At 66.8% G+C, this 55818-nt stretch carries 59 protein-coding genes and 1 pseudogene (2 of these 60 only partly in view); 29 read left to right on the top strand and 31 right to left on the bottom strand.

The window, feature by feature from the left end:
- The 12 genes from murD to C0V74_RS11690 form a co-directional block, all read right to left on the bottom strand.
- Positions 1–246: the beginning of a UDP-N-acetylmuramoyl-L-alanine--D-glutamate ligase gene (gene murD, locus C0V74_RS11745; protein ID WP_143251904.1), read on the bottom strand. The gene continues 1182 nt to the left of window position 1, outside the view; the window shows 246 of its 1428 coding nt (coding positions 1–246); the start codon lies at positions 244–246; its stop codon lies off the left edge, out of view.
- Positions 243–1313, bottom strand: coding sequence for a phospho-N-acetylmuramoyl-pentapeptide-transferase (mraY, locus tag C0V74_RS11740; RefSeq protein WP_131624814.1), 1071 nt, complete (start codon positions 1311–1313; stop codon positions 243–245). Before mraY ends, murD begins: the two co-directional genes overlap by 4 nt.
- A 6-nt stretch (positions 1314–1319) precedes the next feature.
- Complete coding sequence (murF, locus tag C0V74_RS11735; protein ID WP_143251902.1) at positions 1320–2792, bottom strand: UDP-N-acetylmuramoyl-tripeptide--D-alanyl-D-alanine ligase; 1473 nt, start codon at positions 2790–2792, stop codon at positions 1320–1322.
- Positions 2789–4282 carry a UDP-N-acetylmuramoyl-L-alanyl-D-glutamate--2,6-diaminopimelate ligase gene (locus tag C0V74_RS11730; protein WP_143251901.1) on the bottom strand — a complete coding sequence of 498 codons (1494 nt, stop codon included), beginning with the start codon at positions 4280–4282 and terminating at the stop codon, positions 2789–2791. Before C0V74_RS11730 ends, murF begins: the two co-directional genes overlap by 4 nt.
- The gene (locus tag C0V74_RS11725) at positions 4279–6000 is read right to left on the bottom strand and encodes a penicillin-binding protein 2 (protein WP_143251900.1); all 1722 of its coding nucleotides are present in this window, start codon (positions 5998–6000) and stop codon (positions 4279–4281) included. Before C0V74_RS11725 ends, C0V74_RS11730 begins: the two co-directional genes overlap by 4 nt.
- Positions 5997–6479, bottom strand: coding sequence for a hypothetical protein (locus tag C0V74_RS11720; protein ID WP_143251899.1), 483 nt, complete (start codon positions 6477–6479; stop codon positions 5997–5999). The genes C0V74_RS11725 and C0V74_RS11720 overlap by 4 nt, the downstream gene beginning before the upstream one ends.
- Positions 6476–7414, bottom strand: a complete 939-nt coding sequence (gene rsmH / locus C0V74_RS11715; RefSeq protein ID WP_143251898.1) for a 16S rRNA (cytosine(1402)-N(4))-methyltransferase RsmH — start codon at positions 7412–7414, stop codon at positions 6476–6478. Before rsmH ends, C0V74_RS11720 begins: the two co-directional genes overlap by 4 nt.
- Positions 7411–7887, bottom strand: a complete 477-nt coding sequence (locus C0V74_RS11710; protein WP_207974387.1) for a hypothetical protein — start codon at positions 7885–7887, stop codon at positions 7411–7413. Before C0V74_RS11710 ends, rsmH begins: the two co-directional genes overlap by 4 nt.
- A gap of 353 nt (positions 7888–8240) precedes the next feature.
- Positions 8241–8972 carry a DUF4350 domain-containing protein gene (locus C0V74_RS11705; protein WP_143251897.1) on the bottom strand — a complete coding sequence of 244 codons (732 nt, stop codon included), beginning with the start codon at positions 8970–8972 and terminating at the stop codon, positions 8241–8243.
- Entirely contained in the window at positions 8959–9297 is a 339-nt protein-coding gene (locus C0V74_RS11700) for a hypothetical protein (protein ID WP_143251896.1), read from the bottom strand. Before C0V74_RS11700 ends, C0V74_RS11705 begins: the two co-directional genes overlap by 14 nt.
- A gap of 31 nt (positions 9298–9328) precedes the next feature.
- Positions 9329–10345 carry a cysteine synthase A gene (locus tag C0V74_RS11695; protein WP_143251895.1) on the bottom strand — a complete coding sequence of 339 codons (1017 nt, stop codon included), beginning with the start codon at positions 10343–10345 and terminating at the stop codon, positions 9329–9331.
- A gap of 88 nt (positions 10346–10433) precedes the next feature.
- The gene (locus C0V74_RS11690; protein ID WP_143251894.1) at positions 10434–10751 is read right to left on the bottom strand and encodes a 2Fe-2S iron-sulfur cluster-binding protein; all 318 of its coding nucleotides are present in this window, start codon (positions 10749–10751) and stop codon (positions 10434–10436) included.
- A 93-nt stretch (positions 10752–10844) separates the two neighbouring features.
- Between C0V74_RS11690 and C0V74_RS11685 the strand changes: the two genes are divergently transcribed.
- The 3 genes from C0V74_RS11685 (at position 10845) to C0V74_RS11675 (ending at position 13326) form a co-directional block, all read left to right on the top strand.
- Positions 10845–11462: a DNA-3-methyladenine glycosylase gene (locus C0V74_RS11685; RefSeq protein WP_143251893.1), complete on the top strand. Its 618-nt coding sequence runs from the start codon at positions 10845–10847 to the stop codon at positions 11460–11462.
- Between the two features lie 91 nt (positions 11463–11553).
- Complete coding sequence (gene ygiD, locus C0V74_RS11680) at positions 11554–12402, top strand: 4,5-DOPA dioxygenase extradiol (protein WP_143251892.1); 849 nt, start codon at positions 11554–11556, stop codon at positions 12400–12402.
- Positions 12403–12519: 117 nt separating this feature from the next.
- Positions 12520–13326, top strand: a complete 807-nt coding sequence (locus tag C0V74_RS11675; protein WP_143251891.1) for an SDR family oxidoreductase — start codon at positions 12520–12522, stop codon at positions 13324–13326.
- Positions 13327–13329: 3 nt separating this feature from the next.
- Here the strand turns inward: C0V74_RS11675 and C0V74_RS11670 are convergent, their stop codons facing one another.
- A complete protein-coding gene (locus C0V74_RS11670) occupies positions 13330–13623 on the bottom strand; it encodes a 4a-hydroxytetrahydrobiopterin dehydratase (protein WP_143251890.1) in 294 nt (97 codons plus the stop codon).
- Between the two features lie 56 nt (positions 13624–13679).
- On the opposite strand from C0V74_RS11670, the gene ccmA reads away from it, so the two are divergent.
- Positions 13680–14261: a heme ABC exporter ATP-binding protein CcmA gene (ccmA, locus tag C0V74_RS11665; RefSeq protein ID WP_143251889.1), complete on the top strand. Its 582-nt coding sequence runs from the start codon at positions 13680–13682 to the stop codon at positions 14259–14261.
- On the top strand, positions 14258–14911 hold the full coding sequence (locus tag C0V74_RS11660) for a heme exporter protein CcmB (RefSeq protein WP_143251888.1): 654 nt from the start codon (positions 14258–14260) through the stop codon (positions 14909–14911). The genes ccmA and C0V74_RS11660 overlap by 4 nt, the downstream gene beginning before the upstream one ends.
- Here the strand turns inward: C0V74_RS11660 and map are convergent.
- A complete protein-coding gene (map, locus tag C0V74_RS11655) occupies positions 14908–15735 on the bottom strand; it encodes a type I methionyl aminopeptidase (RefSeq protein WP_131625002.1) in 828 nt (275 codons plus the stop codon). The two genes, C0V74_RS11660 and map, sit on opposite strands and share 4 nt — an antisense overlap.
- 43 nt (positions 15736–15778) lie before the next feature.
- On the bottom strand, positions 15779–16591 hold the full coding sequence (locus C0V74_RS11650; protein WP_246844877.1) for a DUF3298 and DUF4163 domain-containing protein: 813 nt from the start codon (positions 16589–16591) through the stop codon (positions 15779–15781).
- A gap of 34 nt (positions 16592–16625) precedes the next feature.
- Here C0V74_RS11650 and C0V74_RS11645 point away from each other — a divergent pair, with 34 nt between their 5' ends.
- The 11 genes from C0V74_RS11645 (at position 16626) to C0V74_RS11595 (ending at position 26147) form a co-directional block, all read left to right on the top strand.
- Positions 16626–18008, top strand: a complete 1383-nt coding sequence (locus C0V74_RS11645; RefSeq protein ID WP_143251887.1) for a leucyl aminopeptidase family protein — start codon at positions 16626–16628, stop codon at positions 18006–18008.
- Between the two features lie 66 nt (positions 18009–18074).
- Positions 18075–18416 (top strand): hypothetical protein, encoded by a 342-nt coding sequence (locus C0V74_RS11640; protein WP_143251886.1) that lies wholly within the window; start codon positions 18075–18077, stop codon positions 18414–18416.
- Positions 18413–19348 carry an N-acetyl-gamma-glutamyl-phosphate reductase gene (gene argC / locus C0V74_RS11635; protein WP_143251885.1) on the top strand — a complete coding sequence of 312 codons (936 nt, stop codon included), beginning with the start codon at positions 18413–18415 and terminating at the stop codon, positions 19346–19348. Before C0V74_RS11640 ends, argC begins: the two co-directional genes overlap by 4 nt.
- A 202-nt stretch (positions 19349–19550) precedes the next feature.
- On the top strand, positions 19551–19889 hold the full coding sequence (locus C0V74_RS11630) for a P-II family nitrogen regulator (protein WP_131624795.1): 339 nt from the start codon (positions 19551–19553) through the stop codon (positions 19887–19889).
- Between the two features lie 38 nt (positions 19890–19927).
- A complete protein-coding gene (gene glnA / locus C0V74_RS11625; protein WP_143251884.1) occupies positions 19928–21337 on the top strand; it encodes a type I glutamate--ammonia ligase in 1410 nt (469 codons plus the stop codon).
- 183 nt (positions 21338–21520) lie between these two features.
- Positions 21521–22081 carry a hypothetical protein gene (locus C0V74_RS11620; RefSeq protein ID WP_143251883.1) on the top strand — a complete coding sequence of 187 codons (561 nt, stop codon included), beginning with the start codon at positions 21521–21523 and terminating at the stop codon, positions 22079–22081.
- Positions 22078–22536: a phage holin family protein gene (locus tag C0V74_RS11615; RefSeq protein ID WP_143251882.1), complete on the top strand. Its 459-nt coding sequence runs from the start codon at positions 22078–22080 to the stop codon at positions 22534–22536. The genes C0V74_RS11620 and C0V74_RS11615 overlap by 4 nt, the downstream gene beginning before the upstream one ends.
- On the top strand, positions 22533–23513 hold the full coding sequence (locus C0V74_RS11610) for a DUF3618 domain-containing protein (protein ID WP_143251881.1): 981 nt from the start codon (positions 22533–22535) through the stop codon (positions 23511–23513). Before C0V74_RS11615 ends, C0V74_RS11610 begins: the two co-directional genes overlap by 4 nt.
- 129 nt (positions 23514–23642) lie before the next feature.
- A complete protein-coding gene (locus tag C0V74_RS11605) occupies positions 23643–24251 on the top strand; it encodes a lysozyme (protein ID WP_143251880.1) in 609 nt (202 codons plus the stop codon).
- 250 nt (positions 24252–24501) lie between these two features.
- Positions 24502–25557: a hypothetical protein gene (locus C0V74_RS11600; RefSeq protein ID WP_143251879.1), complete on the top strand. Its 1056-nt coding sequence runs from the start codon at positions 24502–24504 to the stop codon at positions 25555–25557.
- An 11-nt stretch (positions 25558–25568) separates the two neighbouring features.
- Positions 25569–26147, top strand: coding sequence for a fasciclin domain-containing protein (locus tag C0V74_RS11595; RefSeq protein WP_168194204.1), 579 nt, complete (start codon positions 25569–25571; stop codon positions 26145–26147).
- 68 nt (positions 26148–26215) lie between these two features.
- On the opposite strand, the gene C0V74_RS11590 is transcribed toward C0V74_RS11595, so the two are convergent.
- From C0V74_RS11590 to C0V74_RS13195, 9 genes and pseudogenes are all read right to left on the bottom strand, one after another.
- Complete coding sequence (locus C0V74_RS11590) at positions 26216–30403, bottom strand: translocation/assembly module TamB domain-containing protein (RefSeq protein ID WP_143251877.1); 4188 nt, start codon at positions 30401–30403, stop codon at positions 26216–26218.
- Positions 30403–32472 carry a BamA/TamA family outer membrane protein gene (locus C0V74_RS11585; RefSeq protein WP_246844875.1) on the bottom strand — a complete coding sequence of 690 codons (2070 nt, stop codon included), beginning with the start codon at positions 32470–32472 and terminating at the stop codon, positions 30403–30405. Before C0V74_RS11585 ends, C0V74_RS11590 begins: the two co-directional genes overlap by 1 nt.
- Positions 32473–32518: 46 nt before the next feature.
- Positions 32519–33361, bottom strand: a complete 843-nt coding sequence (locus tag C0V74_RS11580) for an arginyltransferase (RefSeq protein ID WP_143251875.1) — start codon at positions 33359–33361, stop codon at positions 32519–32521.
- A gap of 157 nt (positions 33362–33518) precedes the next feature.
- Positions 33519–34781, bottom strand: coding sequence for a threonine ammonia-lyase (locus C0V74_RS11575; RefSeq protein ID WP_143251874.1), 1263 nt, complete (start codon positions 34779–34781; stop codon positions 33519–33521).
- Positions 34782–34833: 52 nt separating this feature from the next.
- Positions 34834–35460, bottom strand: coding sequence for a glutathione S-transferase family protein (locus tag C0V74_RS11570; RefSeq protein WP_143251873.1), 627 nt, complete (start codon positions 35458–35460; stop codon positions 34834–34836).
- A 19-nt stretch (positions 35461–35479) separates the two neighbouring features.
- Entirely contained in the window at positions 35480–36133 is a 654-nt protein-coding gene (locus tag C0V74_RS11565; protein WP_246844874.1) for a glutathione S-transferase family protein, read from the bottom strand.
- The gene (locus C0V74_RS11560) at positions 36133–36810 is read right to left on the bottom strand and encodes a dihydrofolate reductase family protein (protein ID WP_143251871.1); all 678 of its coding nucleotides are present in this window, start codon (positions 36808–36810) and stop codon (positions 36133–36135) included. Before C0V74_RS11560 ends, C0V74_RS11565 begins: the two co-directional genes overlap by 1 nt.
- A 46-nt stretch (positions 36811–36856) precedes the next feature.
- Entirely contained in the window at positions 36857–37270 is a 414-nt protein-coding gene (locus tag C0V74_RS13040; RefSeq protein ID WP_210413483.1) for a DUF1428 domain-containing protein, read from the bottom strand.
- A pseudogene (locus tag C0V74_RS13195) lies at positions 37244–37597 on the bottom strand (DUF1428 domain-containing protein); the annotation flags it as partial. The gene C0V74_RS13040 and the pseudogene C0V74_RS13195, both read right to left, overlap by 27 nt.
- A 145-nt stretch (positions 37598–37742) precedes the next feature.
- Here C0V74_RS13195 and C0V74_RS11550 point away from each other — a divergent pair.
- Entirely contained in the window at positions 37743–38438 is a 696-nt protein-coding gene (locus C0V74_RS11550; protein WP_246844873.1) for a helix-turn-helix domain-containing protein, read from the top strand.
- Here the strand turns inward: C0V74_RS11550 and C0V74_RS11545 are convergent.
- On the bottom strand, positions 38435–39286 hold the full coding sequence (locus C0V74_RS11545; RefSeq protein ID WP_210413414.1) for an oxygenase MpaB family protein: 852 nt from the start codon (positions 39284–39286) through the stop codon (positions 38435–38437). The genes C0V74_RS11550 and C0V74_RS11545 overlap by 4 nt on opposite strands.
- Before the next feature lie 72 nt (positions 39287–39358).
- On the opposite strand from C0V74_RS11545, the gene cobS reads away from it, so the two are divergent.
- Positions 39359–40348, top strand: coding sequence for a cobaltochelatase subunit CobS (gene cobS, locus C0V74_RS11540; RefSeq protein ID WP_143251869.1), 990 nt, complete (start codon positions 39359–39361; stop codon positions 40346–40348).
- A gap of 41 nt (positions 40349–40389) precedes the next feature.
- Positions 40390–42525, top strand: coding sequence for a transglycosylase domain-containing protein (locus C0V74_RS11535; protein WP_143251868.1), 2136 nt, complete (start codon positions 40390–40392; stop codon positions 42523–42525).
- Here C0V74_RS11535 and C0V74_RS11530 read toward each other — a convergent pair.
- The 5 genes from C0V74_RS11530 to C0V74_RS11510 all read right to left on the bottom strand — a co-directional run bounded on the left by C0V74_RS11530 (position 42522) and on the right by C0V74_RS11510 (position 46265).
- Entirely contained in the window at positions 42522–42923 is a 402-nt protein-coding gene (locus tag C0V74_RS11530) for a PaaI family thioesterase (protein ID WP_143251867.1), read from the bottom strand. The genes C0V74_RS11535 and C0V74_RS11530 overlap by 4 nt on opposite strands.
- Positions 42920–43360 (bottom strand): PaaI family thioesterase, encoded by a 441-nt coding sequence (locus tag C0V74_RS11525; protein ID WP_131624998.1) that lies wholly within the window; start codon positions 43358–43360, stop codon positions 42920–42922. The genes C0V74_RS11530 and C0V74_RS11525 overlap by 4 nt, the downstream gene beginning before the upstream one ends.
- 125 nt (positions 43361–43485) lie before the next feature.
- Positions 43486–43707 carry a hypothetical protein gene (locus C0V74_RS11520; RefSeq protein WP_143251866.1) on the bottom strand — a complete coding sequence of 74 codons (222 nt, stop codon included), beginning with the start codon at positions 43705–43707 and terminating at the stop codon, positions 43486–43488.
- Between the two features lie 278 nt (positions 43708–43985).
- Positions 43986–45665: an amidohydrolase gene (locus C0V74_RS11515; RefSeq protein WP_143251865.1), complete on the bottom strand. Its 1680-nt coding sequence runs from the start codon at positions 45663–45665 to the stop codon at positions 43986–43988.
- A gap of 9 nt (positions 45666–45674) precedes the next feature.
- Entirely contained in the window at positions 45675–46265 is a 591-nt protein-coding gene (locus C0V74_RS11510) for a J domain-containing protein (protein WP_143251864.1), read from the bottom strand.
- 53 nt (positions 46266–46318) lie between these two features.
- Between C0V74_RS11510 and C0V74_RS11505 the strand changes: the two genes are divergently transcribed.
- The 5 genes from C0V74_RS11505 to C0V74_RS11485 are packed head-to-tail and all read left to right on the top strand — an operon-like array spanning position 46319 to position 49630.
- Positions 46319–46597 carry a BolA family protein gene (locus C0V74_RS11505; RefSeq protein WP_143251863.1) on the top strand — a complete coding sequence of 93 codons (279 nt, stop codon included), beginning with the start codon at positions 46319–46321 and terminating at the stop codon, positions 46595–46597.
- Positions 46594–47046 (top strand): NUDIX domain-containing protein, encoded by a 453-nt coding sequence (locus C0V74_RS11500; protein ID WP_143251862.1) that lies wholly within the window; start codon positions 46594–46596, stop codon positions 47044–47046. Before C0V74_RS11505 ends, C0V74_RS11500 begins: the two co-directional genes overlap by 4 nt.
- Positions 47043–47927: a pirin family protein gene (locus tag C0V74_RS11495; protein ID WP_143251861.1), complete on the top strand. Its 885-nt coding sequence runs from the start codon at positions 47043–47045 to the stop codon at positions 47925–47927. The genes C0V74_RS11500 and C0V74_RS11495 overlap by 4 nt, the downstream gene beginning before the upstream one ends.
- On the top strand, positions 47924–48736 hold the full coding sequence (locus tag C0V74_RS11490; RefSeq protein WP_143251860.1) for an SDR family NAD(P)-dependent oxidoreductase: 813 nt from the start codon (positions 47924–47926) through the stop codon (positions 48734–48736). The genes C0V74_RS11495 and C0V74_RS11490 overlap by 4 nt, the downstream gene beginning before the upstream one ends.
- A 3-nt stretch (positions 48737–48739) precedes the next feature.
- On the top strand, positions 48740–49630 hold the full coding sequence (locus C0V74_RS11485; protein WP_143251859.1) for an alpha/beta hydrolase: 891 nt from the start codon (positions 48740–48742) through the stop codon (positions 49628–49630).
- Between the two features lie 371 nt (positions 49631–50001).
- Here the strand turns inward: C0V74_RS11485 and C0V74_RS11480 are convergent, their stop codons facing one another.
- Complete coding sequence (locus C0V74_RS11480; protein WP_143251858.1) at positions 50002–51144, bottom strand: DUF2332 domain-containing protein; 1143 nt, start codon at positions 51142–51144, stop codon at positions 50002–50004.
- A 44-nt stretch (positions 51145–51188) separates the two neighbouring features.
- Here C0V74_RS11480 and hisG point away from each other — a divergent pair, with 44 nt between their 5' ends.
- From hisG to C0V74_RS11455, 5 genes are all read left to right on the top strand, one after another.
- Positions 51189–51845: an ATP phosphoribosyltransferase gene (hisG, locus tag C0V74_RS11475; RefSeq protein WP_143251857.1), complete on the top strand. Its 657-nt coding sequence runs from the start codon at positions 51189–51191 to the stop codon at positions 51843–51845.
- Entirely contained in the window at positions 51842–53131 is a 1290-nt protein-coding gene (gene hisD / locus C0V74_RS11470; protein WP_143251856.1) for a histidinol dehydrogenase, read from the top strand. The genes hisG and hisD overlap by 4 nt, the downstream gene beginning before the upstream one ends.
- Entirely contained in the window at positions 53128–53583 is a 456-nt protein-coding gene (nusB, locus tag C0V74_RS11465) for a transcription antitermination factor NusB (RefSeq protein ID WP_143251855.1), read from the top strand. The genes hisD and nusB overlap by 4 nt, the downstream gene beginning before the upstream one ends.
- A complete protein-coding gene (gene thiL / locus C0V74_RS11460) occupies positions 53580–54452 on the top strand; it encodes a thiamine-phosphate kinase (RefSeq protein ID WP_246845010.1) in 873 nt (290 codons plus the stop codon). Before nusB ends, thiL begins: the two co-directional genes overlap by 4 nt.
- A gap of 117 nt (positions 54453–54569) precedes the next feature.
- Positions 54570–55818, top strand: partial view of a sodium-translocating pyrophosphatase gene (locus C0V74_RS11455; RefSeq protein ID WP_143251853.1) — the 5' portion only. Its footprint extends 908 nt past the window's final position; 1249 of the gene's 2157 nt are visible here — the first part of the coding sequence; its start codon is at positions 54570–54572; its stop codon lies off the right edge, out of view.

The following is a 55818-nucleotide window of genomic DNA, read 5'->3' as shown; positions in this document are numbered from 1 at the left end:
AATCGGGTGGGTGTTGAGCGGCACGCCGGGCGACACCACCACGCCGTCGTAGCCGGTCAGGTCGATCTCTAGCGGATCGGCCAGCAGCACGTTGGCCGCGTCGACTTTCGCCCGGGCGTTGTCCTGCCGGTCCCAGGCGGTCACGTGCGCACCGCTGGCGACCAGCGCCTCGACCGTCGCCAGCCCGCTGCGGGCCAGGCCCAGCACGGCGTAGCGCTTTCCGGCAAAGGCGGGACTGGTGATCACCGCAACTTCAACGTCGCCAGGCCAAGCAGGGCGAGCACGATCGATACGATCCAGAACCGGATCACGACAGTCGATTCCTTCCAGCCCAGCTGCTCGAAATGGTGATGGATGGGCGCCATGCGGAACACCCGCTTGCCGGTGCGTTTGAACCAGAACACCTGAATGATCACCGACAGAGCTTCGAACACGAACAATCCGCCGACCACCGCCAGCACGACTTCGTGGTGCGTTGCCACGGCAATCGCGCCGAGCGCGCCGCCCAATGCCAGGCTGCCGGTATCACCCATGAACACCGCCGCCGGCGGCGCGTTGAACCACAGGAAGGCGAGCCCCGCCCCCATGATCGCGGTGCAGAATATGGCCAGCTCCCCCGCGCCCGCGACGTGCGGGATGCCAAGATAGGCTGAATAGTCCGCCCGGCCCACCAGATAGGCGATGATCGCGAACGTGCCGCTGGCGATGATCACCGGCATGATCGCCAGCCCATCAAGCCCGTCGGTCAGGTTCACCGCATTGCCCGCGCCGACCATCACCAGCGCGGCAAAGAGGAAGTAGAACGGCCCCAGCGGAATGCCGATTCCGACCATGAACGGCACATAGAGAAACGTGTTGATCTGGCTGACGACGATCCATGAGGCGACACCCGCGACGATGAATTCCAGCAGCAGGCGCACCTTGCCCGACACGCCCTTGTGGCTCGCTTTGCGCACCTTGTCGTAATCGTCGAGGAAACCGATCACGCCAAAGCCCAGTGTCACCGCGATGCACGCCCAGATGAACGGGTTGCGCAAGTCCATCCAGATCAGCGACGCGAGCATCAGGCTGGTGAGGATCATCAGCCCGCCCATTGTCGGGGTGCCGCGTTTTTCCAGGTGCGTGGCGGGCCCATCCTCGCGGATCGGCTGGCCCTTGCCCTGGCGCACGCGCAGGATGTCGATGAACTTGGGCCCGATGACGAGGCCGATCAGCAGCGCGGTCAGCAGCGTCGCGCCGGCGCGGAAGGTTTGATAGCGGACGAGGTTAAACAGTCCCTCGAAACCCATCCATTCGGCGAGCAAGTACAGCATTCGGTTCTATCGCCCACGGTCGACGAAGTGCGCCACCAGCCTGCCGAGCCCGATCGAATTCGATCCCTTCACCAGGACCGCGTCACCACCCGTCAGACCGAACTCCTCGAGCGCCGCGATCGCCTCGCCAGGTCCGTCGCAATGCGTGAAGGTGAGCGGCGGGGCAAGCGGGGCCGCCCCCGGTTTCCCCAGTTCGCGGTGTAGCGAGAGCATCTCGGCGCCGACCAGCACCACGTGATCGACATGCGCTTCGGCAATCCGCTCGACCAGTTGCGCGTGCATGGCGGGGGCGAAGTCGCCCAGTTCCTTCATGCTGCCCAGCACCGCCACGCGCCGGGTGGCCGGCGTCTGGCCCAGTTGCTTCAGCGTCGCCCGCATGCTCGCGGGATTGGCGTTATAGCTTTCGTCGATCAGCAGCGCGTGCCCGCCTGGTACCGCGATCCGGTGCCGCGCGCCGCGCCCTTTCAGCCCGCCCATCTCCGCCAGCGCCAGGCCCGCCGCGGCCAGGTCGCCGCCCGCCGCCTGCACCGCCGCCATAACGGCCAGCGAGTTCATGATCCAGTGATCGCCCGGCTCGGCGACCGAATAGCAAAGCCGGGTGCCGGCGATGTCCGCCGTGACCAGCGATCCGCCATTGGCGCTGGGGATCGCGTCAAGCAGCCGCGCCTGCGCGTGCGCCGCTCTGCCGAACGAGACGACCTTCGCGCCCGCCTCGCGCGCGTGCACCAGCAGCCGGTCGTAATGGACGCTGTCGGCGGGAATGACCGCGGTGCCTCCGGGCATCAGCCCGCCCAGGATCTCCGCCTTGGCATCGGCAATCGCTTCCTCGCTGCCGAGGTTCTCGATGTGCGCCGGGGCGATGGTGGTGATCACCGCGACGTGCGGGCGGACGTGCCGGGCCAGCGCGGCGATCTCGCCTGCATGGTTCATCCCCATCTCGAACAGGCCGAACCGGCTGCGCGCGGGCATCCGCGCCAGGCTGAGCGGCACGCCGACGTGGTTGTTGTAGCTGCGGACGCTGCGATGCGCCGCGCCGCGGCTCGCACGGTCGAGCGCGGCGAAGATCGCCTCCTTGACCCCGGTCTTGCCGACGGAGCCGGTCACGCCGATGCGCACCGCCGCCGCGCGGTCGCGCGCCGCTGCCGCCAGCCGGGCCAGCGCCTCTCCGGTATCGGCCACCAGCACGTGCGGCCCGTCGATGGGCTCGCTGACGAGAGCCGCCGCCGCACCGTTGGCGAACGCCTTGTCGAGGAACCGGTGACCATCGGTCGCCTCGCCCGTCAGGGCCACGAACAGATCGCCCGACCGGACATCGCGGGAATCGATCTCCACTCCGGCGCACTGGAACGCCGCGCTTGCCGTTCCGCCGGTCGCAGCGGCGATCTCATCCGCGGTCCAAAGCGCCAGCCGCAGCGCATCGCGCTTCTGGCTCGGCCACGCGCGCAGGCTCGGGTGATTGAGGGCGGGATGCGTGCTCATGCTTTGGCCTCTGTACCGGCCCCTGCGGCAGCCGCTTCGCGCGCCACGCTCACATCGTCGAACGGCAGCATGCGCATGTTTTCTCCCGAGCCGATGATCTGGCCCTGTTCATGTCCCTTGCCGGCGACGAGGACGATGTCGCCCGCCTGCGCCAGCGTCACCGCCGCCGCGATCGCCGCGCGCCGGTCACCGATCTCGCGTGCACCCAGTGCGCCTTCCAGCACGGCGGCCCGGATCGCGCCGGCATCCTCGCCGCGCGGGTTGTCATCAGTGACGATCACCACGTCCGCCTGCTCAGCGGCGACGCGGCCCATCTCGGCGCGCTTGCCAATGTCACGGTCGCCGCCAGCGCCGAACACAACTATCAGGCGCCCGCGCGGGTCTTCTCCCACGTGTGGACGCAAGGCGGCGATCGCCGCTTCCAGAGCGTCCGGCGTGTGAGCATAGTCGACATAGATCGGTGCGCCCGCTCGGTTGAGCGCCGCCCGCTCCAACCGGCCGCGCACCGGCTGCAGGCGCGACAGGCTGTCGAACGTGTGCGCCGCATCGCCGCCGGTGGCGATGACCATGCCCGCGGCGACCAGCGCGTTGGCCGCCTGGTACGCGCCGATCAGCGGTAGCGCGATGGTGCGGGTGCTTCCGCCGTGTTCGATCTGAAGCTGCTGTCCCAGGGTCCCGGGGGTGCGGGCGAGAAGGCGGAGGTCATCCCCCTCCTCGCCCACGGTGAACACGCGCAGCCCCCTTCTCCGCGCGTGCTCTTCGGCGCGGTCGGCCCATCCATCGCCGCCTCCGCGCCAAATCACTGCCGTCCCGCCGGGCGCGACGACTTCGTCGAACAGCCGCATCTTGGCCGCGAAATAGTCGTCCATGTCCGCGTGGTAATCGAGGTGGTCGCGGCTGAGGTTGGTGAACGCCCCCGCCGCCACGCGCAGCCCTTCGTTGCGGAACTGGCTGAGCCCGTGGCTCGACGCTTCGAAGGCGACGTGCGTCACCCCTTCGCGCGCGAGACCGGTCATGTTCGACAGGAACGTCACGATGTCGGGCGTGGTAAGCCCCGTGGAGATGCTTTCGTCGGGCGTGGTCACGCCCAGCGTGCCGATCGACGCGGCGCTGAGGCCCGCCATGCGCCACAACTGGCGGGTCATCTCGACGGTCGATGTCTTGCCGTTGGTGCCCGTGACGGCGACGACCGTCTCGGGAACGGGGGTGAAGAACCGGGCCGCCAGGCGCGCGAACGCGCGGCGCGGCACGGGGTCGGCGATGTGCACCGCGCCCTCGACCACCGCCTCGGGCCGCGCGACCACCGCGATCGCGCCGGCAGTCACCGCGGCGGGGATGAAATCCTCGCCGTTGACAGCGGTGCCCTGAAACGCGCCGAACACCGTGCCGGGTGCCACCTTGCGATGGTCGATGGCAAAGCCGGTGACCGTGTCATCCGCTGCCTGGCCCGCATCCAGACCGGCCTCGCCGGCAATCCGGCCCAGCTTCATTCCTTGGCTCCCTGGGGAACCAGCGGCGCAAGATCGGTCAGGTCGACGTCACGGGTCGCGTCAGGCGGCACGCCGAGGATGGGGCCGATGCGCGGCACCAGCCGGCCGACGATGGGGGCGGCATTCCACGCGGCCGTGCGCTGGAAGCTGGAGGCGACCGTCCCCTTGGGCTCATCCAGCATCGCGATCACGACATAGCGCGGCCGGTCCATCGGGAAAGCCGCCGCGAACGTGGCGACCAGCGAAGTCTTCTTGTAGCCGCCCGCGCCCGGCTTTTCGGCCGAGCCGGTCTTGCCGCCGATCCGGAAGCCCGGCGCGTCCGCCTTCTTGCCGGTCCCGTAGACCGCGATCATCCGCAGCAACTGGTTCATTCGCGCCGAGGTGCTCGCCTTGAACACCCGGCGACCCTTCGGCACCTGGCTCGGCGCAAGCTTGTGCAATGTCGCCGGGCGGTAGAGCCCCCCGTTCACCATCGTCGCATAGGCGCTGGCGAGGTGCAGCGGTGTGACCGCGATGCCGTGGCCGTAGCCCACCGTCATGCCGCGCAGCAGCGGCCATTCGCCACTGGACCAGATGGGAAAGCCCTTGGCCGGCAATTCGATTTCCGGGCGCGCATTCATGCCGAGGTCGGCCATGACCTGCTTCAGCCGCCCCGCCCCCATCTCGCGCACCATGTGCGCGGTGACAACGTTGGAGGAATGCATCAGCATCTCGGGCGTGTTGAGCGATGCGCCGAGGTCGTGGCTGTCCCTGATCGTGAACCCGCCGATGGGAAACGGCCGGGCCGAATAACGCCGGCCGAAATCGGTGATCTTGCCGGCGTCGATCCCCGCGGCGACGGTCAGCGGCTTGAACGTGGAGCCGAGCTCGTACACCTGGTTGGTGACGCGGTTGAACATGTTGGCGGCGCCCGCCTCGTCAATCTTGTTGGGATCGAATTCGGGCAGGCTCGCCAGCGCCAGCACTTCGCCGGTGTCGACATCAAGCACGATGCCCGCCGACCCGATCGCGTTGGTGGCGCGCATCCCTTGCGTCAGTTCATCCTCAAGCGCGCCTTGCACCCGCACGTCGATCGACAGGGCCGACGGCGTGCCGCGGGTCGCGGGATCGCGCAGCTGCTTGTCGAGCACCGCTTCCATGCCGACCCGGCCACGGCCATCGGCGCCGACATATCCCAACACGTGCGCGCCCATCGATCCTTGCGGATAATGGCGGTCGGTTTCCTGCGGCAGCTCAAGCGCCAGCTCGCCGATCGCCTGCACCCGGTTGGCATCCTCCGGCAGGACGCGGCGGCGCAGGTAGCCTGCCTTCCCCTTCGCCAGCCGGTCAGCCAGCTCGGTCTCGTCCATGTCGGGGAAGATCGCCTTCAGTTCCAGCGCCACTTCCCGGGGCGATTTCACCAGCGAACTGCCTTCGCCCAACGCCTCGGGGTTGTACCACAGGGCGAAGGCGGGAAATGCGCGCGCCAGCGGCTGGCCGTTGCGATCGGTGATTTCGCCGCGCGGCGGCAGCAGCGCTTCCGCGAACGAGGTCGCGCTGTGGGTGGCGTCGGTCAGGCCCAGAAAGGCGATCCGCACCACCGCCGCGAACGCCAGTGCGGTGAACAGCGCAGCGACCAGCAGCACGCGCAGCCGCGCCACCGACAGCGAACGCTGGCGCAGCGTCACCGATTGGACGCGCCCCGAATAGATCGCGGTGCTGAAGGTCAGCGCGTTCATCGCCGGGCGCTCTCGGCCAGGAAATCGCCGCCACTGGCAAGCCGCTCCGCCAGGCTCGGATCCTCGGCCTGCTGCGTCACCGGCTTGCCGGTGAGCGGAGAGACCATCGCGGGCAGCTGCATCTCGCGCTGGTCGTCCTCCGCGCGGGCGACGCGGATCGGCGATGGCGCGGTCAGCGCCCTCGGCTCGCCCAGCTCGGCCAACTGCCGCTCGCCCGCGATATACTGGTCCGCGCCCGGCGCCTGGTAACCGAAGTCGACCGCGTTCCATTCGGCCAGCTGCTTTTGACTGGCGCGGGTTTCGAATTCGGTTTCGAGCAGGACCTTTTCGCGCTGGAGCGCGATGATCCGGCGTTCCGCCAGACGGACCTCGCTGCGGACCGAATTGACCTTGAAAGTCAGCGCGACGAACAGCGCGGCACAAATCGCGAGAGTGACGATCCAGCCAAGCTGGCGCAAGCGGGAGCCGGCCGCGATCATGCCGCGGCCCTCGCCGGAGCAGCGGTCCGCACGGCGTGGCGCAGCGTGGCCGAGCGCGACCGGGGGTTGCGCGCCAGTTCCGCCTCGCCGGCGCGAACCGCCTTCGACACGCGTTCGAACGTCGCCGGCGCGCCGCTCGCCTGCGGCAGATAGCGCGAGCCCGCAGCGACGCTGGAGGCATCGCGCAGGAAACGCTTGACGATGCGGTCCTCCAGGCTGTGGAAACTGACCACCGCCAGCCGCCCGCCTTCACCCAGCAGGATCTCGGCGGCGCTCAACCCGTCTTCCAGTTCAGCCAGTTCGGCGTTCACGTGAATGCGGACGGCCTGAAAGCTGCGCGTCGCCGGATCCTTGGGCGCACCGGCGTGATACCCCAGCGCCTTGCGCACGACCCGCGCCAGATCGGCGGTGGTTTCCAGCGGGCGGGCCGCGACGATCGCCCGCGCGACCCGGCGGCTCTGGCGCTCCTCGCCATACGTATACAGCACGTCGGCGATCTCGGCCTCGTCCGCCGCGTTGAGGAAGTCGGCGGCGCTGGGCCCGGCCTGGCTCATGCGCATGTCGAGCGGACCCTCGGCCGAAAACGCGAACCCGCGCTCCGCCTGGTCGAGCTGCATCGAAGACAAGCCGATGTCCATCACGATCCCGTCCACGCGCGCCAGTCCCGATTCGGCGAGCGCGTTAACCATTTCGGAGAACCGGCGCGGGTGGAGAACCAGCCGCGGCGGGTTTTCCGCAGTTTCCGGCCACTGGCGCGCATTTTCGATGGCGTCGGGGTCACGGTCGAAAGCGTGGACGGTCGCCCCGGCATCCAGGAGCGCCCGCGAATAGCCGCCCGCGCCAAAGGTCGCGTCGACGATCACTTCGCCCGGCTGCGGCACCAGGGCGGCGATCACCTCGTCCAGCAGGACCGGGATATGCGGTGCGCCCGTCACTTGCGTGCCTCCGCCTGGAACTGCGCGCAGGCCGCCTTGGCCGAGGCCCAGGCATCGTCCATCCGCATCAGTTCGGCCGGGTTCCAGATGGTGAAGCTGCGCCCGCCCCCTTGAAAGAACATCGCGTCGTCGATGTTGCCCAGCATCCGCAGGTGATCGGGCAGGACGAAGCGGCCGGAATCGTCGAACGGCACCCGGGCAAAGCCGAACAGCTGCGCCGCGCGGGTATCGCGGTCGAAGTCCGGGCCTGCGCGATCCTCCTCGCGGTCGAGCTGGGTCTCCAGCTCGGTCATGCGCGAAAGGCCGAAGCCGACGAGGCACTGGAAGCGCGGATGCTTGTCGAGGCACAGCACGCGGCCATCGCTCGCGTCCTTGACCGCGCTGCGAAACAGCGGGGGCAGCACGAAACGGCCCTTGTCACCTGCCGGTGAGAAGGCCTGTCCCGAAAAGCCGCTGAATAGCGCCGCTGCCACTGAACCCCTTCCCCTGCACCCCCGGCCCGCTCCGCTCGAAAAAGCCGGCCAACCGGACAAACTGCTCCCCCGTCCGGCGGCGCGTGAGCGCTACCGGTTCGCACCGACCGAAGGTCAGATGCGCGGTGTGAACGTCGTGTCCGATGGAAGATGGTATTAACTTTCTTCCCCTCGCGATGGAAGGGAAAAAAGCGGGAATTTACGGGATTGCGCGGTTAACCACTGTAATCCTGTGGATAGTTGCACGTAGTAGTGCCGCGCTCGCGCGCAACTCACCGGAAAATTCTCAAATTAAATCAGCGGCTTAATGTGACCATGGGGTGCCGAAACGGACGATCCCGCGTTTTCCCGGCTCAATCCGCGAGCGCGCGCTCCACCAGAGCGGGCAGCGCGGGAGACGAGCCGCGCTCGTGTTCCAGCACCGCCGCGTCGGCGACCACCAGCGCCCGTCCCGCGCCGATGCGGCAGGTCGCGACGAGCCCATCGGCGGTGATTTCACACGCGGCTGGCGCGCCGGGCGTCACGAGTCGGAATCGGCCGGACAGGCGATGGGGCAGCGCGACAGAGTCAAGCCGCACGGCGCGCTCGCCGTCGTCTTGATCCTCGTCGAACGTCAGTTCCAGCCCCCAGCGCGCAAGGATCGGCGACAGCAGCGCGACATCCTGCGGGCGGCGCTTGTCGCCCAACGGAAAGCGCGAATGTTCGGTCAGGAACGGATCGGCGAACACCAGCACGCGGCCGCCCCGCCGCACCCAGCCGTCCAGCGCGACGTTCTCCCCCGGGGCGAGCGGGCGCGGCTGGGCCATCAGCAGGCGCGTGAGGGGTGCTAGGTCCGCGGGGTCGAGCGTGTCGAGCGGGACCAGGCGATAGTCGGCTTCCAGCGTGCCGCGCACCCAGTGCGGTTCTCTCTCGCCATCGAGCGCCTCACTGACCGACCCCGCCTCCGCCCAATAGATCGGCAGCGAGGTGTAGAGGCCCAACGACGGCTTGGCGGCGGGCTCGCGGCTCCAGGCCCAGGCGGCGATCGCCCCTGCCAGCAGCAGCACCGCCGCGATGGCGGCGGCTCGCCTTCTACTGCGGGTCACTGGGCGCGGGCGGCGGCGCGGCAGACGCGGTTGGCGACACGGCTGCATCCGGCAGATCGGGGACGACGCCGGCATCGGCCAGCGGATCGTTCGCCGGGATGACTGCGGTTGTCGGCGCCACCGTCGATGCGGCTTCCGGCACGGCCGAGCGGTCCGATTGCTTGGCGCGCTCCTCGATCACGTTCGCCAGTCCGACGATCAGGACGATCCCGACCAGCAGCGATGCGCCGACCTGCAGCCGTTGCAGCGACTGCGCCCGCGTCCCGCCCAATGGAGCGGCAGTGGGCGCGGTTTCGGTCCTGGTCTCGGAAAACTGACGTGCCATGCCTATCACGCTAGCCAAAGCGCGCGCGCAGTCAATTGGCGGCGGCCTCGCCCGCGGCGAGCCAGTCGAACACCGGCAGCTGCTTGGACCGCAGCCATTCCCCGCTGTAGAGCGTCGACAGGTACCGGAAACCGGTGTCGCACAGGATGGTCACCACACGCGCCTGCGGCCCGAGCTGTTTGCCGAGCGCCACCGCGCCCGCGACGTTGATGCCCGACGACAGCCCCAGGCACAGCCCTTCCTCGCTCAGCAGCCGGGCGACCCATTCCAGCCCATCTTCGTCCGACACGCGGAACTGGGTGTCGACCGGCGCGCCTTCGAGGTTGCCGGTGATCCGCCCCTGCCCGATCCCTTCGGCGACCGAGCTGCCTTCCGCCTTCAACTCGCCGGTGGCGTAGTGGCTGTAGAGCGCGGCGCCGTGCGGGTCGGTCAGCGCGATGGTCACGCTCTCGTCGTGACTCTTCAGCCCCATGCCCACACCCGCCAGCGTGCCGCCGGTGCCGACGGCGCAGGTGAAGCCGTCGATCCGGCCCTCCATCTGCTCCCAGATCTCCTCGGCGGTGGTCTCGATGTGCGCCTTGCGGTTGGCGGTGTTGTCGAACTGGTTGGCCCACACCGCGCCGGGCGTCTCTTCAGCCAGGCGGCGGCTGGTGTGGACGAAGTGATTGCCATCGGAATACTTGGTCGGCGGCACCAGCACCAGTTCCGCGCCGAGCGCGCGCAGCGTCGCCATCTTCTCCGCGCTCTGGTTGTCGGGCATGACGATGATCGTCTTGTAGCCGAGCGCGTTGGCGACCAGCGCCAGCCCGATGCCGGTGTTGCCCGCCGTCCCTTCCACGATCGTGCCGCCGGGCTGCAGCTCCCCGCTGGCTTCGGCGTCGCGCACGATGCCCAAGGCCGCGCGGTCCTTCACGCTGCCGCCGGGGTTGAGGAATTCGCACTTGCCCCAGATCTCGCAGCCGGCTGCGGCGCTGGGGCCCTTGAGCAGGACGAGCGGAGTGTGGCCGATCAGGTCGAGCGTGCTCTGGCGCACGGAATTTGCAGTCATGCAGGTCAGCTAGGAAGCGCGCCGGTCACCGGCAACGCAATTCCGGTTGCCCCCCGCTTACCCGATCTTCGCCAGCGCCGGGGCCCGCTCAATCCTCGGCGGCGATGGTGACCTTCAGGCCGTCGAGATCGGCGGTGAACGGGATCTGGCAGCTCAACCGCGAATTCTCGTCCCGGTAGTCGGAGGATTCGAGCAGGTCGTCCTCGTCCTCGCTCATCGCCGGCAGCCGGTCCTTGAACGCGGGATCGACATGGACGTGACAGGTCGCGCACGAACAGCACCCGCCGCAAAGCGCGAGAAGCTCGTCGAACCCGTTGTCGCGGATCGCTTCCATCACGGTCAGGCCGTCCTGGACCTCGACGGTCGATTCCTCTCCGGCGCGGGTGACGACGATCAACTGCGGCATGCGGGTATCCTGGCTTCGAGTTTCGCCCCTGTCAGGCGGTGGGCCGGGCTGCTACGGTCTGGCCGCCGCTTTGGCAAGACGGGGGAGGCGCGCGTGGGTTTGTCGGCGGAGCAGATCAAGAACAGCCTCGATGCCGTCGCCGCACGCGAACCGGCGATGGCCAAAGCGCTGGACGCCGCCGGCTACCCCGAACCGCGCATCCGCGAGCGCGGCTATGTCACCTTGCTGCGTGCGATCGTCGGCCAGCAGGTGTCGGTTGCCGCCGCGGCCAGCGTGTGGCGCAAGCTGGAGGACGAACTCGGCCCCGATATCGCCACCGCCGACCTGCTGGCCCGCGACTTCGACACCCTGCGCGCCTGCGGCCTGTCGCGCCAGAAGCAGAGCTACGCGCGGTCGTTGTGCGAGCTAGTGGAGGCGGGCGCGATCGATTTCGAGGCCCTGCCCCCCGATGACGAGGAGGCGATCGCGCTGCTGACGCAAATCAAGGGCATCGGCCGCTGGACCGCCGAGATCTACCTGCTGTTTGCGGAAGGCCGCCCCGACATCTGGCCCGCGGGTGACCTCGCCGTGCAGGCCGGCGTCCACAAGATCCTCGGCCTGGAAGCCCGCCCCAGCGAGAAAGAGACCCGCGCGCTGGCGGAGGACTGGCGCCCGCACCGCGGGGCGGCCGCGATCTTCACCTGGCACTGTTACAACAACCCCGCGCTGTAATGGGAAGCGAGAGATCGCCGGCAAAAGGCGAAGCGGCAGTGCGGACCCGATGGCTGGTAAACACGTTATGAGTCTTGCTTAGGAGCAGTCCATGACCATCAGCCCCGCACTTTTCATCGGCCACGGTAGCCCGATGAATACCCTCGAACACAACGGCTTCACGAATGCCTGGCGAGCGATGGGCCAACAAATGCCAAAACCTCGCGGACTGCTCGTGGTGTCCGCCCACTGGTTCTTCGGCGCAACGGCCGTCACCGCCATGTCCCGGCCGCGCACAATCCACGACTTCTATGGTTTCCCCAGGGAACTGTCGGAGTTCCAATACCCCGCGCCCGGAGCCCCCGACATTGCCGAAGAGGTCGCAGAGGCAGTGAAGCCGACCTGGTGCGGCCTGGACCGGGATCAGTGGGGCCTCGATCATGGCACATGGAGCGTGTTGGCCCACATCTATCCTGCGGCGAACATTCCCGTCGTTCAGTTGTCGATCAATGCGCTCAAACCGCTCGAGTATCATGTCGAACTGGGAGCGAAGCTGGCCGCCTTGGGAGATAATGGTATAATGGTTCTTGCGAGCGGCAACGTCGTGCACAACCTCAGTCGCGTTCAGTGGAACCAGCCCGATGCGGCGTTTGATTGGGCGGAACGGTTCGATGATGCCGTAGTCGCCCAGCTTGCCGATAGTCCTGCCGACATCCTGCGGGTGACGGAACATCCCGACTACGAACTGGCTGTGCCAACGCCTGATCACTTCATCCCGTTGCTCTACCTTGCAGGCATGGCCGCTGCCTTAGGAGAGACGCCTGAACCGCTGATACGAGGGTACGCCATGGGGTCCCTCTCGATGACATGTTATGGTGTCGATGCAGCGTTCGAATGCAGCGAGGAAAGCGGGGCGGCGGGCTTGCCTGCCCATGTTCCACCTGACCAGACAAACACCTGAAGCAGTTGCCGGGTCGATCTGATACGGTTGTCAGCAGACATACCGAAGGCAGATCCATCCCGTAGCAATCCGCCACCGACCGCGCTAACCGCCTTTCCAACACAGGAGGGACGGAACATGGCGGCGCGCAAGGCAATCTTCATCACCGGCGGCGGGTCGGGCATCGGGCGGTCGATCGCGGAATACTTCGCGGGCCGCGGCTGGTTCGTGGGTCTGGGCGATATCGACAGCGCCGGGATGCAGGGCACGGTGGCCAAGGTCGGCGGCGGCAACGCCTATGCGCACAAGCTGGACGTGCGCGACCGGGCCGCGTGGGACGAGGCGCTGGCGGCGTTCTCCATGGCCGCGGGCGGGCGGATCGACGTGGTCGCCAACAACGCCGGCATTCCGCTCGGCGGCAGTCTCGACACCAATACCGTGGCCGAAATCGAACGCTGCCTCGACATCAACCTCAAAGGCGTGCTGTTCGGCGCGCAGGCTTCGCTTCCGCACCTGAAGAAGATCGCGCCCGGTTCGTGCCTGCTCAACACCGCCAGCGCGGCGGGCATCTACGGCACCGGCGGCGCGAGCGTCTATTCCGCGACCAAGTTCGGCGTGCGCGGGATGACCGAAGCGCTCGATGCCGAATGGGCCGAATTCGGGATCAAGGTGCGCGATCTGATGCCCGGGTTCATCGACACCCCGCTGCTCGACCACGCGCCCAACCAGGGTTCGAACGAGGCGATCCGCGGGCGGGTGCAGCAAGCCGGGCTGGAGATCACCCCGGCGGTCGAGGTCGCGCAGGCCGCGTGGGACGCGGTGCATGGCGACAAGCTGCATACGCTGGTCGGCAAGACCGCCCGGCGGCTTGCCTTCGGCGCCCGCTGGCTGCCGGGCAAGGTCCGCCAGCAGGCCCGTAGCCAGAGCCGCCCGCTCGGCCAGTAGGGCTCAATTCAGCAGCGCGTCGATCGCCTCGGCCAGTTCCAAGTCGCGCTGACTGAGGCCACCGGCATCGTGGGTGGTCAGCGTGATGTCCACCCGGTTGTAGACGTTGAACCATTCCGGATGGTGATCGCGGCTCTCGGCCAGCAGCGCCACCCGCGTCATGAACGCGAACGCCTCGCTGAAATCGGCGAAGGTAACGGTGCGCACGATCGCCTTGCCCTCGCGCGAAAGCGACCAGTTGGAGAGTGCGGACAGCCAGGTGGTCCGTTCGGTGTCGGTCAGTTCGGGCACGCGCATCGGATGATCTCCGGCAAGGTTGTCGCGGCCCTGCCCATCGCCTAACCGCCGGGGCGATGCAACCGCCGCTCTTAGTCCGCGATCTGGCCTGTGCCCGGGGGGAGCGGCTGCTGTTCCGCGGACTGTCGTTCGCGCTGGATGAAGGCGAGGCGCTGCAAGTGATCGGCGCGAATGGAACCGGCAAGTCGAGCCTGCTGCGGATCGTCGCCGGCCTGCTGCATCCCTTCGCCGGTTCGGTGGAGCGGCGGGTGGCGGCGAGCCTGACCGACGACCGCTTGCCGCTGGACGAGCATCTGCCGCTGGGAAGCGCGTTCGCGGTGTGGCACCGGCTGGGCGCGGGACACTACGCTGGGGATGCGTTGGCCACCGTGGGCCTCGGCGGGCTGGCGGACGTGCCGGTGCGGTTCCTGTCGACCGGCCAGCGCAAGCGCGCCGCGCTGCTGCTGACGATCGCCTCCGATGCCCGCCTGTGGATGCTCGACGAGCCGCTCAACGGGCTGGACACCGCCGGCGGCGAGCTGTTGCTGCGCGCGGTGGAGGCCTTCCGCGCGCGGGGCGGCATGGCGATCGTCGCTTCGCACCAGCCGCTCGCGCTGCCCGACCTGCGCACGCTCGACCTGGCGGAGTTCGCGGCATGAGGGTGCTGGCGATGCTGCGGCGCGATCTGGCGCTGGCGTTCGGCGGCGGGCGCGGCGGACCGTGGCTGCCGGTGCTGTTCTTCGTGGCGGTGGCGATCCTGTTCCCGTTCGCGGTCGGGCCCGATGCGCCGCTGCTGGCGCGGACCGGCGGCGGGGTGCTGTGGGTCGCGGCCCTGCTCGCCGCGATCCTGCCGATCGACCGGCTGGTGGCGCCCGACATCGGCAACGGGGTGTTCGACCGGCTGACCCTGCTGGGGGTGAGCGAGGAACTGGTGCTGGCGGTGCGGCTGGTCGCGCACTGGCTCAGCTTCGGTCCGCTGCTGCTGGTCGCCGCGCTTCCGGCGAGCGCCCTGCTGGGCCTGCCGGGCGAGGTGCTGCGCACGCTGCTGCTGGGGCTGCTCGCGGGCACTCCGGGGCTGGCCGCGATCGGCCTGATCATCGCCGCCCTCACCGCCACGGTGCGCGGCGGCACGGCGCTGGGCGGCCTGCTGCTGATCCCGCTCAGCGTGCCGGTGCTGATCTTCGGCGCGGGCGCCCTCGCCCAGCCCGGCGGCGCAGGCATCGCGCTGTGCGCTGCGGTCAGCCTGGCCTTGTGCGCCGTCGCCCCCTTCGCGGCGGCGGCGGCGGTGAGGGCCGCGCGGGAGGGTTAGGCGTAAGGCGGCTTGTCGCGGCCGGTCGGGCTTTGAGTGAAGATCTCGCACCCGTCCTCGGTGATCCCGATCGAATGTTCGAACTGCGCGCTCAGGCTCTTGTCGCGGGTCACCGCCGTCCAACCGTCGGACAGCATCTTCACCCACGGCCGGCCCAGGTTGATCATCGGCTCGATGGTCATGAACATGCCCGGCCGCAGTTCAGGGCCAGTGCCCGCCTTGGCGGCGTGGACCACTTCGGGCGCATCGTGGAACAGGCGGCCCACGCCGTGGCCGCAGAATTCACGCACCACGCCATAGCGGTGCTGTTCCGCATGCGCCTGGATGGCGGCGCCGATGTCGCCCAGCCGGTTGCCGGGCTTTGCCTGCTCGATGCCGATCATCAGGCACTCGTGCGTGACATCCACCAGCCGCTTCGCCTTCAGCGCGACGTCGCCCACCAGGTACATCCGGCTGGTGTCGCCGTGCCAGCCGTCCAGCAGCGGGGTCACGTCGATGTTGACGATGTCGCCGTCCTTTAGCGCCTTGTCCCCCGGGATGCCGTGGCACACCACATGGTTGATCGAGATGCAGCACGAATGGGTATAGCCGCGATAGCCGAGCGTTGCCGGCACCGCCCCGCCATCGAGCGTCATCTGCCGCACCACATCGTCCAGTTCGCCGGTCGTGACGCCGGGCTGCACCATCGGAGCCAGGGCATCGAGGATCTCGGCCGCCAGCCTGCCCGCTTTGCGCATTCCTTCGAACCCGGCCGGGCCGTGGAGCTTGATGGTCCCATCCCGCAAAAGGGTCTCGTCACCGGTGACTGTCTGGTATTGGGTCATGCGGTCCATGTAGCGACTTCGGCTCGAATTTCGACAGGTTGAATCACTTGTGCGCCGAGAAAGCGGCGCGGTACGCCGGCTTCACCGCCTCCAGCATCGCCGCCGTCAGCGGAAAATCCAGCTCGTATGCCCCCTCCGCATAAGGGCCAGCGACGTAGGGGCCGAAGTATACGGAGATCCGGTCGAAGGTCCGCTGGTTCGACGAACCCACCAGGATTGTCGCCTCGTCCAGTCCGGGGCACCCGCCGAAGAAATCGTCCCCCCGCGTCACCGGTTCGCCGCGGCGTTTCTCGCGCTCCCGGTCGAGCGCCTGGCACACCGTCTCGCCCATGGCGCTCCCGAGCGCTGCGGGCGAGGTGAACAGGTCCTCCGACGCGAAGCCCCGCCGATTGGCCTTGTCCCAGACATGGCCCTGCAACCCGTACACGCCATGCGCGCCGCCTGTGAACGTGTAGAACTCGTTCGACAGACTGAGGTAGCCGGGCAGGTCGGCGACCACCTTCCATTTCGCGCCGTAGCTGTGCGGATGATAGGAGTAGCCGTTGGCCTTTGCATCCGCCTGCCCCTCCGTGGCCTGCGCGATCATCTCGGCTTTCGCCTTGCTGGCGTCCTCCTCCAGTTGGGCAGCCAGTTCCGGGTGGGCGCCGACCTGTGCCGGATAGGAAAATTCGTAGCTGTAGAGGTCGTTGTCCTCCTTCACCGCTTGCGCCCTGCCGGCAGACGACGCGGAGGCGGTCGCTTGCGCAGAGGCGCGGCTTGCCTGCGCCGTCACCCCCGTCTTTTCCCGCACCTCGGCGGGCGACGAGCACGCGGTCACCATCGCCAGCAGCGACGGGAGAAGCAGGCGAAGCGGCATTGGAATTCTCCGGGCAAGCGTTACTGCGCATCGTATGAGTCAAACGCCCGCGCTTATCCAGCCCGACCGCGGCCAGTCCGCGACCGCTATCCACCTCGTCAATCAGGCAGGCTTTGCCGCCTGGGCGCAGCGGCTTACTCCTGGACAGCGCGCCGCGCTGGAGGCGCAGAAGTTCGATGGGACCGGCTATCAGGTTGGCATCGTGCCCGATGGCGACGCGTGGTTCGCGATCGGCGGCGTCGCGGACCCGGCCGCCCTGTCGAGCTGGTGCCTGGCCAAGCTTTCCGAAACACTGCCGGCCGGCACCTATCGCCTTGCGTCCGGCGAGCCTGGAGCGGCCCTGTTCGGGTGGCAAACCGCGCAATACCGCTTCACTCGCTACCGCGCGGACGAGAACGCGGCGGGCGCGCGCATCCTGCTGACGGGGGAGCCGAAGGCGATCGATCCCGCCGTGGCCGAAGCGCGCGCCGCCATGCTGGTCATGGACCTCGTCAACACCCCGGCAGAGGACATGGGCCCGGCGGCGCTGGAAGCCGAAGCGGAACAATTGGCCAAGGCGCACAAGGCTCATCTAAGCGTCACCAAGGGCGAAGCGCTGGAGCGCGAATATCCCCTGGTGCACGCCGTCGGCCGCGCCGCCGCGCGCGAGCACGCGCCGCGACTGATCCATCTGACCTGGGGCGATGAGAAGGCGCCGGTTCTCGCGATCGTCGGCAAGGGCGTGTGCTTTGATTCGGGCGGCCTCGACATCAAGGGCGCCGCTGGCATGCTGCTGATGAAAAAGGACATGGGCGGCGCGGCCCATGCGCTCGCACTCGCCCGGCTGGTGATGGACGCGGGGCTCAAGGTCCGGCTCCATCTGCTCATTCCGGCGGTCGAGAACGCGATCGCGAACAACGCCTTTCGCCCGGGCGACGTGCTGCGCAGCCGCAAGGGCCTGACGGTGGAGATAGGCAACACCGACGCCGAGGGCCGCTTGATCCTGGCCGATGCGCTGACTCGCGCCAGCGAGGAAGATCCGGCGCTGGTCATCGATTTCGCAACCCTGACCGGGGCCGCCCGGGTCGCGCTAGGCCCCGATCTGCCGGCGCTGATGACCCGGCGTGACGATACGGCGGACGCTCTGATCGCGGCCGGTCGGGACCAGGATGACGAGGTCTGGCGCCTGCCCTTGCCCGACAGTTATCGCGAGTGGATGAAATCGGACATCGCCGACCTCAACAATGCGCCGACGAACGGTTTTGCCGGAGCGAGCGTGGCCGGCCTGTTCCTCGATCGCTTCGTGGGCGACGACATTGACTGGGCGCACTTCGACACCTTCGCCTGGCGGCCGACCGCGAAGCCTGGACGGCCGAAGGGCGGCGCGGCGCTGGGACTGCGCGCAGCGTGGCACATGCTGCAGGGGCGATTTGGGTAAACTTGCCGCCACACGGATGAGGGGCTAAGCGCGCCCATCCGCGAACCCCGGGGCTCTTGAACACACGTGACCAAGATCGGCGACTACGAGATACCTCAGGGGCAGCTGTCGCTGTCCGGTCCGGTTGCACGCCCGGCTACCGGCACTCTGCCGATCCGCGGCGACCTGGCCCATATCGCCCTCGCCGAACATTATCTGTGCGCGCATTACGTCGTGCCCCAGCAGCGCCGTATCGGTGCTGAAAAGGTGACCTTGCTGTGCCAACCGCGCGAAGGCGCTGACGCGGTCACGACCCTCGCCGCCGGCACCGCGTTCGAAGCGCTCGACTATGCCGGCGACTGGTGCTGGGGCTGCTGCGGACCGCAGGGGCCGACGGGCTACCTGCTTATTTCGCAACTCAAGGCATGACCCGCACGGTTTTCATCGACGGTGCCGCCGGGACGACGGGCCTGGAAATCGCCGACCGCCTCGCCAAGCGGCCCGAGTTCAAGCTGGCCACGCTGAACGAGGCGCGGCGCAAGGAAACCGCTGCTCGCCAGGACGCGCTGAACCAGGCCGATTTCGCGATCCTGTGCCTGCCGGACGACGCCGCGCGCGAAGCGGTCGCGTTGATCGATCCCGCCAGCAACGTGCGGGTGATCGACGCTTCCAGCGCGCACCGGGTAAGCCCGGACTGGACCTTCGGTTTTCCCGAAGTGGTCGGCCGACAGGCGGTCGCGGAGGCTCGCCGGGTGTCCAATCCGGGGTGCTACTCCACCGGCTTCATCGCGCTCCTGGCGCCGCTGGTGCGCGAGGGCTTGTTGCCGGCCGATTGGCCGTACACCTGCCACGCGGTCTCCGGCTACTCGGGCGGCGGCAAAAGCCTGATCAGGCGGTTTCAGGACGATCCCGATATTGCCTGGCGGGGCTACGCGCTCAATCTCGGCCACAAGCATGTGCCCGAGATGTGCGCTTATACCGGCCTGACCCGCGACCCACTGTTCTCGCCGGCAGTCGTCCCGGCGCATCGCGGAATGGTGGTCGAAGTGCCGCTGACGCTAGCGTCCATGACAGGCGCGGCGGCTCCGGATGACCTGCGGTCGTGCCTGACATCATTCTATGCGGACAGCGCGGTCGTACGGATGGCCGGCGAAGCCGATGGCGAGTTGCTCCTGCGCAGATCGCGCGAGCCAAGTGATGCGATGGAGCTTCACGTATTCGCCTCGGCCGACGGGTCGCAGGCCCGGCTGGTCGCGATGCTCGACAACCTGGGCAAGGGCGCGAGCGGCGCGGCCGTGCAATCGCTCAACCTGATGGCCGGTCTTCGAGAAACGGCTGGACTGCGTCTGCCCAGTTTATAGGCAGCCGGTGCGCACTGGTGAGGCATCCAGGCGAAGCCGCTGAATGCCATGTCGCATATACCGCCGCCGCAGACGCTTTCTTGCGCGTCGCGCCCTTTTCACGCAGCGCAGCTTCGCTTAGCGCCGTCCGGCGGCCTTGGCACGATTCTTGAACTTCGTGCGAGTGACGGTGGGCCGGCCCGTTCTGGCACTGGGGACGAAAGTGAAAAAGATCGAAGCGATCATCAAACCCTTCAAACTCGATGAAGTGAAGGAAGCGCTGCACGAAGTCGGCGTATCGGGGATCACCGTGACGGAAGCGAAGGGCTTCGGCCGGCAAAAGGGCCATACCGAGCTCTACCGGGGCGCCGAATACGTCGTCGATTTCCTGCCCAAAGTGAAGCTTGAGGTGGTCGTGCCGGACGACCAGGCCGAGCGGGTAGTCGAAGCGATCGCCGCCGCAGCGCAGACCGGTCGCATCGGCGACGGCAAGATTTTCGTTTCCACCATCGACAGCGCCTTGCGCATCCGCACCGGCGAGCGCGACGACGCCGCCATCTGACTTAAGCCGCTTCGTGCGGACCATCTAAGGACCAAGACATGCCCACAGCCAAGGAAGTTCTCGACCAGATCAAGGACCAGGAGATCGAGTGGGTCGACCTGCGCTTCACCGACCCGCGCGGCAAGTGGCAGCATCTGACGATGGTCTCGACCGTGCTGGGCGAGGACGAGTTGGAGGACGGTCTGATGTTCGACGGTTCGTCGATCGCTGGGTGGAAGGCGATCAACGAGAGCGACATGATCCTGAAGCCCGATCTTGAGCGGGTCTATGTCGATCCGTTCAGCGCGACCCCGATGTTGATCGTCTTCTGCGACATCGTCGAGCCGTCGACCGGCGAATGGTACGCCCGCGACCCGCGCACGACCGCCAAGCGGGCCGAGAATTTCCTCAAGTCGACCGGCCTCGGCGATACCGTCTATGTCGGACCTGAAGCCGAGTTCTTCATGTTCGACGACGTGCGGTTCGAAGACGGTTATGCGGCATCGGGATACCGCATCGACGACATCGAACTGCCGACCAACACGGGGCGGGAGTACGAAAGCGGCAACATGGCGCACCGTCCGCGCGCCAAGGGCGGATACTTCCCCGTGGCGCCAGTCGACAGCGTGGTGGATGTCCGTGGCGAGATGGTCACCACGATGCTGGAGATGGGTCTGCCATGCGACAAGCACCACCACGAGGTGGCCGCCGCTCAGCACGAGCTTGGCCTCACCTTCGGGACGCTGGTCGAAACCGCCGACCGGATGCAGATCTACAAGTACGTTGTGCACCAAGTCGCCCATGCCTACGGCAAGACCGCGACTTTCATGCCCAAGCCGATCAAGGACGATAACGGCAGCGGCATGCACACCCACATCTCGATCTGGAACGAAGGCAAGCCTCTGTTCGCTGGCAACGGCTATGCCGGGCTCAGCGACATGTGCCTCTACTTCATCGGCGGGGTGATCAAGCACGCCAAGGCACTGAACGCCTTCACCAACCCGACCACGAACAGCTACAAGCGGCTGGTCCCCGGGTTCGAAGCGCCGGTGCTGCTCGCGTATTCGGCACGCAACCGGTCCGCGTCCTGCCGCATTCCCTACGGCGCGGGCGAAAAGGCCAAGCGGGTGGAATTCCGGTTCCCCGATGCGATGGCCAATCCATACCTTTGCTATGCCGCGATGCTGATGGCCGGACTCGACGGGATCCAGAACAAGATCCATCCCGGCGAGGCGATGGACAAGAACCTGTACGACCTGCCGCCGGCCGAGTTGGCCGAGGTGCCCACGGTGTGCGGATCACTGCGGGAGGCGCTCGAAAGCCTGGAGGCTGATCACGAGTTCCTGCTGAAGGGCGATGTGTTCACCAAAGACCAGATCGACGCCTACGCCGAATTGCTATGGGCGGATGTCACCCGGTGGGAAACCACCCCGAGCGCGGTCGAGTACGACATGTACTTCAGCGCTTAAGTCTCTCGTTGTTTAAGGCACGAGGGGCGTCCGAGCGATCGGGCGCCCCTTTCGTTTGCGCCCATGCGCCTTGTCTTGTTGTAATAACGTCTCAGCGCAAAAAACATCGACTGTTCCAGCACTTACGGAACGCAGTCGCCCCTGCCCTCCTTCTTAAGTGTAACCAACTTGAAAGGATGGCACATGGAAACCTCCACCCGTACCGGTGGTGGCGACCTGCGCGAGGAACTCCGCAGCGACGCCTCTACCATTACCGATAGCGCGAAGCAGCGCCTCCAGTCCGAAGTCGACGCCCGCAAGGGCACAGCGGCCGAACAGGCGAAATCGATCTCGTCCGCGCTCGACACCGCGGCCGGCGAACTGAAGGACAGTCCCGACTGGCTGCAATCGATGTTCCGCAAGGGCGCGCAAACCGTGCAGCAGTTTGCAGACTCCATCGACCAGAAGGATTCGCGTCAGCTGACGCGCGACGTCCAGCAGATGGCGCGCACCAATCCCGCAACCTTCCTCGGCGCTTGCGCGCTTGCCGGCTTTGCAGCGGCGCGCGTGCTGAAGGCGGGGACTGAGAGCTCGAGTGACGCTTACGGCGACTCTGGCAGCGGGTTCGATCAAACGTCCAGCAGTCAGTTTTCCAGCGGCCTGGCTTCGAGTGGAACCGGCAGTAGTTCAGGTTCGCAGGGCTTTGGCACATCATCCGCCGTCGGCGGAACCTTCTCTCCCGCGTATTCGGGAGGAACGCTATGACCCGCCAACAGGAAGGCTTTACTCCGGATGGTCTCCGGCAGCCTGAAGCGGAGCACGGCGCGGGCGAGAACATCGCGGATCTGATCCGCCAGCTGACCGGACAAGGCACGCACCTTGCGGAACAACAGCTCAATCTCGTCAAGGCGGAGGTGCGCGAATCCGTTCACGAGGTGAAAATCGCAGCCGGAGAGATGGCCGGCGCGGCGGTAGTCGGTATCGCAGGCCTCGGCGTCACCCTGATGGGGCTCGGCTATCTTCTGGGTGCCGCTATCGACAACGTCCCTCTCGGCGTTCTGATCGTGGGCGTCGCAACCCTGATCCTCGCCTACGTGCTCTACAGCGCCGGCAGCAAGAAAGTCAGCTCGGCGCACCTCACCCCTGACCGCACCGTCCGCACCATCGAGCGCACGCCCGATGCGGCGCGCGGCAACCTGACTTCGGAGACCCGGCCATGACCGACCACACTACCACCACAAACCAGGATCCGGCGGAGATCGAACGCGACATCCGCCGCACCCAGGACGAAATGAGCCGCACGGTCGACCGCATCGGCGATCAACTGACCCCGCGTAATCTTATCAATTCGCTGCTCGACAAGGCAGAGGACAATAATATCGACGCGCGTTACCTGCTCGATGGAGCGCGCCGGAATCCGCTCGCACTGGCGATGATCGCCGGCGGCGCGATCTGGCTGGTCAGCGATAGCGACGCCAAACTGCCCAGCTTCGGCAGCGGCAGCGGTGCTTCCACCGACCGTGACCATCATGATCCCATCCACCGCGATTACGTGGCGCACATGGGCCAGCTCGAGCGCACGGAATATGAAGACGACACGGCCTGGCAGCGGCGTCGTGATATGCACCGGGCCAATTACTTGATGCTCGACAAGGGTCATGGCGAAGACGATCACAGCTTCCGCCAGCGCCTCGACGATGCGACCGAAAAGCTGCGCCAGAAGCGCCGCGCATGGTCCGACAGCGCCAGCCACGCCGGCAGCTCGGTCCGGGATACCGGCAGCGCTGCGGTCGACAAGGCGCAGCAGGCCTATACCAGCAACCCGCTGATCGGCGGTCTCATCGCCGCTGCGGTCGGTGCGATCTTCGGCACATCGTTGCCACTGTCGCGCACTGAGAACGAGCAACTCTCCGGGCTTGGCGGAACTGCGCGGGACATGATCGGCGAACAAAAGGACAAGCTGGTCTCAACCGCCCGCGACAAGAAAGATGAGCTGGTCAGCAAGGCCGAGAACAGCGCGTTAAGTTCGGCGGCCGGTACTGGGGCTGGACAACAGCCATCCACCAGCAGGACTTCGCAAGCGGGCGAGAGCGGTAGCCCCTTCGGTGCAAACGATAGCGAGGGATCGCTCACCCAACTCGCTGCTGAGGAGAGTGAACCACGCCAGGATACCGACTGGCAATCGACCAACCGCTAACTTGTGAATGGCTCAGTAAAGGCGCCCGCCGATCAACTCGGCGGGCGCTTTTCGTATTCGAGAATTCGTTTTCCTACAGTGCGTTGTTGTTCCTAATGGCCCCGCCTCCCGCGACCATGAGGTGACCCGATGCAGCGCAAGATCATCTTCGACACCGTCCGCCGCCTGCTCGGGCGAGGTTTCAGCCGCCGCGAGGTGATCGCGCTGGACGCGGCGATCGCCGCCGCCCAGGGGGATGACCCGTTTCCGGGCGATGGCGATATTGGCGGCGAACCGCTGACGATCGGCGCACGCGGCGTGGAATTGATCCGCCAGTTCGAAGGGTGTGCAAAAGTGCGGCCGGATGGCCTCGTGCAGGCCTACCCCGATCCGGGTACAGGCGGGGCACCATGGACCATCGGGTGGGGCGCCACCGGACCCGATATCAAACCGGACACCGTGTGGACCCGTGCTGAGTGCGATGCACGGCTGGACGCTGACATTGCCCGCCACGCGGCTGACGTGTGGGCGGCGATCGGGCAAGCTCCAACAAGCCAGGCACAATTCGACGCGCTCGTGAGCTTCCACTTCAATACCGGGGCGATCGCTCGCGCTACCCTTACCAAGCGTCACAATGCCGGCGAACGTGCCGCTGCCGCAGCCGAGTTCGCGCGCTGGAACCGCGCCGGAGGCCGCGTACTTCCGGGGCTGGTCCGCCGCCGCGCAGCTGAAGCGGCATTGTACCTCGCCGCGGAGTAGGCGCCTGCGGCGGCGCTAACAAAAAAAAGGCGACTGCCGGAGCAGTCGCCTGTGTAAGTCCAGGGCTCTATCGAGCCCTTTCGGGTCGCGTCATCGTGATAGCGCATCCCGTCCCGCCTGAACCTAGCCGAATGTATGCCCTCGAGCCGCGATTGGCGAGACGTCAGCGATGGCCGAGATCGGTGAGGTTATCTCAGGTTAATGGAACGGCACGCCCGGCTGGCTGTTTGTGGTGCGAAGGAGACATCCAATGCGCATGCTTATGCTAGGCGCGGCCTCAATCGCACTCGCCACCAGCCCGGTCTTTGCCGAACCCGGAAAAGGTAACGGCGGCGGCGGCGGACAGGCTGCAGAAAAATCCCAAGGAAACGGCGGCGGAAAGTCGCAGGCCCAGTCGAACGGAAAAGCTGATCGCGGAGGTCCGCAAGCCGGCCGCCCGGTGCAGGCGGAGCGCCAGCCGAAGGGCAACGCCCGTCAAGGTGCCGAGGCCAAATCCGAGCAGCGGACGGCGGCGCGCGAGGATCGCGCTCGTCCAAGCGGCAACGGCAAGGCAAACGCCGGTGCGAAGCAGGTCAACAAGGGTGCCGCGCGCGCCAGCAACGGCCGTTCGGACAATCGCCAGGTGCGCCCCGAGCGGGAGACGCGGGAAGCCCGTGACATTCGCTACGCCGGGCGCGATCCCGATGTCCGGACGGTACGCGTTGCCGATTTCGGCTCTGATCGCTCACGCGGATTGATCCAGGGGTGCCCGCCGGGACTGGCGAAGAAAAACAACGGTTGCACTCCGCCAGGGCTGGAACGGAGCCGCGATGGATATGATCGCTATTACAGTCCTGACTGGTTCGGGTATTCATCGCTGCAGGATGGGCGGTATCGCTACGGCGATGGCTACCTCTACCGGACCAGCAATACCGGCTCCGTGCTCGGTTTCCTGCCGCTGCTCGGAGGCGCGTTGTCGGTTGGCAACCCGTGGCCCGATTACTATCAGCCTGCCGAGGTTCCCGATTACTACGTCCAGTATTACAACCTCGGATCGCCCAATTCCTATCGATACGCAGACGACGTGTTCTATCGGGTCGACCCGCAATCCGATTCCATCACGTCCATTGCCGCGTTGCTGACTGGAGACCGGTTCGCCGTCGGACAGCCCATGCCGGCCGGGTATGACGTCTACAATGTGCCCTATGGGTATCAGGACCAGTACTACGATACGCCCGAGTACGATTACCGTTACGCCGACGGCTACGTCTATCAGGTGGATCCCACCACGCAGCTGATCCAGGCTGCGATCGAGTTGCTGACGTGATGGAGAGTACGATGCGCAAGGTCCATTGTTTTGCCGCAGCTGGGGTTGCAGCGCTCCTGGTGCCGCTCAGCGGGTGCTCGGGCGACGCTGACACTCCGGCCGCCACGGCCGCGCCGGCCGAAGCTGGGACGGGCACGCTCGCGGCCAAGATCGGCAGCGCGCCCGGCCTGACGACCATCTCCGGCGCCCTGTCGGAAGCTGGCCTGGCCGACGTGTTCGACGGGCCCGGCAGCTACACCGTGCTCGCCCCTGACGACGATGCGTTCGCCAAGCTTGGCGACACCGGGAGCACCCTGACCGAACCCGCCAACCGGGCGGCATTAGTCGCTGTTCTTCGGGGCCACATCCTGCCCGGACATCTCACCCCGCAAGCAATCAAAACCGCGATCGGCGAGAAGAAAGGTCCCGTGTCGATGCGCAACCTGGCCGGAGATCAGATCGAGTTCTCACTGGACGGCGATGCCATCATCGCGACCGGATCGGGCGGGATCAAGGCGCGCATCGATGGCGCTCCGCTGGTGGCAAGCAATGGAGTCGTGCTGCCACTCGACGCGCTGATCAAGTCTGCCGAGCCGGAGACGATCAGCTAGGGATTTCAACACGACCGTTAGCGCTCGGGAAGGCTTGACCGGACTCCGCCTTCCCGAGCGTACTTGTGTCAGTAGTCCCTGCTCGCCTTCACTACGAGCGACTCGCGCCCGATGGTTGAGATCGAACCCAGTATCGACAGCCACGACGTGATCCGGAACTCCGCCTGGGTGGCGCTGTAGCCCCTCCCATCGGTGATGACCTCCACGTAGAACCGGCGACCGATGTTCTTGCCCAATGCAATCGCCGTACCGCGTCCCAGCGCCTGATCCGCGCTCACGATGCGCAGCCGGTCGAGCCCGATCGCACTGCGGAGCTGGTTGATCGGATCGAGACCGCCGCCCCCGCGCAGCGATGCCACGGCAGACCCTAGCTGAAGCACGTCGGTCGCCGAAAGCTCGGTGATTGACCCGCCGAACAGCAGCCGCGCAAGAATTTCCTCTTCCGGCAGTCCGGGGGTGGAGGAAAAGCTGATCTCTGGCTGGGCAGCGCTGCCCTGCACCTTGACCGCGACGGAGAGGCCGTCCTTTTCTGTCTCGGCGACGATGTCGAGCCGCGGATCGATCGGGACGCTGTCATCGAAGTTGATGATCCCCCGAGTCAGTTCGAACCGCGTGCCGGCGAATGAGTAGTCGCCGCGGATGACCCGCGCTTCTCCTCCCAGCCGCGGATTGTCGGTCGTTCCGCGCACCCGCACATTCGCCGCCCATTCGCTGTCTAGGCCCATACCGTCCACGTCCACCCGGGCCGGTGCGCGCGCATCGATCAGGTAACGCCATGGCTGGCTAGCGGCGAGACGCGGGGCGACATCGTACGGCAGATTGATCTCGCGGGTCTTGATCTGCGGCAGACGCTCATCAGCAGCCGCCGTACCCAGTCGCCAGCTCGCGCGGTCGACGGTAAGCCGGCCCGCGATGGTCCCGCCGATGCCATTGGAAACGATCCGCATGGGTCCGGTGACTGTCGCTGCCAGACCATTCGCGTTGAGCAAGCGAGCGTCGCGCGCGGCCAGCCGAAGGTCGAGTTGCGGCCCCCTGATGCCAAGATCTTCCAGCACGACCGTGCCGCTACCCACCACGGTGCCTTCGCCTGCGGTCGAGCCGCTGAAGCGGGTGATCCTCAGGCGAGAGCCGCTGAACGTGCCTCGGGCGCTGACATTGGTCAGGTCCGTGCCAGACAGGCTCGATTGCAGACGCAGGTTATCGCCCGCCACGGATCCGCGCACTTGCGGAGCGGCCAATGTGCCGGTGACGTCCGCGGCCACGGATAAGCGCCCGGTCAGGTCAAATGCGTCGACTGCGGCCAAGCGCCACAGGGCGTCAGCGGGTCCCTGATAGCGGAGTTGGGCGAACAGATCGCCCGCGCGCAGGCGGTCGAACAAGGCGCCACTGCGCGGCAGCCCGACGATCCGCCCCTGCAACCGTCCACGCCGTTGCCCGCCCTCGTCGATCACGGCGCGCGTTTCGAGCCGGTCCGGGGTGAGACGCAGGACCAGGGCAAGATCGATCGGACGCGATGTGAGGACGAGACCAGAACGGCTCAGCCCGGCGATCTTGACGCGGGCCTCTCCGGTCGGAGGAGCCCCTCTGACGCTGCTGTAATCGACCACGCCGGAGATCTTTCCGCCGAGGCCAAGGTCCACATAGATGTCAGCGACCGATAGCGGCATGTCGGACAGCTGCAGACGGGCAACCGTGCTCCCTCCGCCAAACTCGCCCGAGGCGATGATCGCGCCCCCTGCGAAGTTCACCTGAGTAGGCTCCAGCAGCCAGCCCCCGTCGTCCTGCCGCACCAGGATCGCGCGCCGCGGCATTGCGATCGGCCTACCCGCGAACTCGCCGCGCGCCGCCACCGCCACGCGATCGGACGCTACGTTGGCGTTGATCTGCAGGGCGAACCGGCTGCCGCGTCGCCCGGCGACGGACGCGGTTACGGTGCCACTGCCGTTCTCCAGATCGGCACGGGCCGCAAGCCGGCCGATAAACAGGCTGCCATAGCTGACCCCTTGGGCGAAGACGTTGCCGCTGATCGTGCTGCGCCCTTTGACCAGCAACCCGCTGGCTTCGATCCGCGCTTGTCCGATGGACAGCGGAGTAGCGCCGGCGAACCGCGCGTCCTTGGCCGTCAGATTGATATCGAACGCCTGACCGCCCCCGCGGGGAGCGAGCGCGATCGTGCCATCGAGTCCGCCGCCATTCAACGCCAGGGTTCCGGCGACTGCCCCATTGCCGAGCGTGAGTTCACCGGAGACCGAGGTCTTCCATACGTCCAGCTGGCGGATCACCAGCCGCGTCGGGCCATTGGCCGGGGCGAACAGGTCGATCGTCCCATCGAACGATCCAAGGAGCGACTGCCCCCGCGTCTCGATCGCGAACCCGTTCTTGATCGGCGCAATCGCAACGCGCACATCCTTGAGCCCGGCTGACGGGAGCGGATCGGCGAACACCAGGACCGCCTCCGGACCGCGGTCGGTATAGGCTCCTTCGACGGTGAACGCCCCGTAATCCACGTGTCGCCCACGACCGGCGACGCTGGTCCGGCCCGGACGGATCATGCCATCAAGCGTCAACTCGATCTTCGGCGCGTTGATGCGCACACCGCGGAAATCGAGCGGCCGCGCGCCGCCGGTGACGATGCTCCCGCTGAAGGTGATCGGCTGGCCCGCCAGGTTGGCGAGCGTGGCGTTCGTCACTTGCGGGATGCGTCCGCGCAAGTCCGCGGACACGGTCCACGGCGTGTTGCCGAACGTGGCCACGATGGTGGCAGCCCCGTTTACGGTTCCGACATTCGGAATGGCGAGGCCGTTGGCCGTGACGGGGCCCGCGATGCGGTAGTTTCCAGTGCCGGTATCTCCGGCCAGCGACAGCCGGGCGGTCGCTCCGGGGAAAGCAATCGACAGTCCGTCGCTGGACAGGCGGGTGCCCTGATAGACGACCGTACCCTTGATAGTTCCGTCGATCAGCCGCGGATCGACCTGAGCGGTTCCGGTGATGATCCGCGCGACCTGCGCATCAAGCGGGAGGGTCCAGCGTCCGTTAGAATGCGTCGCCGTGCCTTGCTGAATGACCCCGGCAACCTGCGTAGTGCCGGTGACATAGCGACCGATCTCAATCCGGTGTCGGGCGGTCAGGTTGCGGAACGTCCCGTCGAACGTCGCCGACAGCCGAGCCCCTTCCAGCCGGCTGCCCGGCCCCAGCAACGTTGGATCCTTGATCCGTGCCGAGAGCGCCACGCTGCGGGCAGCGTTCTCGCCCAGGTCCACCGAGCCCTCAGCCCGCGCCGCGAACGCGTCGGTGATAAGGTGCACCGTGCCGTCCAGTACGCTGTTCTTGAGCGTTCCTGTCGCCTTGTAGGAAACAGTTTCGCCGAGCAGTTGGCGCGGCAGTCCTTCCGCCATGGCCGGCTGCGGCCGCGCCTGGCCGACGATCGTGTAACGCCCGCTCCGGTTGAGAACGCGAAAGGCTGCGAAGTTGGCGCCATCGCGCGTGACGTATCCGGAGCCGTCCCACTTGCTCCAGCTTCCCGAGCCGCTTAACTGCGCGCGATAGCCGGCATCGGCGCCGATCAGTCCAGCCAGCACGCCGCCTCGTGGCGCGTCATAGTCGACCTGCAGATCGAACCTGTCGCGGTCCGGCTCGGCATCGATCAGCGCACGGAAGGCATCCTGCGCACCGAGGCGCCCATCGGCGTTGACCAGCGCGCGGCCTTCGCGGATGTCCACCTTGGCGCTCAGGTTCGCTTTGTGGGCGTCTGGCCCGGCCACCCCGGCGGCAAGGGTCAGGTCCCGGATCGCCAGCCGATCGATCCGAATGTCGAAATTCGGCAGGACCGGGGCGTCGGGATCGCCCGGGTTCAGCTCCGGCAAACGGTACAGCGTGCCGCGATGCGTGACCAGTTCCCGCACATCAAGGCCGCGGGTGAACCAACTCATCGGCCGCCAGTCGAGTTCGACAAGCGGCACGGTCAGGAACTTGCCCTTGGGATCGGACAGCGTGACATCATGCAGCCGCGCCTTGCCGTACAGATTGCCGTCGATCCGTCCGATGGAAACGGTCAGGCCGGAAGCCGGCGCCACCTCGGCGATCCGATCGACGACCCACCGCTGCCCGATGGGGCTGTTGAGCAGCGCCAGCGCACCGACAATCAGCAACAGCACCCCGGCGATGAGGCCGACCGCCCACTTGGCCGCGCGCCGCCCCAAGCTCGTCCGGCGCACCGGCTTGCTCGGCGTTTCTGCCACCTCGATCTCGTCGGCCATCAGAACGCCTGGCCCAGCGAGACGTAGACCGCGATCCGGCTATCACCCGGCCCCGGGTTGATCGGCGTGGCAATGTCGAAGCGGAGGGGCCCGAACCCGGTATTATAGCGTACGCCGATGCCCGCGCCGAAGCGCACCGTATCGAAATCGGGCGTCACGCTGCGGCTGACGGTGCCCGCATCCAGGAACGGCACGACGGACAGCGCCCCGTCGAAGAAGCCGGTCTGGACCCGTGCTTCGATCGCACCTTCGACCAGGCTGCGCCCGCCGGTCGGATTGCCGTTGACGTCGCGCGGGCCGATGCGTTGATAGCCATAGCCGCGCACCGAACCGCCGCCGCCGGAATACAACCGCCGTGACGGCGCGATGTTGTCGAGAGCGGTGCCGGGGATCGCGGCGAACCGGACCCGACCGGCGACGACGATCTTTTCGCTTGCGCGAAGGTAGGTCGAACCATCGAACTGCCCGCGCAGGTAAAAGCTTTCCGTCCCGCGGCTGCGCGAAACTTCGGGGGAGAGCCGCAGCCCGGCGCGAAAGCCCTTCTTGGGATCGAGCAGGTTGTCGGTGGTGTCGAGCTCCGCGAACAGCGGTATCGCGCCGACGAAGAAGGTCTGGCGCGGCTGAACCACCCCGCCCAGCGGCGCCGGGCGCTCATCGGTGGCGACAGCTTCCAGGCCGACGCTCCAACTGAGCGGCTTCTGGAACAGGAGGGTCGATCGCCGCTCATACGTCCCGATCAGCGAGACGGTGTTCGCATCGAACGCATCGCTGTCGATGGTGGAAGCGAACGCGTCGACCGTGAGTACCTTGTCGCGCCCGCCGAAGTTGTTCTTGCGGAAGGTTACGCCGAGCAGCTGCTCCTGCGTGCCTGCGATGCCGCGCACCCGCAATGAACCTTCGGGGGGAAACAGGTTGCGGTGTTCCCAGCTGGCCTCGGCGCGGAAGCCCTCTCCGGTGCCGTAGCCGATCGCGCCCGCTATCGTCCGCAGCTTGGCCCTCGTCAGCTCCACATCCAGCGCGACCGTCCCCGGCTGGTCGCCAACGGGCGCGACCACCTCGCGGGGGGTGACCGTCACGGACGAGACGAGCCCGGTCGAAACGATCGCCCGCCTCAGGTCCAGCTCCAGGCTGCGCTGATACACGTCGCCAGCATCGAACCGCGCGATGCTCGACAGATGCCGGCCCGACAGGAAGCGCGGGAGGTTCGAATTGACCTCGCCGAAAACGTACTTGCCGTTGGGACGAACCGCCAAAGTCAGGTCGCCTTCGGTCCGGGCGTGATCAACCAGCAGTTCCGGCGCGTCGATGGCTGCGAACGGATAGCCGAACTCGCCAAGCGCGGTATCGAGGTTGAACTGTTCCTCGACGATCTTGTCGCTCGACATGAAGTCGCCGGGCTGGATTTCGAAGGCGCGGCGCAGCGCCGCAGCGTCGACCGCGGTGTTCAGTTCGCCCAGGTCGATCGCGCCGAAGCGGTAGCGCGCGCCCGGGATGATGTCGAAGCGGACTTCGGGCCGGCTACCGGCATTCTCATCGCCCGGCTGGATGCTGGCAACCGAGCGGACGACTTGCGCATCGTAGTAACCATAGACCCGCATCATCGTGTCGAGCAGCGCCTGGTCAGCCTTGGCGCGGGCGGCGAGCTGCGCGACGTTGTCGTCGTCGGTATTGAGTTCGGCGATGGTGGACAGGTTGCCGAAGCGCTCCGCGAATTCGACCTGCTGAGGGAACGCCGCGTCATCGGGCGGGAACGCGAGCACCAGTTCATCCGTCACCCGCACCACGTCCGCATCCACCAGAGCAGGGCGCGGATTGGTGGCATCTTCCATGTCGGCGAACTGGATGCTGTCGTCCGGCTCCAGCGGCGCGAGTTGCGGCAGCTCGAGATCATCCGGCCACGGTACGTCGATCGCCGGCAGATCAGCCAGCGGCGAGCTGGGATCGACCTCGACCACCGGCTCTGCCGGCTGGTCGTCAGGCTCACCTTGCTGGGCCCACTCGACCGGATTTTCGACCGCCGAGTCGGGAATCAAGTCCTCCAGCGACGGCTCTGCCTGTTGCGCGGCCACCGGCGACGCGGCGAGAGCCGCGCAGCCGAGTGCCAGGACTGCCAGTCTACTCAGAGAAATCGAACTGAGGCAGCGATCCGTCCTTGCCGGCATTGGCGACGCTCCGCGAACGGCGCGAACCACTGGCGGCAGCGGCGATAAGCTCGTCATGCCGCTCTCGCGAAAGCCGGCGCCAGCCGTCGCGGCCGAGCAGCTCGATCGGGCGATAGCGGATCTTGTATTGCATGCGGTCGGACCCATCGACCCAATAGCCGAGGTAGACGTAACCAAGCCCGTCGTCAGCGGCGCGCCGGATGTGATCCAGGATGATGTAATTGCCAAGACCCGCACGCGCCTCATGTTCCGGGTCATAGAACGAATAGATCATCGACAACCCGTCACCCTGCCGATCAGTGAGGCACGCGGCCACGAGGCGGCCCGGCTTCAACCCGTCGGAGGGCTCCCTGTATTCAACGACGTAGCTGGTTACCGGCGTATGTTCCACCATATCCGCGTAATCAATTTCGTCCATCGCGGCCATCCCGCCACCGGGGTGGCGCACGCTCAGATACTTGCGCAGCAGATCGAACTGCTCACCAGTGGCCCACGGCCGGCATTCGGTGGCGATCAGCCCCGAATTGCGCTTCAGATTGCGTTTCTGAGTGGTCGACGGCGCGAAATCCCTCACCGGCACGCGAACCGAAACGCACGCCTGGCAGTCGGCGCAGCTGGGGCGGTAAGCGACTGTCTGGCTGCGGCGGAAACCGATCCGTCCGAGAGCCTCGATCAACTGGTCCGCATGTGGGCCCTTAAGCTCGGTAAACACCTTCCGCTCGCTGCGGCCCGGCAGATATGGGCACGGCGCGGGGCTCGTCACGAAGAACCGGGGAAAGCGAACAGGGGCCGTCACGGGAGCTGCCAGGGTCCTCTCGCGGATTTGAACGAACGCGTCCGCCGCGTGCTCGAGGTATGCCCAAAGCGAACCGGCGGTAAAAGACCCTTAACCATCTATCGCGGTTAACGGAAACCTACTTTGCACAGTTGCGAAGTGGTTTCCGGGCTTCCGCTCAGCCGAGCTCCACCTGATGGACCGAGTATCCCGAGGCGGTGAGCGCGGCGACCAGCGCCTCGATCTGGTCCTTGTCGCGCGCCTCGCATTCAATGTCGGTGATCAGCCCCTTCGCCGGCAACGACGTGAAGATGCGCTGGTGATAGATCTCGATGATGTTGACGTTGTGCGCGTCGAATTCCTTCATCACCTTGTACAGCGCGCCCGGGCGGTCCTGGAGGGTCACGCGGAGCCGCGCGAGCCGGCCGGATCGGGCCAGGTCGCGCAGAAGCACGTTGGCGAGCAGCCGCGGGTCGATATTGCCGCCGCACAGCACCAGCCCCAGCTTCTTCCCAGCAAACCGATGGGGATGAGCGAGCACTGCGGCCAGACCGGCCGCGCCGGCGCCCTCGACCACGGTCTTCTCGATCTGCAGCAGCAGGCTGACCGCACGCTCGAGTTCGGCCTCCTCCACCAGCAGGATGTCATCGACCTTCTGAGCGATGACCCGCGAGGTGAATTCGCCTGGTTCCTTGACCGCGATCCCCTCGGCCAGGGTGTCGCCGCCGCACGGCATGGGGATGTTGTTGATGCGCGAATACATCGACGGGAACAGCGCCGCCTCCACCCCGACGACTTCGATCTCCCGCCCGGTCGCCTTGGCGACGGTGGCCATGCCGCTGATCAGGCCTCCGCCGCCGATTGGAACCACCAGGCAATCGATCTCCGGCGCATCGGCCAGCATTTCCAGCGCGACCGTACCAGCGCCCGCCGCGACGTGCGGATCGTCAAACGGGTGGACGAAGGTCAGGCAGCGCTCCTGCTCCAGCTGCCGCGCGTGGGCATAGGCATCGTCGAACGTTTCGCCTTCCAGCACCACGTTGCCGCCGACGCTTTCGGTCTGCATGATCTTCACGCTCGGCGTCGTGCGCGGCATCACGATCGTCACCGGCACGCCCAGGCGCGTGCCGTGGTAGCTCAGTCCCTGCGAGTGATTGCCGGCAGAGGCTGCGATGACGCCACGGTTACGCTGCTCTTGCGTGAGCTGCAGCAACGCATTGAGCGCACCGCGTTCCTTGTAAGCGGCGGTGAACTGAAGATTCTCGAACTTGAGCCAAATTTCGGTGCCGACGATGTTCGACAGCGTTTGCGAGTGCATCGTCGGGGTGTGCACGACTGCACCGGCGATGCGCTGCGCCGCGGCAAGGACATCGTCATTGGTCAGCGGCAGGTTCGTACTGGCGCTGGTTTCGGTCAGGCGGGCGGCGGCGGTCTGAGTCATCCCGGCGCCCTAGGCCAGATGCGACGCTAGGGAAACTGGCGAAACATTCGCGTCAACCTGCGGCCTGCATCTGGGCGATGAGTTCGCCGTCGATCGCCTTGCTGGCCTGGTACGCCTCGCGCCCCCGAAAGCGGCCAGCATAGCCTTCGAAACTGCCGCGGATCGGGATCGAGCCGAACTGCAGACCCCAGTCCACGGCGCTGCCGACGTAGACATCAGCCATAGTGAAACGACCGCCGCAGACGTAATCGTGGCTGGCAAGCCAGCCGTCGAGCGCGTCGATCGTGCGGTCGAAGTTTCCAAATCCGGCCATGCCCTCGCGCTCGGGCGGAACCTCCCACCCCATCGCCCTGGTCACCACCGCTTGCTCGAGCGGGCCGGCGGCGAACAGCAGCCAGCGGAAGTAGTCGGCCTTCTCGTGCGTCTGCGGGAGCAACGCGGGCGCGGACAGTTCGGCCAGATAGTGACAGATGGCCGCGGCCTCGGTGATCACGTGATCGTGGCCGCCATGGTGGTGGACCACCGTCGGCACCTTGCCCATCGGGTTGAGCCTGAGGAGGTCGCCTTTGTCCTGCCAGTCGACCAGCACCTGGTCGTAATCGGCATCCGCCTCGTGGAGCGCCCAGCGCGCAATCTGGCCCCGGCTCATGGGATTTGTGTAGAGCGTGTATTCGGCCATCGTCTGCTCTCCTGCGGGCTCAATCGCGCTCAGGGGCGCCAGGCGGAAAATAGCCGCGGAACGGGCGCGCGTCCTCGATGCAGCGGGATACCGGAGCGAGCGCGAGAAGCTCGGGGCGCAGCCGCTTGAGTTGCGGGTGATCGTCGGGGATCGGCTCCACCCAATCGGCGTAGAACAGCGACGGGGCCGCAGCGCAGGTGACAAGGCTGACGTGCGGGGGAACGGTGTTGGCTGCCATCCAGTCCTCCAGCCAGCGATACACGCGGCGCAGGGATTCCTTCGCGCTCGCAATCTCCGCCTGATCGGGACTTTCGCCGCCCACGATGTGCGCCAACACCACGCGGGTCATGTGGTGCATGACGTAGTTGTCAAACACACGGTCCAGCATCCGGGCGACGACCGCCTCCGCTGGATCGGCGGGGACCAACGGCGCCGCGCCGGGGTGGTGCACCGCGAGGTATTCCACGATCGCAGTTGCCTCAACCACCGTGGTGGCGCCATCGATCAGCACCGGGAACTTGCCCGCCGGGTGTGCGGCCGCGACGAAAGCGCCATGCTCCGCGCCCTCACCCGGGTCGACCGAGCGGAACTCGAACGGGGTCTCGTTCGCATAAAGCGGGATCAGCGCCTTCCAGGTGTAGGACGAGAATGGATGCCCGTAGAGTTGCAGCATCACCAGATCCCCGCCGCCATTTTGCGCTGGCGTTCAGCCTCGCGCTCGCTCTTCGCGCCGATCGGGCCTTCCGCCGGGTAAGGCGGCAGCTTTCCGCCAGGCCGGTAGGTGGCGATGACCGTGCCTTGGTCGGTCACCCGGTGGTCGATCATCTCGAATTTGTCGACGGGGGTGCCGCCGCCGAACAGCCGCTTGCCTTGGCCGAGCACCACTGGAAAGGTCATCAGCACCAGTTCGTCGATCAGGCCCGCTGCCAGCAGGTCTGGATAGATCGTGCTCGATCCCTGAATGATGATGTCGGACCCTTCACTGTGCTTATTCCGTGCGACATCCTCGATGCCCGCAAGGCGATGGCTGTTCTGCCATTCGAGGGGCTGGTCGCCGCGGGTCAGCACATATTTGTTCGCCGCGTCAAACGCGTCTCGCATCGGCCGGTTCTCCGGCTCTTCCGCATAGGGCCAGTAAGCCGCGAAGATGTCATAGGTTCGCCGGCCCAGCAGCAGATCGTAGTCGCCCGAAAAAAGCGCGCCGAGAGTTTGCTCGATGCCAGGGTCCCAGATCTTGAACATCCAGCCGCCTTCATCGAACCCGCCCTGGGTGTCCTCGGTAGGACCGCCCGGCGCCTGCATCACGCCATCAAGCGAAAGGAAGCATCCCCCGGTGACCTTGCGCGCCATCGTCAGTACGCCGCCAGCAGGGACCAGCAGCCGCCGCAAACCTCGGTCATCGGGGCTGCTCCAGCACGAGCACGGGGTCAAAGCCGCCGAACACCATTCGTTGCGGGCTGAACGGCACATCGTCCGGCATCTTCATCTCGGGATCGTGCATCATCTTCTCGGCCGCCGCGTCGCACACCTCCCGGCTTGGCCACGCCATGTAGCTGAACACGATCGCCTCGCCCGGCTCGGCCTTCACCGCCCGGTAGAAGTCGGTCTGCGCCCCGTGCGGCACGTCATCGCCCCAAGCCTCAACTACCGCCGTCGCGCCATACCCTTGGAACATGTCCCACGCGTCATCGGCCATCTGGCGATAATCCTCGCGCCTGTCCTCCGGCACCGGGACAATAAAGCCCTGGACATACTGGCCTTGCGCGAACGCGCCGTGGCTGACGATCGGAGCAAACCCGCCGAAGATCATCCGCTGCCCATCAAACGGCATCGGGTTGGTCGCTGGATCCATGCGCGGATCCTTGCCCATCAGCGCGCTGACCGCGGCCATGCCAGTGTCACGCGCGTCCTTGTCGGGCCATTCGACCCAGGCGAAGGCAACGGTTTCGCCATCGCGGGCGGCTACCGCGCCCTGGAAGTCGGTGGTCTTACCCGGCTTGAGGTCGGCACCCCAGCATTCGACCACCCGCAACGCACCGTTCTCAAGGAAGATCGGGTCGATCGTGCGCGCGTGCTGCACAAACCTATCCCGGTCGCTCGCTGCGACGGGGATCACGAAACCATCGAAATAGCTCACTGCCTTTCTCCCTTAAGCGGTCGCGCCTGCCGGGTTCACGTTGTCCGCCGGCTCCTCTCAACATCCGCCGAGCCGCGCCAGCGCAATCTCTCGCCTCGACTCGCCCCCTTGTTCTTCTTGATCCTAGAAGTTACTAATTGCAACTGTGGAGTTACCAAAGGAAACTGACGCGGAGAAAGGCGCTCATGGCCGCTGGTATGGTGATGCCTGCGGAACGGCGTTCGCGATGGAGTTGGTGGGCGAACGCTGGTCACTGCTGGTGGTGCGCGAACTGATGCTGGGCGGGCGGCGGTTTTCCGATATTCGCGCCGCCCTGCCCGGTATCAGCGCAAAGGTTCTCACCGAGCGGGTGGCTTCGCTGGAAGAGGCGGGCGTGCTCGTCCGCCGGCAGTTACCGCCGCCGGGCAAGGCGCAAGTTTATGAACTGACCCAGTGGGGATATGCCGCCGAACCACTGTTGCAGGAGTTGGGGCGATGGGCCGCACAATCGAGCGCGCACGACCCCACCTTGCCCCTGTCACCGGTGTCGTTGATGCTGGCGATGCGGACCATGGTGGACAAGCGACGGGTCGGCTCCGTGAAGGGCACCATCGGCTTTGCGATCGGGGAAGAGACGTTTCTTGCCGAGCCGGATCACGGGACCCTGCCGATTCGGCGGGGAAACCTGGACTCAGCGCACGCCGTGTTCACCGCGCCAGCGGCGCCGGTGATGGCCGCCGGCCTCTATGCCGGTGTGCCGTGGGCGGATCTTGAGCGGGATGCCGGCCTGGTGATCAGCGGGAACCGCGCGCTTGCCCTGCAATACGCGGCGTTGTTTTCGCTGCCGCCGAAAATCGCCTAGCGCTGGCGAAACGCCCACCGCAGCGTTTCAGACATCGTTCGCGTCGCCAGACGGGCCGGCAGCGCTGTGACCGCTGGCCGGGGCAAGGCGAGCATCGTTCGCGCGTAAGATGGCAGCAAATCAACCGCAGCAGTCCCGAGAGTCCGCTGCACCGCCACCGGCGCGCCCTTCGGCCGCTGGCTGAGAACCAGGCGCGCGACCTCGCGGGAGGCGTCGCTGGCGGCGAGATCGGATCGCAATTCGGCGATGAGCGCCTCGGCTTCGGCTCGGCTCTCAGGCACCGGGTCGGCACCGAGCGCCCGGGCCACCACGGCGAACTGGCGGAAGTACTCATCCTGCTCGCCGCGCGGCATCGCCGGGTTCACGTATGCCAGATACGCCTCCAGGAAGCTGGTCGCCTCTGCCACGTGCACCCAGGCCTGCGTGCGCGGAGCGGTCGCTGAGTACGCCTCCCCGGTGGGGAGCGTACCGCTGACGCGTTGATGGATGCGGTTGACCCGGCCGATCGCCGCCATCGCATCATCGCGGTGGGCGAAGGTCGTCACCGCGATGAACCGCGCGGTCCGCCGCAGGCGGCCGTGCATATCGGCGCGGAAATCGGAATGATCGAGCACGCCCTGCAATGCGTGCGGATGGAGCATCTGCAACAGCAGTGAACGGATGCCGCCGACCAGCATCGACACCACGCCGGAATGGACTATCCGGATCGGCGAATCGCGTTCGAACAAGGCGTGCTCGCTAATCGACACCGGCTGCTGGCCGGACGCCGCATCGTTGAACACCGCGCGCACCTGGCCCACCAGGCGGCGGCGGATCAGGTCGGACGGGGTCGGCAGCATCGCTGGCATATATCGGGGCGCGATAAGTTGCTCGCAAGGACGCTTGCGAGGCTTGCCCCCCGCGTATAGGCACCGCCGGCGATGAACGACATGACCGACGGCCTCGATACCGCCCAGCGAACCCTCCTCGCCGCTCCCGACACCGAGGTCGATGCGCGAGAGGTCTTCGGCCTGGACATCGATTGGAAAATCCCCGCGTTTTCCAAGGCGGATGCGCGGGTCCCCGACATCGACGACAGCTATGTGTTCGATCCCGATACCACGCTCGCCATCCTGGCCGGGTTCGCGCACGACCGGCGGGTGATGGTCCAGGGCTATCACGGGACCGGCAAGTCCACTCATATCGAACAGGTCGCCGCGCGGCTTAATTGGCCTTGCATCCGCATCAACCTGGATGCGCACATCAGCCGCATCGATCTCGTCGGGCGCGATGCGATCGTGCTGCGCGACGGATTGCAGGTGACCGAATTCCGCGAAGGCCTGCTGCCTTGGGCGCTGCAACACCCCGTCGCGCTGGTGTTCGACGAATACGACGCCGGGCGGCCCGACGTGATGTTCGTGATCCAACGTGTTCTGGAACAGCAAGGCAAGCTGACGTTGCTGGACCAGAACCGCGTTATCCGTCCCGATCCCCACTTCCGCCTGTTCGCCACCGCCAACACCGTTGGCCTGGGCGACACCAGCGGGCTGTATCATGGCACCCAGGCGATCAACCAAGGCCAGATGGACCGCTGGAACCTGGTCGTCGCGCTCAATTACCTGCCGGCCAAGACAGAACAGGCGATCGTTGCGGCAAAGAGCCCCAGCACCGATGCCAAGGTGATCGCCGACATGGTGAAGGTCGCTGACATGACCCGCCAAGGCTTCATCGGCGGCGACATCTCCACGGTGATGAGCCCCCGCACGGTAATTACGTGGGCGCAGAACGCCGCGATCTTCAGGGACGTCGGGTTCGCGTTCCGCCTGACCTTCCTCAACAAGTGCGATGAGGCCGAGCGAGTCCTGGTGGCCGAATATTACCAGCGGGTGTTTGGCGTCGATCTGCCCGAAAGCGTCGTCGGCAAGAACTGACGGCGCTTGATGCGCTGTGTTGAAGTGGTAATACACTGCTGATGGCGTTTTTCAGGTCGCGTCCCAAGCCCGCCCCCGAGCCGGCGCCTCACGCCGGCTATTTCGCCCTGCACGAGGCGTATGGCGACGACACGCCGGTAAGCGACAAGTTCGACGATTGGGACCGGCGACTTGGCACCACTAAGCCGGACACCGCTCACCGGCTGTGGTTCGGGCGCCGGCGCAGTTGGTGGATCGTCCGCGCCATTGCCGCGCTCATCGCGCTGTTCATCGTGATCGTCGCTTGGCTGGCCGTGACCGCCCCCCTGTCCAAGTCGCTGCAGCCGATTGCCCCGCCGGAACTGACGCTGCTCGCCAACGACGGGACGCCGATCGCGCGCAACGGCGCGGTGATCGGCAAGCCGGTCGAGGTGGCCCAACTACCCGATCACGTGGTCGAGGCGTTCATGGCGATCGAGGACCGGCGGTTCTACAGCCACTGGGGGATCGATCCGCGCGGCATGGCCCGCGCGGCGTGGACCGGATACGGCGGCGGCAGCACGATCACGCAGCAGCTCGCCAAATTCACCTTCCTGACGCCCGAACAGACACTGACCCGAAAGGCGCGCGAGATGCTGATCGCCTTCTGGCTGGAAGCATGGCTGACGAAGGACGAGATCCTCGAACGGTATCTATCGAACGCGTATTTCGGTGACAACGTCTACGGCCTGCGGGCGGCGTCGCTGCATTACTTTTATCGCCAGCCAGAGCGGCTGAAGCCGGATCAGGCCGCGATGCTGGCAGGACTCGTTCAGGCGCCTTCGCGCTATGCTCCGACCAAGCACTATGAACGCGCGGCCAGGCGGATGAAGCTCGTCGTCGGCTCGATGGAGGATGCCGGCTACATCACCGCGGCCGAAGCGCGCGCCATGCGCCCGCCCAGGCTCGACGTGCGGCCGAACAAGGCGCTGCCCACAGGCACTTATTTCGCTGACTGGGCGCTGCCGCAGGGCCGGCAACTTGCCGAGGCCGGTTACGGCGGACAGACCCTTACCACGACCCTCGATTCGCGGCTGCAGGCGATCGCGCGCCGTGCGACCCAGCGGGTGCCTGGCAAGGCGCAAGTCGCACTCGTCGCCATGCGCCCGAACGGCGAGGTCGTGGCGATGATCGGCGGCAAGGACTACGCTCGCTCCCCCTTCAACCGAGCGACACAGGCGCGGCGGCAGCCCGGGTCCACCTTCAAGCTGTTCGTGTGGCTCGCCGCCCTGCGAAGCGGGATGTCGCCCGATGACATGATCGACAATCGCGAGATCACCACCGGCAGCTATCGCCCGAAGAATGCCGGGGGCAATTATTCGGCGTCCATTACGCTTGAGGACGCTTTTGCCCGCTCCAGTAACGTGGCGGCCGTGCGTTTGCTGAAGACCGTCGGCAGCGAAAACGTCATCGCCACGGCCCGCGACCTAGGCGTTCAGGCGCCGCTCGCACAGGGCGACCCCAGCCTGGCGCTCGGAACTTCGACAATGACCTTGCTGGAACTGACGAGCGCATATGCCGGGGTCGCGGCGAACCAGTTTCCAGTCCGGCCGCATGCCTTCGCCACGCCCAAACAGGGCTGGCTTGCCAAAGCGTGGGAGTGGAGCAGGCACGAGAGCCTGTCCGGCCGCACGCACCGCGATATCGAACAGATGATGCGCGCGGCGGTCAGCCGCGGAACCGGCCGCGCCGCCGCGCTGTCGGTGCCCGCGTTCGGCAAGACCGGCACCAGCCAGGATTACCGCGATGCGTTGTTCGTGGGTTACGCCGGCGACCTGGTGGTCGGCGTGTGGGTCGGGAACGATGACAACACCCCCTTGAACGGAGTGACCGGTGGCAGCATCCCGGCGCGAATCTGGCGCGATTTCATGGCTCAGGCGCTCGGCAAATCAGCGCCCCGCCCCGCGCCCGCGCCGGGCGCGAGCGAAGATCCCGGCACTCCGGTTGAACCGATGGACGTGCCCGGGCCCGACGCGATACCGACTGCCGAGTTCCCGATCGATGACCGCTCCCGCGTGCGGATCGGCGGCGAAGGGGTCACCGTCACCACCGATATCGAAGGACTTCCGGTCGACGTGCGGCTGGACCGTGACGGGCTGCGGGTGCAGCCGGCGCCCACCCCTACACCCAGCGCTCCACCCGCCCCCGGCGGTCCCTAGCGCGTCTCTTCCGCCATCAGGATGTTCATGACGGCGCTGGCGATCGGCTTGGCCGGATTATCCTGCCATGCCTCGACCGCAATGTTCGCGTTGCGCCGGCCAAGCCGGACGATCCGCCCACGCGCATAACTCGCCTGAGTGCGCGCGGTTGACAGGTATTGCACCGTGACATTGATCGGCTTGAGCAGTGGATCGCGCCCCCTCGCGGCCAGTTCCGCCTGGAGGGCGGCATAGCCTGCGGTTTCGAGCAGGCCCGCGATCGCCCCGCCGTGCCAGGCACCCGGCCGGCCTTCCAGATCGTGGCTGAACGCCTGCACCAACGTCGGCGCGCCAGCGGAGCCCCCTTCGGCCTCGGCTATACCAAGCGCGCGAGCATAGGCGGTGAGACGGACCGTCACCGCATGCGCGCCGGATCAAGCGCCATGAACACGCCGGATACATCCGCCACGGGATCGGCTGCATCGCCGTCATGCGCGGTGCCGCGGACAAATGCGGCCGAGCGAGTGCTGCGGTAGCACGTGACGCGTCCAATGACTGACGCCCGCTCCCGCGCGGGCCGGATGTAGTCCACCCGCAGATCGAGCGTAGCAACCGGACGGAACGTTCCATTAGCGGCCCAGATGGACATCCCGGCGGCCATGTCCATCAAGCTGACAATCGGACCTGAGGCGAGCACCGGCCGCCGCTCATCGCCGACTAGATCGGCGCGCCAGGGAAGTTCGAGCTCCACCCAGTCGGCCCCGTGATCGCGATACTTGAGGCCCAGCCAACCCGGATGCGCGCGCGTCAGGACCCACTTCGACAGCACTTCAGCGTTAAAGGGTCCCTCGAACATGGTCATCTGCAGGGCACGTGCCGATAGCCTAGCGACCTGGCAAGCGGAAGGCGGTTGCCACCCCTCACGCGCGCAAAAAAAACGGGGCCCGAAAGCCCCGTTTTCCTAACAAGTCGACTGAAAGCTTAGGCGCTGACAGAGTCGTCGTCGTCACCGGTCGCGATCACGATCGCGGCGATGATGGCGGCGAGCGCCAGCAGGCCGATGATCAGCGCGCTCGACGAGCCGCCGATTTCGCTGCCTTCAACAGTCGGTGCTGCGGCGCGCTGCGGAGCGGCCTGAGCGGCGACCGGAGCCGCCATGAGAGTTGCTGCTGCAGCGGCAGTAGCCAGTTTGCTGATCTTCATATGATATCTCCTCGAAGTCTTGGTATTCTATGGTCAGTCCCGACCGCCCCTAGATGAGGTCGGCGATTCAGGCAACCCCGGTTGTTGCGCAATTTTGCGAAAATTACAGTCGCTTGGTTCAATTTCATGCCGTTGCTGCAATTGCGCAACGGTACGCCTTTCGGCTCCACCAAGCCGCACCACCAACCTTCCAGAAGCCAGCCTGTTCCCGTCGCGTTGACGGATCAGTGACCTTGCGGAGCGGAGCGTGGGTTGGCACCAAGTGAGTTACGATGAGGTTAACGTCCCTCTTGGCGTTCTCCAGCCTTGTCGCCAGCGACATAGACCCGTTCTCCGCCAACCCACGTTTGCAGGACCTTTGCCGCCCGTAGATCCTGGGGGGTGGCCAGCATCGGATCGCGGTCGATGATCACGAAATCCGCTCGCAAGCCGGGCTTCAGTTCGCCAAATCGCGTTTCGCCAAAACCGGCGAACGCTCCTTGAGCGGTATAGCTGGCCAGCGCGGCTTCGCGCCTCACCGTCTCGCCCGGCATCCAGCCGCCGAACGGCTGGCCATCGGGCCCCGTCCGACTGATCGCCGCTGCCATGCCCGCGAACGGGTCCGGCGCCTCCACCGGTGCATCAGAGCCGAATGCCAGCGGTGCGCCGGCTGCATCGATCGAGCGCCAGGCGTACGTGCCCGCAAGCCGGGCGGGACCCAGCCGCGCCTCAGCCATCAGCCGGTCGGATGTCTGGTGCACTGGCTGCATCGAAGCGATCACGCCGTTCCGCCCGAACCGCGCGATGTCGGCCGGGTCCACCACCTGCACATGCTCGATCCGCCAGCGCCGATCGCCTTTGTAGGTTTCAGACAGCTCCTCGATCGCGTTCAGCGCCTCGGCGTTGCCGGCGTCACCGATCGCGTGCACCGCGACCTGGAACTGATCGAGGGCGGCGCGGCTCATCAGGTTCCTGAGCTGCGTGCCGGTCAGCAAGGGCAAACCGGTGTTCCTGGGGTCATCGGCATAAGGGGCCTTTAGCCACGCCCCGCGCGAGCCCAGCGCCCCGTCAAGGTACAGCTTCACCCCGGCCATGCGCAATTTATCGGCATAGAGCCAAGGAGTGGGCCGCGGGCCAGCGATCAGTTCCATCGCCGGAACCCCTGCGGCATAGGCCATGATCCGCACCCGGAGCCAGCCGTCGTCGCCGGCGCGGCGATAGCTCTGCCAAGCTTCGATGGTGGTCCCCATGTCTGCCGCTGCGGTGATCCCCCGGGACAGCAGTATCTGTTGCGCCTTCGCCAAGGCCACATCGTAGTCGTCAGGCCGCGGCGCGGGCATGGCGCGTTCGGCCAGTTGCATCGCGTTATCGACCAGCACGCCCGCCGGCGCGCGCGATCCGGCGAGCCGCTCGATCCGGCCGCCGGCGGGATCGGCGGTCTGCGCGCTGATCCCTGCGGCCGCGAGAGCGGCGCTGTTCGCCCATTGAGCATGGCCATCGACCCGCGCGAGCAGCACGGGGCGGTCCGACACGGCAGCGTCGAGGTCGGCGGCGGTGGGGAAGCGGCCCAGCCCCCAGGTCTCCTGGTTCCACCCCCGGCCGATGATCCACTTGCGGTCGGGATGCGCCGCGGCATACTCGCGGATCCTGGCCAGCGCCTCTGCCAGCGAACGGGTTTGCGTCAGGTCCAGCGTCAGGGCGCCGAACCCCAGTTCCATCATGTGGAGATGCGAATCGACCAGGCCTGGTATGACCACCGCTCCCTGCGCGTCGATCCCGTACTTGGCGCGCGGACGCTTGTCCTTGCGGTCCAGCAGCTGCTTCACCCGGCCATCGTCATCGATCCAGATGCCGGTGAAGCGGGTGACTTTTCCCTCGCGATCGATGGACATGCCCTGGACATTGTCCACCAGCGTATCCGCATGGGCGGGCACCGCCGTGGCGGCGAGGACAAGGGCGGCGAAGCGGATGAATTTCATCCCGCCCGGTTAGGCGAGCGCGGCGCTCTTCTTCAAGAGCTGATACGCTTCCACCACGCTGGTCAGCCGCACTTCATGCCGCCGGTCGCCGCCATTCCGGTCAGGGTGGTAGCGGCGGACCAGTTCGCTGTAGCGCCGCCGCAGTCCGGCCCGATCGACGCCCGGCGCCAGTTCCAGCGTGTCGAGCGCCGCGCGCTCGTCACGCGTGAAGCGCGATGTGGCTGCTTCCCTTCGCGCGCGTTGCCGAACGTCATGTGCCCGCGCGCCAATTGCGTCCAGCGGATCGTCGAAGTCCGCCCACCGCGGAGTGCCGTCGACACCGGCATCGGCCCGGAACGCGCGGGTGGTGCTGGAATTCGCCCAACCCGCCGCCGGATGCTGCGCGGCGACGATCTCGTCCGCGCTCATCCCGGCGAACCAGTTATAGCTCGAGTTGAACAGGCGCACGTGATCGAGGCAGAACCAGCGCCACTGCCCCGGCCCGTCGAACCCCGCCCCGCGGTTGCCGGGCGCGCGGAATTCTCCCGGTTCCTCGCATCCGACCGCCTCACACTCGCGATCGTCCGCTTCGACCCGGCCATGGAATCTGGACTGCTTCACCGGCCAAGGATGGGAATGGACAAGCCGCATGTGAACCCCCAAACCTGCTCCCCATGAGCACGCCGCTACAACTGGAAATGGAAACTCTCCTGCGGGAAGCGTTCGCGCCGCTGCACCTTGAGGTCATCAACGACAGCGCTAAGCATCGCGGACACAGCGGCGATGATGGAAGCGGCGAATCGCACTTTACCGTCGCGATCGAGAGCGCGGCTTTCGCCGGCAAGTCGCGACTGGAGCGGCAGCGGATGGTGAACCGTGCCCTCGGCGACATTCCCGGCAACCGCGTGCACGCGTTGGCGATCCGCGCCTTTGCCCCCGGCACCCGGCAATGACGACCGCAACCACGGCAAGGCGCGTTCGCCGGGCGGCGCGGCTGCTGGTGACCGACGACGCCGGCCGGGTCCTGCTGTTTCGCTTCACCTTCGGCGGCCGCTCCCCATTCTGGGCCACGCCCGGCGGCGAATGCGACCCCGGCGAAAGTTTCGCAGCCGCCGCACGGCGCGAGCTGCTGGAGGAGACCGGGCTGGCGTGCGACCCCGGGCCTGCCATCGCGGAGCGGGGCAACGAGTTCGTCACCGCCGAGGGCGAGCCGGTCACCGCTGACGAGCGATACTTCCGCGTCCGGGTGCCGACCTGCGACATCCGTACCGACGGTCATACCGAGCTCGAACGCCAGATCATGCTGGATCACCGCTGGTTCACCCGCGCCGAATTGGCCGGGTGGCACGAAAGGATCTTTCCCCCCGAAATCCTGACCCTGCTGGAGCGAGCCGAAGCATGAGCGTGATCGACACCATTCAACCGGTCACGCACGACCTGGGACAATTTCAGGTCCGCCGCGCACTTCCCAGCCGCGGACGGACGATGGTGGGTCCGTTCATCTTCGTGGATGAATTCGGTCCCGCAACGCTCGATATCGGGGCCGGGATGGACGTCCGCCCGCATCCGCACATCAACCTGGCCACGGTCACCTGGCTGTTCGAAGGGGCGATCGATCACCGCGACAGCCTGGGCACATACGCGACGATCCGTCCGGGTCAGGTCAACCTGATGACCGCGGGCAGCGGTATCGTGCATTCGGAACGCAGCCCGCAGGAGGAGCGTGACCGGGGCGCCAAACTCTTTGGCATGCAGACCTGGCTGGCGCTTCCCGATGACGCACAAGAGGTGCAACCTGCCTTCGAGGCGCAGATCGGATTGCCGATTGTGGAAGATTCCGGCGCCCACGCAACTGTGATCATGGGCGAACTGTGGGGAACCCGCGCCCCGACCACGACTCACGCCGAAACGATTTACGCAGAGATCAACCTGGCTGCCGGGGGCACGCTGCCGATCGATGCCGAGGCCGATGAGCGGGCGGTGATGCTGGTCGGCGGCACGGCGTCGATCGATGGCCACCCCCTCGATCCATACGTGCTGACGGTGCTGGCACCGGGCGCGGCGATGCGGCTGGCATCGGATGGCGGCGGGCGGGTGATGCTGCTGGGCGGCGAGGCGTTCCAGACCAAGCGGCACGTGTGGTGGAACTTCGTCAGTTCCAGCCGCGAGCGGATCAACCAGGCAAAGGACGACTGGCGCGCCGGGCGTTTCCCGCTGGTGCCGGGCGACACGGACGAGTTCATTCCCATTCCCGATCAACCCAACACAGTGAGCTATCCATGAGCATGGCAGGACAAGTCGCCTGGATTACCGGCGCATCGAGCGGCATCGGCGCGGCGCTGGCACGCGGCTGGGCGAAGCGCGGCGGGCACGTGATCCTGTCGGGCCGGGACGAGGCCCGGCTGGGCGAGGTCGCCGGTTCGTTGAACGGTGAGTCGCTGATCCTCCCGTTCGACGTGCGCGACGAGGCGGCGCTCGCGGAGGCGGCCGGAAAGGCGCTGGCGTGGAAAGGCGCGGTCGATCTGGCGGTGGCCAACGCTGGCATTTCCCAGCGGTCGGCCGCGGTCGAAACCGACATGCGGGTCTACCGCGAGATCATCGAGGTCGATCTTCTCGCCCAGATCGCCTTTGCCCAAGGGCTGATCGGCCCGATGAGCGAACGGGGCAGCGGTCGGCTAGCCTTCATCTCCTCGATCGCCGGCAAGGTCGGCGTGCCGATGCGCACGGCATATTCCGCCGCCAAGTTCGGACTGGCGGGCTATGCCGACGCCTTGCGCGGGGAGCTGTCGCAAAGCGGCGTCGCGGTGCACGTGATCTACCCCGGATCGATCCGCACCGATGTCAGCCGCAACGCGCTGACCGCGGACGGAAGCGTGCGCGGCAAAAGCGACAAGGCGATCGACGAGGGGATCGACCCCGATGCCGCCGCCGCCGAAATGCTTGACGCGATCGCCGCCGGCGCCCGCGAGATCATCGTGGCCGAAGGCGCGGAAAAGGCGATGGGCGAAGCGCGGCGCACGCCTGATGCGCTGTTCGACCAAGTCGCGGCGATGGTCGCCGCCGGGTACATGCAGCGCCTGAAGGGAGAATAGCGCATGAACCGGGTGACGCTCGCCAATGGCATCGCGCTCGATGTGGTGGACGAAGGGCCGACCGATGCGCCGGCGCTGATCTTCCTCCATGGCTTTCCCGAAAGCCACCGCACCTGGCGGCACCAGGTGGCGCACTTTTCCGACCGCTACCGCTGCATCGCGCCCGACCAGCGCGGCTACCGCGGTTCGTCGAAGCCGCCAGAGGTGAGCGACTACACGCCGGACAAGCTGATCGGCGACGTGTTCCAGCTGGCCGACGCGCTCGACATCGACACCTTCACGATCCTGGGCCACGACTGGGGCGGCGCGATTGCCTGGGGCACCGCGATTTCAGGCCAGATGAACGGCCGGGTAACCCGCGCGATCATCGCCAACGCGCCGCATCCGGCGATTTTCCAGAAACTGCTCTACACCAATCCGCACCAGCGCGAATCCAGCCAGTACATGCGCGGGTTCCGCGACCCCAAGAACGATGCGCTGGTCCGCGAGTTCGGCCTTGCCGGCATCCTGCTGCAGGAGATCAAGTGGGACAGCGGCGACGTGATGGAACCTGAAGAGCGCGCCGCGCTGCTGCAGGACTGGCAGGATCGCGACTCCGCGTTCGCGATGCTCAACTGGTACCGCGCGTCGCCCATCGACGTGCCCCCGATGGACGCGCCGTTCGAGGTGCCTGCCGGCTGGACTCCGCCGGCGCTCCCCAACCTGTCGATCCCTACGCTGGTGATCTGGGGGATGGACGACCTAGCCCTGCCGCCCGAGAACCTGGAGGGCCTGGACGCGATCATCGACCACCTGACGCTGGTAGAGGTGCCCGGCAGCGGCCACTTCGTGCCGTGGGAAGCGCCGGATGCGGTGAACGTGGCGATTGCGGATTTTCTGTCAAGGACCGGCTAAGCGAGAAAACAGGCGCCCGCTTTGCGCTTCTTGAGCGGATGACCTGAATGTCCGATATTGGGTGGAAAGCGGACATGCGGCCTAATTCACCGATTGTGCGGCCATACCCGTGTAAATCCCAGCCAGTCTGACAACAGTGTGGTCACAGGGAGCCAAACCACCAAGGCAATGGCAAGCACTACTAAAGCTCCCGGGAACCCTGCGAAGCCTGCCCCCAACAGGGCTATGACCCAATAGGCAAACGAGGCTAGCGCCCAAAGAACGACCGCAAGGAACTTAAGCACTGGCGCAAACATCGACGGGGTTGCTTTCCGCTAGGTGACTTATCGCGGTGCATGGATAATGGACCGGCGAATGTCCGCAATGGGTCGCTAGCGGACGGGCAGCTTTGGGGTCGGCGCCTGCCGAAGCGGACTTGGCTCAGGCTTCCACCTGATCCACGCCCCATGCGGGTGCGCCTCGGCGAGTAGCTGCCCCTCCTCGCCGCCCGGCCAATAGCGAACCATCAGCTCGTGCCGGTGCGTGTCGCGGTTCGCCTCCAGCGCGACCCAAGCGAGCGGGCGGTCCGCCGTGGCCGCGGCGCCGGCGGCCTCCATTGCCGCAGTGACGCGCGCCTGTTGATCCTTGGGCACATATTGCCAGACGATCGAATGCATCAGCATCCGGGTGGTGCCCGGTTCCTGCGGGCGCGCCAGTTCCGCCTCGACGAAGTCGGCGGCGTTCATGCGCACCAGGTCAGGCGCTTTGGCGCGCGCCGCCCCGATCGCCGCGTCCATCCGCTCGAACCGCACGCCGTGTTCGGGCCAGATATACCCCTTCAACCGCAGCGCCTGCGCCGGGTCGGTCAGGTCGACCGGAGCGACATCGCAGCCTTTCAGGCTGGTGATGGCGACCGGGTGGTCAGGCGGCGGGTTGCCCTGCCAATCGGGCGCGAACGCCAACACCGGATCGGACGGGCCGGCCTTCACCCCTCCCAGATCATAGGCATAACGGTCGATCATCAGATTGATCCCGGCGCTCGAACCGATTTCAAGGCACTGAAACCGCGCAGGCAGGCCCTGTTCCGCGAGCCACAGCACCGCGGCGATGAAGCTCGACGAGCGCCCTGCCTCGTTCGTTTGCGGCGGGCCATCGAGCGAAGGCAGCAGCCGATCTTCGTGCGCGGCGATCACCTGGCGCACAATCGCCGCATCGTCGGCATCCTCCCCGCGATAGATCGCGCCCAGGGCCGGCGCGTCGCCCGACAGGAACAGCGCGTGCAATCCGCCCGCGATCCGCAGCGGCAGCGCATCGGCGAGCGGCGCGCCCTCCCACCCGCGGATGCGGTCGAGCAGCACGCCCGGGGTCTGATCGTCCAGCAAATCGCCCACCGCTGCCACCACCCGCGCGGTGATCGGCGCGTCCGCCGCGGTGCAGTACGCGACCTGGTTGGAAAACGCGGTCGCCACGGTGCCGGCCCCTTTCGCATCGAGGTCGATCCGCTGATACTGCGGCTTCTCGCCATGTTCGGCCATGTTCGCGTTGCCCTTCCCCGCCGGTTTGCCCTAAGCGCCCCGCGATGGCCCCGCCCCTGTCCAAGACCGCGCTGACGTTCGCCGTCCCCAAGGGGCGCATCCTCGACGAGGCGCTGCCACTGATGGCGCGCGCCGGAGTGGTGCCCGAAGCAGGCTTTCACGACAAGGCCGACCGTCGCCTGGCGTTCGGGTGCGAAGACCGGGATTTTCGCGTGATCCGCGTGCGCGCGTTCGATGTCGCGACGTTCGTTGCCCATGGAGCGGCGCAGGCCGGCATCGTCGGCTCCGACGTGATCGAGGAGTTCGACTATTCGGACCTTTACGCGCCGGTCGACCTGGGCATCGGCAAGTGCCGGCTCTCGGTGGCCGAGCCGGCCGGCGGCGGCGCCTCGATCGACGGGGCCAGTCACGTGCGGGTGGCGACCAAGTACCCCGGCCTCACCCGCCGCCATTTCGAAGCGCACGGCATTCAGGCGGAATGCGTGAAGCTCAACGGCGCGATGGAGATCGCCCCGGCGCTCGGGCTTGCCGGGCGCATCGTCGACCTCGTCGAAAGCGGGCGCACGCTGGTGGAGAACGGCCTGGTGGAAACCGCCACGATCATGGAGGTGAGCGCGCGGCTGATCGTTAACCGCGCCGCGCTCAAGACAGACCCGCGGGTCTTCGCGCTGGTGGAGCGGTTCCGGGAGTTCGCGGCTTGAAACGGCTGCGGATCACCGACAAGGACTTCGACGCCCGGTTCCGCCGGATCGTCGATGACCGGCGCGAAAGCGGCGGCGACGTGGGGGCTGACGTCGCGGCGATCATCGCCCGCGTGCGGGCGAAAGGCGACGCCGCGCTGGCCGAATACACCCATCGCTTCGATGACCACCAACTGACCGACGAGGGTGACTGGCGGATCGACCTTGCCGATTGCCGCGCGGCGTTCGACGCGCTCGACCCCGCATTGCGCGATGCGCTGACGCTGGCGGCGGAGCGCATCCGCGCATTTCACGAGACCCAGCGCCCGGCCGACCGCGACCAAACCGATAGCGCCGGCGTCCGCCTGGGCGCAAAGTGGCGCCCGGTCGACGCCGCGGGACTGTATGTCCCGGGTGGGCGCGCGGCCTATCCCTCGTCGCTGCTGATGAATGCGATCCCCGCCAAGGTCGCCGGCGTGGAGCGTCTGGTGGTGGTCACGCCCACGCCCGGCGGCACGGCTAACCCGCTGGTGCTGGCCGCCGCGCACCTTGCCGGGGTGGACGAGATCTGGCGCGTCGGGGGCGCGCAGGCGGTCGCCGCGCTCGCCTATGGCACCCACCGGATCAAGCGGGTGGACGTGATCACCGGCCCCGGCAACGCCTGGGTGGCGGAGGCCAAGCGCCAGCTCTTCGGCGTGGTGGGCATCGACATGGTGGCGGGCCCCAGCGAAATCCTGGTGATCGCCGACAACCGCAACGATCCCGACTGGATCGCCGCCGACCTCCTCGGCCAGGCCGAACACGATCCCGATGCGCAGTCGATCCTGATTACCGATGACGAGCACTTCGCCGACCAGGTGGCCGACCGGATCGACGTTCAGTGCGCCATGCTGTCCACCCGCCGCACCGCGCAGACGAGCTGGGACGATCACGGCGTCATCATCGTGGTCGAACAGCTGGAGCAGGCGATCGAACTCGCCAACGCGCTCGCTGCCGAGCACGTCGAACTGGCGGTGGACGATCCCGAGCCGTTCCTTGGCGCCATCCGCAATGCCGGTAGCGTGTTCATGGGCCGCATGGCGCCCGAGGCGGTGGGTGATTACGTCGCCGGCCCCAATCACGTCCTGCCCACGGGCCGCCGCGCGCGGTTCGCCAGCGGGCTGTCGGTGCTCGACTTCATGAAGCGCACCAGCTTCATCGAACTCGGCGCGGACGCGCTTCGCAACATCGGCCCCGCCGCGGCCGCCCTGGCGCACGCCGAAGGGCTCCCGGCGCATGCCGCATCCATCGAGGTCCGCCTGAAATGAACCAGAACCCGCGCTCCCAGGCGCGTTCCGCCGCCCGCCTGGCCGCCGTCCAGGCGCTGTACCAGCACCATTTGGAAAGCACCCCCACCGCCCGACTGCTCGACGAGTTCCACCAGCACCGCCTGGGCATGAGCGATGACGAGGACGACGCCGAATTCGCCGATGCCGAGGTGGCGTTCTTCGACGACCTGGTGCGCGGCGCGATCGCTCGCGCCGAGGAAATCGACGATCTGCTGGCCGCCAAGCTGGCGGAAGGCTGGACGCTCAAGCGCCTCGACAAGACGATGCTGCAGATCCTGCGTGCCGGCGCCTACGAGCTGCTCGCCCGGCCGGATGTGCCGGTCGGCGCGGCGATCAGCGAATGGGTCGATGTGGCCAAGGCGTTCTTCGACGATCGCGAGGCGAAGTTCGTCAACGGCGTGCTCGATGCCGTCGCCAAGGACGCGCGCTGAGCCGCGAGGCTTCCTTCATCGCAGCGCTCCGCGGATTGGCGGACACACCCGCCGCGCGCGGCCTGGCCGATGATGCAGCGGTGATCGAAATCGGCGGCGAAGCGCTGGTCCTGACGCACGATGCCATGGTCGAAGGGGTCCACTGGCTACCCGGACAGGACTTGGCAGACGTCGCGTGGAAGCTGGTCGCGGTCAACCTGTCCGACCTCGCCGCAAAAGGCGCGGAGCCCATCGGGGTATTGCTCGGCTTCATGCTGGGCGCTGAGGACGAGCGGTTCGTCACCGGCCTTGGCGAGGTGCTGCAGGAGTACCGGGTACCGCTGCTTGGCGGAGATACCGTCGCGGGCGGGCCGCCGCGCACCTTTGGGCTGACCGCGGTCGGCCGTGCCACCCACCGTCCGGTGCCCGACCGTCGCGGTGCGCGCGCGGGCGACACGCTGTGGCTCACCGGACCGGTCGGCGCGGCGATGCTGGGGTTCGAGGCGCTGCGCGACGGCACCGCCGCCGACAGCGCCGCGTTCCGCCGCCCGCGCCCCCTGCTGTCAGAGGGACGGGCGCTCGCACCGCTGGTGAGTGCAATGATGGACGTGTCCGACGGGTTACTGCTCGATGCCCGGCGCATGGCAGACGCGAGCGGCGTGACGCTGGCGATCGACACGGCTGCGGTGCCGATCAGCGCGCCCGAGGACCGCCGCGCCGAAGCGCTGCGCTGGGGGGACGATTACCAGTTGCTGTTCACCTTGCCGGTCCACTGGAAACCGCCGATCCCGGCGCACCAGATTGGCGAAGCACGCCCCTTCGCAGGCTCGTCGCTGCTGATCAACGGGACCGCGCCCGCGCCAGACGACTCGCTGGGTTATCAGCACTGAGCGTGCGCCCCGGCGCTGCGCGCGTTTGGCTCTTGCGCACCCGAATCGCTTGCCTATACCTCGACGCCTCTAGCCGCTCGGGAGAAGCGGTTTTCCACTAAGCAGGAGGGGACTTACGTGGACCTTGTACTGATATCGATAATACTCGGGTTGCTGGCGATCGTGTACGGCTTCGTCACCAGCCGCCAAGTGCTCAGCTCCAGCGCCGGCAACGCCCGGATGCAGGAAATCGCCGCCGCAATCCAGGAAGGCGCGCAGGCCTACCTGCGGCGCCAGTACACCACCATCGCGGTGGTCGGCGTGGTTGTCGCGGTGCTCGTCGCCGTGTTTCTCGGGCCGATCTCGGCCACCGGCTTCGTGCTCGGCGCGATCCTGTCGGGCGTGGCCGGCTTCATCGGCATGAACATCTCGGTCCGCGCCAACGTTCGCACCGCGCAGGCGGCGAGCGAAGGGCTGCAACAGGGTCTGACGCTAGCATTCCGCGCCGGCGCGATCACCGGAATGCTGGTGGCGGGCTTGGCGCTGCTGGCCATCGCAGGCTTCTTCTACGTCCTTACCGGGCCGATGAACCTTGCCCCCAATGACCGCACCGTGATCGACGCGCTGGTTGCGCTGGCGTTCGGCGCCTCGCTGATCTCGATCTTCGCGCGCCTGGGCGGCGGTATCTTCACCAAGGCGGCCGACGTCGGCGCTGATCTCGTCGGCAAGGTCGAGGCTGGCATTCCCGAGGATGATCCGCGCAATCCGGCGGTGATTGCCGATAACGTGGGCGACAATGTCGGCGATTGTGCCGGCATGGCCGCCGACCTGTTCGAAACCTATGTCGTGACCGTGGGCGCGACGATGGTGCTGACTGCGCTGCTGATGAAGGGCCTCGGCGATCTGCTGATGCCGATGATGAGCCTGCCGCTGCTGATTGGCGGCGCCTGCATCGTCACCTCGATCATCGGCACCTATTTCGTGCGTCTGGGTGGCGGCAAAAACGTCATGGGCGCGATGTACAAGGGCTTCCTGGTCACCGCGATCCTGTCGATCCCGCTGATCTGGCTGGCCATCGACTATGCCGTTGGCCTCGGCACCACCATCGGCGCCAATCCGGAAGGCGTCGGCATCGGCGATCCGCTGGCGACCGAAGGCCTGTCCGAACAGGTCGTGTCGTTCACCGGCATGGACCTGTTCTGGTGTTCGCTGCTCGGCCTGGTCATCACCGGACTGATCATCTGGATCACCGAGTATTACACCGGCACCAATTATCGCCCGGTGCGCTCGATCGCCAAGTCGTCGGAAACCGGCCATGGCACCAACGTGATCCAGGGCCTCGCCATCAGCATGGAAGCGACCGCGCTGCCGACGCTGGTGATCGTGG

The organism is Altererythrobacter sp. TH136 (assembly GCF_007065885.1).
Lineage (GTDB): Bacteria > Pseudomonadota > Alphaproteobacteria > Sphingomonadales > Sphingomonadaceae > Tsuneonella.
The sequence above is the reverse complement of the archived record's forward strand: the minus strand, read 5'-3'. Positions and strand labels throughout refer to the sequence as shown.

Bases quoted from the DNA above. Each gene is read 5' to 3' on its own strand.
- C0V74_RS11720 (WP_143251899.1), bottom strand. From the start codon at position 6,479: ATGATCGCGGCCGGCTCCCGCTTGCGCCAGCTTGGCTGGATCGTCACT.
- C0V74_RS11525 (WP_131624998.1), bottom strand. From the start codon at position 43,360: ATGTTCGAGGGACCCTTTAACGCTGAAGTGCTGTCGAAGTGGGTCCTG.
- C0V74_RS11725 (WP_143251900.1), bottom strand. From the start codon at position 6,000: ATGAACGCGCTGACCTTCAGCACCGCGATCTATTCGGGGCGCGTCCAA.
- C0V74_RS11610 (WP_143251881.1), top strand. From the start codon at position 22,533: ATGACCGACCACACTACCACCACAAACCAGGATCCGGCGGAGATCGAA.
- C0V74_RS11695 (WP_143251895.1), bottom strand. From the start codon at position 10,345: ATGACTGCAAATTCCGTGCGCCAGAGCACGCTCGACCTGATCGGCCAC.
- C0V74_RS11565 (WP_246844874.1), bottom strand. From the start codon at position 36,133: ATGCTGCAACTCTACGGGCATCCATTCTCGTCCTACACCTGGAAGGCG.
- C0V74_RS11520 (WP_143251866.1), bottom strand. From the start codon at position 43,707: ATGAAGATCAGCAAACTGGCTACTGCCGCTGCAGCAGCAACTCTCATG.
- C0V74_RS11570 (WP_143251873.1), bottom strand. From the start codon at position 35,460: ATGGCCGAATACACGCTCTACACAAATCCCATGAGCCGGGGCCAGATT.
- C0V74_RS11560 (WP_143251871.1), bottom strand. From the start codon at position 36,810: ATGGCGCGCAAGGTCACCGGGGGATGCTTCCTTTCGCTTGATGGCGTG.
- C0V74_RS11730 (WP_143251901.1), bottom strand. From the start codon at position 4,282: ATGAAGCTGGGCCGGATTGCCGGCGAGGCCGGTCTGGATGCGGGCCAG.
- mraY (WP_131624814.1), bottom strand. From the start codon at position 1,313: ATGCTGTACTTGCTCGCCGAATGGATGGGTTTCGAGGGACTGTTTAAC.
- C0V74_RS11485 (WP_143251859.1), top strand. From the start codon at position 48,740: ATGAACCGGGTGACGCTCGCCAATGGCATCGCGCTCGATGTGGTGGAC.
- hisG (WP_143251857.1), top strand. From the start codon at position 51,189: ATGGCCCCGCCCCTGTCCAAGACCGCGCTGACGTTCGCCGTCCCCAAG.
- C0V74_RS11490 (WP_143251860.1), top strand. From the start codon at position 47,924: ATGAGCATGGCAGGACAAGTCGCCTGGATTACCGGCGCATCGAGCGGC.
- C0V74_RS11650 (WP_246844877.1), bottom strand. From the start codon at position 16,591: ATGCCGCTTCGCCTGCTTCTCCCGTCGCTGCTGGCGATGGTGACCGCG.
- C0V74_RS11620 (WP_143251883.1), top strand. From the start codon at position 21,521: ATGGAAACCTCCACCCGTACCGGTGGTGGCGACCTGCGCGAGGAACTC.
- C0V74_RS11590 (WP_143251877.1), bottom strand. From the start codon at position 30,403: ATGGCCGACGAGATCGAGGTGGCAGAAACGCCGAGCAAGCCGGTGCGC.
- C0V74_RS11505 (WP_143251863.1), top strand. From the start codon at position 46,319: ATGAGCACGCCGCTACAACTGGAAATGGAAACTCTCCTGCGGGAAGCG.
- C0V74_RS11670 (WP_143251890.1), bottom strand. From the start codon at position 13,623: ATGCGCGTGCCCGAACTGACCGACACCGAACGGACCACCTGGCTGTCC.
- C0V74_RS11480 (WP_143251858.1), bottom strand. From the start codon at position 51,144: ATGGCCGAACATGGCGAGAAGCCGCAGTATCAGCGGATCGACCTCGAT.
- C0V74_RS11535 (WP_143251868.1), top strand. From the start codon at position 40,390: ATGGCGTTTTTCAGGTCGCGTCCCAAGCCCGCCCCCGAGCCGGCGCCT.
- murF (WP_143251902.1), bottom strand. From the start codon at position 2,792: ATGAGCACGCATCCCGCCCTCAATCACCCGAGCCTGCGCGCGTGGCCG.
- C0V74_RS11690 (WP_143251894.1), bottom strand. From the start codon at position 10,751: ATGCCGCAGTTGATCGTCGTCACCCGCGCCGGAGAGGAATCGACCGTC.
- C0V74_RS11700 (WP_143251896.1), bottom strand. From the start codon at position 9,297: ATGGCACGTCAGTTTTCCGAGACCAGGACCGAAACCGCGCCCACTGCC.
- C0V74_RS11500 (WP_143251862.1), top strand. From the start codon at position 46,594: ATGACGACCGCAACCACGGCAAGGCGCGTTCGCCGGGCGGCGCGGCTG.
- ccmA (WP_143251889.1), top strand. From the start codon at position 13,680: ATGCAACCGCCGCTCTTAGTCCGCGATCTGGCCTGTGCCCGGGGGGAG.
- map (WP_131625002.1), bottom strand. From the start codon at position 15,735: ATGACCCAATACCAGACAGTCACCGGTGACGAGACCCTTTTGCGGGAT.
- C0V74_RS11515 (WP_143251865.1), bottom strand. From the start codon at position 45,665: ATGAAATTCATCCGCTTCGCCGCCCTTGTCCTCGCCGCCACGGCGGTG.
- C0V74_RS11495 (WP_143251861.1), top strand. From the start codon at position 47,043: ATGAGCGTGATCGACACCATTCAACCGGTCACGCACGACCTGGGACAA.
- C0V74_RS11605 (WP_143251880.1), top strand. From the start codon at position 23,643: ATGCAGCGCAAGATCATCTTCGACACCGTCCGCCGCCTGCTCGGGCGA.
- C0V74_RS11675 (WP_143251891.1), top strand. From the start codon at position 12,520: ATGGCGGCGCGCAAGGCAATCTTCATCACCGGCGGCGGGTCGGGCATC.
- C0V74_RS11660 (WP_143251888.1), top strand. From the start codon at position 14,258: ATGAGGGTGCTGGCGATGCTGCGGCGCGATCTGGCGCTGGCGTTCGGC.
- C0V74_RS11595 (WP_168194204.1), top strand. From the start codon at position 25,569: ATGCGCAAGGTCCATTGTTTTGCCGCAGCTGGGGTTGCAGCGCTCCTG.
- C0V74_RS11545 (WP_210413414.1), bottom strand. From the start codon at position 39,286: ATGCCAGCGATGCTGCCGACCCCGTCCGACCTGATCCGCCGCCGCCTG.
- C0V74_RS11575 (WP_143251874.1), bottom strand. From the start codon at position 34,781: ATGACTCAGACCGCCGCCGCCCGCCTGACCGAAACCAGCGCCAGTACG.
- glnA (WP_143251884.1), top strand. From the start codon at position 19,928: ATGCCCACAGCCAAGGAAGTTCTCGACCAGATCAAGGACCAGGAGATC.
- C0V74_RS11600 (WP_143251879.1), top strand. From the start codon at position 24,502: ATGCGCATGCTTATGCTAGGCGCGGCCTCAATCGCACTCGCCACCAGC.
- ygiD (WP_143251892.1), top strand. From the start codon at position 11,554: ATGACCATCAGCCCCGCACTTTTCATCGGCCACGGTAGCCCGATGAAT.
- cobS (WP_143251869.1), top strand. From the start codon at position 39,359: ATGAACGACATGACCGACGGCCTCGATACCGCCCAGCGAACCCTCCTC.
- nusB (WP_143251855.1), top strand. From the start codon at position 53,128: ATGAACCAGAACCCGCGCTCCCAGGCGCGTTCCGCCGCCCGCCTGGCC.
- C0V74_RS13040 (WP_210413483.1), bottom strand. From the start codon at position 37,270: ATGATCTTCGGCGGGTTTGCTCCGATCGTCAGCCACGGCGCGTTCGCG.
- C0V74_RS11645 (WP_143251887.1), top strand. From the start codon at position 16,626: ATGAGTCAAACGCCCGCGCTTATCCAGCCCGACCGCGGCCAGTCCGCG.
- C0V74_RS11615 (WP_143251882.1), top strand. From the start codon at position 22,078: ATGACCCGCCAACAGGAAGGCTTTACTCCGGATGGTCTCCGGCAGCCT.
- argC (WP_143251885.1), top strand. From the start codon at position 18,413: ATGACCCGCACGGTTTTCATCGACGGTGCCGCCGGGACGACGGGCCTG.